The sequence below is a fragment of the Staphylococcus sp. GDX8P54P genome (assembly GCF_017893165.1).
In the GTDB taxonomy this organism is placed as follows: Bacteria; Bacillota; Bacilli; order Staphylococcales; family Staphylococcaceae; genus Staphylococcus; species Staphylococcus borealis.
This window is the reverse complement of the sequence record NZ_JAESMM010000012.1, coordinates 1-57,671: the sequence shown is the minus strand read 5'-3', so window position 1 is coordinate 57,671 and position 57,671 is coordinate 1. Positions and strand designations below refer to the sequence as shown.

Genomic DNA, 57,671 nt, shown 5'->3' with positions numbered 1-57,671 from the left:
TCTGTTGATTTAATTCGTTGGTTACCTGACCTTGATTTACCTTTAATGGACGGTTTGTATTTGCATATGCTACTTTGGGGTAAAGACAAAGGCTATAAAGCATTTAATATGGGGATGGCAACATTATCGAATGTAGGTCAATTAAATTATTCATATCCACGTGAACGTGTAGCTGGTCGTGTTTTTGAACATTTCAATGGACTTTATCGCTTTCAAGGATTACGTAAATATAAAGAAAAATATAGCCCTAATTGGGAACCAAGATTTTTAGTTTATAGAAAAGACAGTTCATTATGGTACAGTATGCTAAAAGTAATGAGAGTTATTCGTCATAAATAAATCATTATTTAAAAATAAGGCATCCTACAAGTGAAATGATAACAATCATTTATGAAGGATGCCTTTGATTATTTATGTGTTTAATTTGCGCTATAGTTAGCACGGTCTTGTTGTTCTTGAGCATAACGCTCAGGGTTCTTTTTATAAAAATCTTGATGATATTCTTCCGCTTTGTAAAATGTTGAAGCGGGTAAGATTTTAGTTGCTATTGCTTTTTCAGAATGAATGGTTTGCTCGAGTTGGTGGATGTATTGTTCAGCGAGTTTTTTTTGGTCCTCATTTGTGTAGAAGATTGCCGTTCTATATTGAGAACCTCTGTCTTGAAACTGGCCACCATCATCAATAGGATCAATTACCGAAAAGAATACTTCCAATAATTTATTATAAGAAAACAGTGCAACATCATATTCGATTTTTACAGTTTCATAGTGTCCTGTGGTCCCACTTTTCACATCTTCATAAGTAGGGTTGTGAGTTGAACCACCCATGTAGCCAGATGTTACTGTTTCTATACCATCGAATTGATCGAAAGGTTTGGTCATACACCAGAAACACCCACCAGCAAAATATGCTGTATTAATATTCATTTATGCCATCCTTTCATTGGACCTTAGTACCATTTATTTAAAAATTACTTGATTTTTTAAAGTAACTTCTATAACTTAATTATATATAATTATAGTACATAGATATACAATTTTGAAGATTTTTACAAGACGTAAGGTAGGTAAATATGACAGAAGAGAAGGATAAGACAGTATACAGACGACAAGCAGAATCAGAGACACCTTCTAAACGACGAAATAAGAAAAAACTACGAAAATTACCTTTTATTATTTTGATTATAGTAATATTGCTTCTTGCAGCTATTATTTATATCGTCCATAGTTATCGTAGTGGTGTTAATTATGCTGAGAAACATGCCAAAGATATTAAAGTACATAAATTTAACGGACCTGTTAAAAATGATGGTAAGATTTCTGTACTTGTATTAGGCGCTGACAAAGCAAATGGTGGTAAGTCAAGAACTGACTCCATCATGGTAGTTCAATATGATTTTATTCATAAAAAGATGAAAATGATGTCAGTAATGCGAGATATTTATGCAGAAATACCTGGATATCAAAATTACAAAATTAATGCAGCATATTCACTTGGTGGTCCAGAACTGCTAAGAAAAACATTAAATAAGAATTTAGGTATCAATCCGGAATATTATGCAGTCATTGATTTTACAGGCTTTGAAAAAATGATCGATGAATTAGAGCCAAATGGTGTTCCTATGGACGTAGAAAAAGATATGTCTGAAAACATTGGCGTATCTCTTAAAAAAGGTCATCATCGTTTGAATGGTAAAGAATTACTTGGATATGCAAGATTTAGACATGATGAGGAAGGAGACTTTGGGCGAGTTAGACGTCAACAACAAGTTATGCAAACGTTGAAAAAAGAGTTAGTTACGCCTAGCTCTGTAGTTAAATTGCCTAAAGTAGCTGGTATTTTGAGAGGTTATATTAATACAAGTATGCCTAATTCAGCGATATTCCAAACAGGTATAAGTTTTGGTATTAGAGGAGATAAGAACGTAGAATCTCTTACAGTGCCGATTAATAATTCATACCAAAATATTAATACTAATAATGATGGCAGTGCATTAGACATTGATAAAGATAAAAACAAAAAGGCTATTCAAGAATTTTTTACTACGCAATTAAATACCATAATATTATTATGTAAACTTACCTGCATTTTATTCAGCGTCTGATTTTCTAACGCCTGCAACGCCATAATGATTTTTTTGCATTTCTTCAATGACAACATGAATAGCTTCTCTATTAGCTCCAGTTGTTTTTTCAACTGCATTTGTTACTTCAGTAACTAAATTTTTTAATTGTTCATCAGAACGTCCTTCTAATAATTTAACATTGATGATTGGCATTTTATTTCCTCCTTGAAATAGTAATTTCATCCATAGTATAGCATGTTTTAAGATACTACTCCAAAATAATTTTAAGAACACTCGTTCTTATTTTTATTGAAATAGAACAAGTGTTCGTATATAATAAGAATTGGATAAGGGAGGTATCTGGCATGTATGATTATAATTTGTTGGAGGATAGAGATATTCTGTGTATTGATCAAAAGAGTTTTTTTGCTAGTGTTTCATGCATCGACAAAGGGTTGGACCCACTAGAAACAAAATTGGCAGTAGTTGCAGACACTAAAAGACAAGGTTCAGTTGTTTTAGCAGCTACACCTAAACTAAAAGAAATTGGTATTAAAACAGGATCTAGGCTGTTTGAAATACCACATCGGAATGACATTTATATTATTAATCCTAGCATGAGAAAATATTTAGAAGTTTCAATTGAAATTTCTAAAATTGCACTTAAATATGTACCAGGAGAAGACTTGCATCAATATAGCATCGATGAATTTTTTTTAGATGTAACTAATAGTTATCATCGATTTAACTCTACTGTTCAGTCATTTGCAGAGCGATTACAAAAAGAGATAGAAGATAAAACAGGGATATATTGCACAATAGGTATAGGCTCAAATATGTTATTAAGTAAGGTTGCAATGGATATCGAAGCGAAGCATACAGCCAATGGTATTACAGAATGGAGATATTATGATGTCCCCCAAAAGTTGTGGAAAATTTCGCCACTAAGGGAATTTTGGGGCATCAATAAAAAAACAGAAGCAAAACTTAACAAGAAAGGGATTGTAACGGTAGGCGATTTAGCACAGTATCCGTATAAATATCTCAAAAGAGATTTTGGTGTAATAGGGGTGGATATGCATTTACACGCAAACGGTATTGATCAAAGTAAATTGAGAGAGAAATATAATGTTACTAATCCTTCTATATGCAAAAGTCAAATTTTGATGAGAGATTACCGATTTGAAGAGTCGAAAGTAGTTATGCAAGAACTAATTGAAGATGTTGCTAGTAGAATAAGAGCACGTAAGCAATTGGCAAGAACCATTCACTTTTCATTTGGCTATACGGAAGGCGGCGGCGTACATAAGCAATATACATTAACGGATGCGACAAACTTAGAGCGAGATATTTATAAGGTAGTAAATTATTATGCGAATCAATTATGTGATAAACACGCGCTGTATCGGACATTGAGTGTATCATTGACACAACTTATTAATGAAGAAGACCGTCAACTCAATTTGTTTATTGATGAATATGAAAGAAGACGAGATGAGAAATTAGCCAAAACTATTGATTATTTACAAAATAAATATGGAAAGGGCATTATATCTAAAGCGATATCTTATACTGATGCTGGAACAAAGCATGGACGATTAGGTTTAATGGCAGGGCATAAAATGTAAATAATGTCCTCCTAACAATGATGGTATCAAGATGAAAATTGGGCATGCCAATTTCAAACTTGCTTTGCTCGTGGTATATCTTTGTGAAGTTCTCTTTACTCAGGGCTCGATGCCTAATTGTGCAATGTTTGTATCATTTCTGCATTGGGATCCAATCATCGGTATCTTGAGCTACTAATATTTTAGGAGCGTCATCAAGTTAGGAGGATATACTTATAAAATATATGTTTCAAAATCATGCAATGCCTGAATACCACGTTCGCGATCTTCAGGAGTTTTAAAGCTAATTTGCAAAGCACCTAAAATATCTTCACGAACTTCGAGGATTTTTAAGTTACTTATAGAAATATTATGTAAACTTAAGATAGAAGTAACTTTGCTAATCATACCCGATTTATCTGGAATATCTACATAAAGATCATACGCAATACTTAGTGCACCTTGTTGCTTAACTGGGAGCTGGTCTCTGAATTTTTTGGCACTTGAGAAGAAATCATGAATCTCATCAGTGTGATTTGAGCGAATATGCGTGGAAATTGAATTTATCTGTTGTTGTAACATATCCAATAGGTGAAGTATGTTCTCTTGATTACTAAATGTAATATCACGCCACATATCTGCATTACTACTAGCAATACGTGTAACATCTCTAAAACCACCAGCAGCTAATTGAGTTATCAAAGCATGATGATTTGAGTTTGATTCGCTTAAATGAACTAAACTTGATGCAATAATATGAGGTATGTGACTGACGACACCAGTAACGTAATCATGTTCTTGAGCAGAGGTTGTTATAAATTTTGCAGATGTCGTTGATAATAATGATTGTAATTTTTGGGCTGTTTCAGCATTGCGTGCGTCGTTATAAACAAGGATGTAGTAAGCATTTTCAAATAAGTGTTTTTTAGCGTTAAGAACACCTGATTTATGACTTCCAGCCATTGGATGGCCACCAATAAGATGAATATCATTGCTTAACAGATATGCTTCGTAGCTTTGAATATTAGCTTTCGTACTGCCAGTATCAGTTACAATCAAATGAGGTTGTGTTTGATAATTAGGTAATTCTTTTAAATACACTTCAGTTTGTTGTACAGGCGTAGCATAAATGATAACGTCTGCTTTTTTAACACCTTCACTATAATCTTCAACTTTTTCGCCAATTATTCCAATCGACAAAGCTTTTTCTAGTTGATTTTTATCTGCATCAAAAGCAGATATTGTTAAGTTAGGCTGGTAATATTTTAAGTTGCTGGCTAAACTTCCACCAATCAAACCAAGACCTACAAATAAAATATGTTGCATATTGAATCACCTTATTTCGAAATTTTCAGAATATGTACATTGTAAGGTACAGACTATAGATAAACAATAGTAAAATAAATGAATTAATAGTGATAGTATTATAAATACGATAAAATGTTACCAATAAATAATTTAACTAGGGGGAGATAATGATGACTCAAAAGGTATTGAAAACAATAAAAGAACTCACAGAAATCAATAGTCCATCTGGTAATGCGACAGAAGCAATCAATTATGTTAAGAGTAGAGTTGAATTACTAGGTTATGATACTAAGATAACAAATAAAGGCGCTTTAATTATCGAAGTTCAAGGAGAAAACCAAGCGCAACAAAGATGTATAACTGCTCATGTAGATACATTGGGAGCAATGGTTAAAGACATTAAAGAGGATGGCCGATTGGCTATAAGCTTAATAGGTGGATTTACATACAATGCTATTGAGGGAGAATATTGTGAGATTCAAACTGAATCGGGACAAACATATACTGGAACGATATGTATGCATGAAACAAGTGTGCACGTTTACAGAAATAACCATGAAATACCAAGAGATAGTGAACATATGGAAATACGTATCGATGAAAAAACGACATCTGATCAAGAGACAAGAGATTTAGGAATTGAAGTGGGAGACTTTGTCAGTTTTGATTCTAGAACTGAGATTACCTCATCAGGATTTATCAAATCAAGACATTTAGATGATAAAGCGAGTGTGGCAATGATACTAGAATTGCTAGAGAAACTTAAGCAAGAAAAAACGCAATTACCACATACAACTCAATTTTACATTTCCAATAACGAAGAAATTGGTTATGGTGCTAATGCTTCTATATCGGATAAGATAGTAGAATTTATTGCACTTGATATGGGCGCATTAGGTGATGGCCAGTCATCAGATGAATACACCGTATCAATTTGTGCTAAAGATGGATCTGGTCCATATCATAAAGAATTAAAATCACATCTAATAAATTTATGTAAAATAAACAATATACCATATAAAGTGGATATTTATCCTTATTATAGTTCAGATGCGTCAGCAGCCTTAAAAGCTGGTGCTGATATTCGTCATGGTCTATTTGGTGCTGGTATCGAATCATCTCATGCACTAGAGAGAACGCATGTAGAATCTATTGAAGCAACGCAAAATCTTCTTTATGCATACTGTTTATCACCTATAAATTTATAATCGATTGTTGACAAACAAAATAGATTTTTGTATTATACTGAATTATAAGAAATATCACACAATTCTATGAATGAAGTAGATGATATGGTTTGTAGCAAATAGAAAGCCAATGGGTGATGCAAATTGGCACAACGTATTTATCGAATTGGGTCTGGAATTCTAAAGTTTAATAATTGATGAGTGAACAAATTATTGTTAATTAAGGTGGCACCACGGTAACGCGTCCTTATAAAGTAAGCGCGTATGCTGTGGTGTTTTTAATATTCAATTTAATAGCATAAATGAAGTAGTGGTAAGTATGGTAGTGACAGAAAGTTGATGGGTGATGTAAATCAACACCGCTTAATATGAAATTGGGTTTATGCTAGTAAAACAAATTAATATCAATGAGTGAATGTTCAATATTCCAAATAATCGGAATATTGCGTTAATTAAGGTGGTACCGCGCGTCAGCGTCCTTTAGATAAGGAGGCTGACTTTTTTAGTGAAAGGAATGAGAAAATGGATTTTTATTATGAAGTATTAAGAGCGCATATAACGCCCGAAGTTTTAGGGCAGTTAAACGAACGAAAAATTATACTAGAAAGTACGAGTCAACAACAATTGAAAGGTAGATACTCTATCGTAGCATTTGAGCCCTATGGCACTGTCAAATTAAATGATAATACATTGATGATTGATACTTTAAAAGGAACTCAAACAATAACTTCCGAGCCATACAATTATTTGAAATCATTCATCAATCAGTTTGATTGTGACATTGATGATGAAATATTAAAGCAATTGCCATTTATTTCAGGTTTTATCGGAACGTGTAGTTTTGATTTAGTGCGACATGAATTTCCAATTTTACAACGCATCGCTATTGAAAGTAAGAAAACAACACACGACGCAACGCTCTATATGATAGAAGATGTGTTTGTATTTGATCATTATAAAGATGAGTTATACGTCATTGCGTCAAATCAATTTTCAAAAGTAAGTAAAACTGAATTAAAAACTAGGGTAGCTCGAAACGTTCAGTCATTATCACACATTCAAGTTTATCAAGAAGATATTAAAAAACGACCTAAGCGATCAAACATAAAAGCAAATATTTCTGACAAACAATTCATTCATATCATCCAAGAAATGAAAAGACGGATTACTGAAGGAGATATGTTTCAAGTTGTACCTTCTAGAATATATAGTTATGAGCATCATTTCAAAGAAGATAAGAACCAATTAAGTTATCAGCTTTATCAAAACTTAAAACGGAAAAACCCTAGCCCATATATGTATTACATCAACATGGACCGAGAGATTATAGTTGGGAGTTCACCAGAAAGTTTTGTCGCAGTTCATAACGGTGAAGTGACAACGAATCCCATTGCTGGAACGATTCAACGTGGTACAACGCCAGAAAAGGATGAGCGTAATGCTAATCAATTAATCACAGATGAGAAAGAGCGAAGTGAACATAGTATGCTTGTAGATTTAGGTAGAAATGACATTCATAGAGTGAGTATCACCGGAACTTCTGAAATATCTAAACTTATGGTAATTGAAAAATATGAACATGTCATGCATATCGTCAGTGAAGTGAAAGGCAAAATTAAAAAGGAGTTATCTCCGATGACTATTATTGCAAGTCTTTTACCAACTGGAACCGTTTCTGGTGCGCCTAAACTAAGAGCGATTCAACGTATATATGAAGCATATCCATATAAGAGAGGCGTCTATAGTGGTGGCGTTGGTTATATCAACTGTAATCAAAATTTAGATTTTGCATTGGCAATACGGACCATGCTCATTGATGACAATACGGTTAATGTTGAGGCGGGCTGTGGGGTGGTATACGATTCTGTACCTGAAAAGGAGCTTGAAGAAACGCGACTTAAAGCCAAAAGTTTACTGGAGGTAACACCATGATACTAATTATAGATAATTATGATTCATTTACGTATAACTTAGTTGATATTGTTAGTCAAATTGATGATGTATGTATTAAATATCCAAATGATAAAGATGTATTGCATTATTTAGATCAAATTGATGGTGTGATTATTTCTCCAGGTCCTGGCCACCCATTAGATGGTGATGAATTGATGACAATTATTGATAACTATCATTCATTACCTATTCTAGGGGTATGTTTAGGCGCTCAAGCACTAACTTGCTATTACGGTGGCAAAGTTGTCCAAGGAGAAAAAGTGATGCACGGCAAAGTGGACACGCTTGAAATTCAAAATCAGTCGCCACTCTATTTGTCGATACCACATCAAATTAAAATTATGAGATATCACTCGCTTGTCAGTGACATAGCGTCTTTTCCAAAGAATTTAATCATTACTGGGCGGACGAAAGATGCAATACAATCCTTTGAAGATAAGGCGCATCTACATTTCGGAATTCAATATCATCCCGAATCATTCGCCACTGAGTTTGGCGCACAAATCATTAAGAATTTCATTCATATTGTAAAAGAAAGGGGGCATCTGAATGGCGCTAATAAAACATATAAATAAACATACTACTATAACCCAATCAGAGGCAACGCAATTGATAATGTATCTAACGGATCCGCAAGTTGATATTGAAGAAAAAGTCGATGTACTAACGCGTTTTACTAAAAAAGAAATTAAACAAGAAGAATTAACTTATATTGCCAATGGATTAATTCAAACTATGTATCCTAAACAACCCACATATGAAGGTAGTATTTGTGTGTGTGGAACAGGAGGGGATAAATCAAATAGTTTTAATATTTCAACGACGGTATCGTTTGTCGTCGCGAGCGCAGGTGTTCCGGTTATCAAACATGGAAATAGAAGCATCACATCGCATTCAGGAAGCACAGACTTATTAAAAGAATTAGACATAAGGACGACGAAAGTATTAGATGTACCATTACAAATCGAAAGGCAAGGATTGGCATTTATTAATGCGATGGAATCTTATCCCATTATGAAACATATTCAACCCGTTAGAAAAATGATTCCTATGCCGACTATTTTTAATATAATTGGGCCACTTATCAATCCATTTAAATTAACTTATCAAGTCATGGGCGTATACGACCCAAGTCGATTGCACATGATAACGCAAACGCTTAGAGATTTAGGGCGTCGAAGAGCAATCGTAATACATGGAGCCAACGGTATGGATGAAGCTACATTATCTGGAGACAATGAAATTTATGAGCTAAATGAAAAAGGTAATATAACGCATTACTATATTAACGCTAAAGATTATGGATTAAAGGCTGCTGATAACACAGCATTACAAGGTGGTAGTCCAATTGAAAACAAACAAATTACGTTGGACATTTTAAGTGGTCGTGACACATCTTGTAGAAGAGATGTTGTTGTACTGAATACAGCCCTTGCATTATATGTATCAGAAAAAGTAGCTACAATCGCTTCCGGAATAGATCTCGCACAACATTTAATTGATAGTGGTCGTGCGATGAAACAATTTTTACAAATTAGAGGTGATAGTTGTGACAATATTAAATGACATAGTGGCATATAAAAAGCGTTTATTAAACGATGGTTATTACCATCAGAAATTGCAAACATTAAAAGCGACAAAACATAGTCGTAAAGCACGTTTAACCGATGCATTAAGTAGAAACGAAAATTTAGTATTAATCGCAGAAATCAAATCGAAGAGTCCGTCCATTAAGGCATTTCAACAAAAAGATGTAGTTCAACAAATAAATGATTATGAAAGATATGGCGCAGATGCCATTTCTATCCTTACTGATGAACAATATTTTGGTGGTAGTTTTGAAAGATTACAAGCTTTATCGGCAAAGACGCAATTGCCGGTGTTGTGCAAAGATTTTATCATTGATCCGCTTCAAATTGATGTTGCTAAACAAGCGGGTGCATCAATTATTTTACTCATTGTGAATATTCTTACTGATGAAAAGTTAAAACAACTTTATCATTATGCGACGTCTAAGGGATTAGAAGTGTTGGTTGAAGTTCATGATGATAATGAGTTACAACGGGCATATGAGTTAGAACCGCAAATCATTGGTGTAAATAATCGAGATTTAAAATCCTTTAACACCGATGTTGAACATACGAATCATATACTTGAGTATAAAAAGGAAAACTATTTTTATATATCTGAAAGTGGTATTCATTCACAACAAGATGTCAAACAAATCATAAATAGTGGTATTGACGGCTTATTAGTGGGTGGTGCTTTAATGAATTGTAATCAGTTAGAACATTTTATACCATCACTTAAATTAAAAAAGGTGAAAGTATGATTTTAAAATTTTGTGGATTTAAAACAAAATCAGAAGTGTTAAAGTTGTCTACTCTGAATGTAAATATGGTGGGATTTGTACACTATCCCAAAAGCAAACGTCATTTAGAGATTGAACAAATTAATGCGTTAGCCCAGTTTGTCCCAGACGGTATAGATAAAGTAGTTGTAGTCGTTAATCCCACCTTCCAGCTTATAAAGCATATTTTAAAACAAACGCATATCAATGCGATTCAACTCCATGGGGAAGAAACGATAGCATTTATCAAGCGAATTAGGCTAAATTTTAAGAATATTAAGATAATTAAAGCGTTACCAGCCAGCCAGAATATCATAGATGAAATTGAACGATATCGTCCTTATGTAGACTTATTTATTATAGATACGCCATCTAAGCATTATGGTGGGACTGGTCATTCATTTGATTGGACGATTTTAAAACGCGTTAAGCAATCCGTTCCATTTTTAATCGCTGGAGGTATTAATGCTAACAAAATAAAACAAATTGAGACATTACAATTAAATCACTTAGGTTATGACATCTCAAGCGGAATCGAAACAAATGGCATGAAAGACAAAAATAAAATGTTAGCTGTAATACAGCAATTGAAGGGAGTACAAGAGAATGTTTAACATACAAACCGAAGCAGATGAACTCGGATTTTTCGGAGAATATGGTGGTCAATATGTTCCGGAAACACTAATGCCGGCAATTATTGAATTGAAACAAGCATATAAGAAAGCAAAGAATGATCGATCATTTCAAGATGAATTATCGTACTATTTAAAAGAATATGTAGGTAGAGAAACACCGTTAACGTATGCGAAATCTTACACCCAAGCACTGGGTGGCGCTCAAATATATTTAAAACGGGAAGATTTAAATCATACAGGTGCGCATAAAATAAATAATGCATTAGGTCAAGCATTATTGGCAAAGCGAATGGGCAAAAATAAATTGGTTGCCGAGACAGGAGCTGGTCAGCACGGAGTAGCAAGTGCCACAGTTGCTGCATTGTTTGATATGGAGTTAATCGTATTTATGGGTAGAGAAGATATTAAACGTCAACAGCTCAATGTATTTCGAATGGAATTATTAGGTGCCAAAGTTGAAGCCGTTGATGATGGTCAAGGAACGCTCTCGGATGCGGTTAATAAGGCGTTACAATATTGGGTGAGTCATGTTGAGGATACACACTATTTACTCGGTTCAGCATTAGGACCTGATCCGTTTCCCACAATGGTTAGAGATTTTCAAAGTGTAATTGGCCATGAAATAAAAGACCAAATACTTCAAAAAACAGGACGATTACCTGATGCTGTGGTGGCTTGTATAGGTGGCGGTTCTAATGCTATAGGCACGTTTTATCCATTTATTCAAGATAACGTTAAGTTGTATGGTGTCGAAGCTGCTGGACAAGGAGTTGATACAGATAAGCACGCGCTCGCAATTGGAAAAGGGCGACCTGGTGTACTTCATGGTTCAAAAATGTACTTAATTCAAGATGACCACGGACAAGTAGAATTAGCACACTCTATATCGGCTGGTTTAGATTATCCAGGTATTGGACCAGAACATTCATATTATCACGATATTGGACGCGTTAAATACGAACATGCTAGTGATACCGAAGCTATGGAGGCACTTATCCGCTTCAGTAAAATGGAAGGTATTATACCAGCCATTGAAAGTGCACATGCACTGAGTTATGTAGAAAAATTAGCACCAAAAATGAGTGGAGATGAGATTTTAGTAGTGACGATTTCAGGTCGCGGTGATAAAGACATGGAGACAATTCGACATTATATGAAGACAAGAGGTGACTCACATGACTAAGCTTTTTATTCCATACATTATGGGAAACAAATCATTTATTAAGAATGTAAAAATCTTAGATGAAAAGGGTGCTGATATCATTGAAATTGGTGTGCCGTTCTCAGATCCAGTTGCGGATGGCCCTATCATTATGGAAGCAGGTAACCAGGCGATCAAAGAAGGGGTAACAATAGATTATATTTTTAATGAACTATCTAATCATAAAGATGAAATCAATTGTAAATATGTACTAATGACGTATTACAACATTATTGTTTCTTATGGCGAAGAGGCTTTCTTTAAACAATGTGCAAATGTGGGTGTTTATGGTGTGATTATTCCTGATTTGCCATACGAATTAACTCAAAAATTGAAAGCTAAAATAGCTAAGGTGAATGTTAAGCTCATATCACTTGTAGCAATGACTGCAGATGATGAACGTATTAATAAAATTGTTAAACAGGCAGAAGGATTTATCTATACGGTAACAATGAATGCTACAACGGGTGAAAATGGAACATTTCATCCGCAATTAAAAGATAAATTAAAACTGCTTAAAGCACATACAGATATACCAGTTGTTGCAGGGTTTGGAATCAGAACAATAGAACATGTCAAAGATATTGCTGGTGTAGCAGACGGTGTAGTTATTGGTAGTGAAATCGTTAAACGTTTGAGTCATGATGATAATGTAGATACGATTCACTTTTTGAAACAAGTGAGAGAGACGCTAGATATGCTTTAGATAAAAAGCGTCCCTTGGTGGTGATAATACAAATTTCAATCATTATTGTACAATAGCTACACCTAATTATTATGGCAAAACAAACTGGGAGCGGACGACGAATTTTAAAAGAATTCTGTTCCGCTTCCAGTTTTTATTTACTACTTTAATTAGATGACATCGTTTAGATAGGATCACAACATTTATTTTATAAAATATTTCATTCTCATAAATGGTTTGTATTTTAGTTTTGTTAATTTCTATTGTATACTTAATGAAACTGGATATATAAATTTTTGGTTGAAGATAAAGATATTATTCAAAATTATAATTTAAATTTTGAACTAAAAAAATAGATAAAGATTCTTTGAAGTAGGAGCAATAAATAATGAAGTTTACAAATTTAACAGCTGCAGAATTTGGCAATTATACGGATAAAATGCCATATAGTCATTTCACCCAAATGACTGAAAACTATGAGATGAAAGTTGCAAATAAAACAGAAACTCACTTAGTTGGTATCAAAAATAAAGATAATGAGGTCATTGCAGCTTGCATGTTAACAGCAGTACCAGTCATGAAATTTTTTAAGTACTTTTATAGTAACCGTGGACCAGTAATTGATTATGATAATAAAGAGCTTGTCCACTTTTTCTTTAATGAGTTAACAAAGTATTTAAAACAACATCATTGTCTCTTTGTTCGTGTTGATCCTTATTTACCATATCAATACTTAAATCATGACGGTGACATAACAGGTAATGCTGGCAATGATTGGTTCTTCGATAAGATGAAGCATCTAGGATTTGAACATGAAGGATTTACTAAAGGCTTTGACCCGATTAAACAAATTCGTTACCATTCTGTTCTAGATTTAAAAAACAAAACAGCTAAAGATGTATTAAACGGTATGGATAGTCTTCGTAAACGTAATACAAAAAAAGTTCAAAAAAATGGTGTGAAAGTTAAGTTCTTATCAGAAGAAGAACTTCCAATCTTCCGTTCATTTATGGAAGATACTACCGAAACAAAAGAGTTCCAAGATAGAGACGATAGTTTCTATTATAATCGATATAGACATTTCAAGGATCGCGTGCTCGTTCCATTAGCTTATATTAAATTTGATGAGTATTTAGAAGAACTTCAGAATGAACGTGAAACGTTAAATAAAGATGTAAATAAAGCGATTAAAGATATTGAAAAACGTCCAGATAATAAAAAGGCGCTAAATAAAAAGGAAAACCTCGAAAAACAACTTGATGCCAATCAACAAAAAATAGATGAGGCAAAAACATTACAAGCTGAACACGGTAATGAACTGCCAATATCTGCTGGTTTCTTCTTTATCAATCCATTTGAAGTTGTATATTATGCTGGAGGAACTTCTAATAAGTATAGACATTTTGCGGGAAGTTATGCTGTTCAATGGACAATGATTAATTATGCGATTGATCACGGCATTGATAGATACAATTTTTATGGCATCAGTGGTGACTTCAGTGAAGATGCTGAAGATGTTGGTGTTATTAAATTTAAAAAAGGCTTCAATGCAGATGTAATTGAGTATGTTGGGGACTTTATGAAACCGATTAACAAACCTATGTATTCAGTATATAAGACACTCAAAAAGATGAAAAATAGATTTAATTAAGAGGGGAATAGACGAATATGAAATTTACAGAGTTAACAGTTAAAGAATTCGAAAACTTTGTACAAAACCCATCATTAGAAAGCCATTACTTCCAAATGAAAGAAAATATTCAAACACGTGAAAATGATGGCTTTGAAGTAGTGTTACTTGGTGTTAAAGACGAAGGCAATAAAGTGCTTGCAGCTAGCCTTTTCTCAAAAATACCAACTATGGGAAGTTATGTATATTACTCAAATCGCGGTCCAGTTATGGATTACTCAGATCTAGGTTTAGTTGATTTCTATTTACGTGAATTAGAAAAATATCTACATCAACATCAATGCCTATACGTTAAAATTGATCCATATTGGATTTATCAAATTTATGATAAAGATATTAATCCACTTGAAGATAGAGAGAAAAATGATGCGGTAGTCAACTTATTTAAATCTCATGGTTATGAGCACCATGGATTTACTACTAAATATGACACATCGAGTCAAGCGCGTTGGATGGGGGTTAACTACCTAAAAGGAGAAACACCTGCATCATTGAGAAAGCAATTTGATAGCCAACGAAAAAGAAATATCAATAAAGCGATAAACTACGGGGTAAAAGTAAGATTTCTAAGTAGAGATGAATTTCATATATTCCTAGATTTATATCGTGAAACAGAAGCACGAACAGGTTTCGTATCTAAGACGGATGAATACTTCTATAACTTCTTTGATACTTATGGAGATAAAGTGCTTGTTCCACTTGCATACATTGATTTAGATGAATACATAAAATCATTGCAAGACGCATTAACTGACAAAGAGAGCCGTCGTGATCAAATGATGGCAAAAGAAAATAAAAATGATAAACAACTTAGAAAAATTGCTGAATTAGATAAGCAAATTGAACACGATAAAAAAGAACTCTTAAATGCAAGCGAATTACGTCAAACAGATGGCCAAATCTTGAATTTAGCATCAGGTATTTTCTTCGCAAATGCATATGAAGTGAATTACTTCTCTGGAGGCTCATCTGAAAAATATAATAATTATATGGGACCATATATGATGCATTGGCATATGATGAACTATTGTTTCGAACATGGTTATGATCGCTATAATTTCTACGGTTTATCAGGCGATTTCACAGAGAATAGTGAAGATTATGGTGTTTATCGCTTTAAACGAGGATTTAATGTATATATCGAAGAGTTAATTGGGGATTTCTATAAACCTATTAATAAGTTTAAATATTGGTTGTTTAACACACTTAATACAATTCGCAAGAAAATAAAAAAATAAATTAATGTTAATAAAGGCTGCGACATTCAACATGTCACAGCCTTTATTTATCGTAACGATTGATAGAGACAAGTTACAATACAGTGTAGGTAAATTCTAAGTTGATTTTCATGTTGCCCCTACAATTTAATATTACCACAGGTTTGGTTTTTAGCAACAATATTACAAAATAAATTTATTTTAGTAAATTTAAAATGCATGAAAAGTAATTCCTTATAGAAATTAATTTAGTTTATCTTTTATGGGTATGTTCATCGTTTACGATTTAATGCGAAACAATTACGATTTAATGCAAAATATTATAAATGAAGATATATGTATATCATTCTTGTAAGTGAGAAAGAAATATTTAGGCACCTTGGAAGCATTTTAAATATATCTATGTAAATACAGTAATTTAAGAAAAACCTAAATTATGTCGGCGAGTCTCTATCATCGATTAAAACGATATACGTTCACATTTAGTTGAATGTATTTACTTAGTCATTGGTATAGTAAAAATTTTTTACTTAATTATTTAACGTTTAGGTAGCTGCTAAATACTGCAAGTTCTTGATCAATGATACGTAGTGATAAAATAACACGTTCAGAAATCATCCTGACAGCGCACGAATAAGTGTTATAACTAAAGGTATATGTCGATGTCTGTATTTTAGTTTACATAATATATATTATAGGAAGTTATATGTGTTATCTTAGGGGACCTATTCTTCCATGGATTAATCCACTTCTGATTAAATAGCGTTTATGATTTTCTTTTTAGTTAATATATACTTACATTGATATCATTTAACCACAAATTGTTTTAAATGCTAAACTTTATACATACTTATATATTAAGGAGTTATATATGAATATCATATTAGATATTGACGGTACGATTTGTTTTGATGGACAACAAATTAATCAAGATATTGTCGATCGTTTACTTAGTTTACATAATATAGGACATAGAGTTATTTTTGCTTCGGCAAGACCTATACGTGATTTAATACCTGTTTTACCTAAGCAATTTCATTTATTTCCACTTATTGGCGGTAATGGTTCTATCGTTTCTATTAATGGTCATATACGCCCATTGGCAACCATTCAGCCTAAATCTTTTAAGGTAATCAAAGATGTTATTAACCACTATGATTTAGATTATATTGTAGATGATCAATGGGATTATGCTGCGCGTGTTGATGAGTCCCATAATATTTTTCGTCGTCTTGATCCACAACGATTAGCACACAAATTAACACTTGATGATATTAAGGCACCGATTAAGACGATTTTATTGAATATTGCTAACGAAGATTTTGATGAAATTGCTGCTTATATAGCAACAACTGCACCTCATTTATCTCTGATTAATCATTCGAATGAACATAATATTGATATTACCGCTAAATATATCAATAAATTTACGGCTATTGAATCTATCCTTGGTAGTCAGCCAACCTATATTGCATTTGGTAATGATCACAATGATATTGAGATGCTACAACACGCTAAGATTGGCTATTTTGTGAATAATAATCAAATAGATGTTACTCTTTTTAAAAACGAAAATAAAATTCAGTGTATTGATGCTAATACAGATGCCCTATGTCTTGTTTTAGATCAAGTACTGGAAGAATTAGTTTAAAAATAAGTGAGTATATGCATTGAATTATATTGAAAATGATTATCAATTTCGATTATAATTGTTTCATAGGAGGCTTAATTATGAAAAATTCATTTAAATATATTGCTATACTCTTTTCAATCATCATATTACTTGCTGCGTGTGGCAAGGATTCGAATTCAAAAACATCCTCTTCCAAGGATACGATTACCGTTGACAATACATATGAATTCAAGGATAAAAATAATACCCATACTAAAGGTGAAATGAAAACCGAGAAAGTTAAGATTCCAGTAAATCCAGACCGAGTTGCTGTGTTGGATTATGGTGCGCTAGATATTATGAAACAGATGGGATTAGAAGACAAAATTGTAGCTATTGCAAAAGGTAAAGGTGCAGCATTCTTGCCTACTTCCCTTTCTGAATTTAAAAATGACAAATATACTAACTTAGGTAATCCTGGACAACCTAATTATGATAATTTGGCAAAGGCTAAACCCGAAGTCATTTTCGCTTCATTTAGACAAGCTCATACTAAAACTTTAGATGAAATGAAAAAAGCTGCACCTAACGCTAAAATATTATTTGTGAGTCCTGACAACGATCATTATATTGAATCAATTAAAGATAACACAACGTTGTTTGGTAAAATTTTCAAAAAACAAGATGTAGCTAAAGATTTAAATGAAAAGCTTAGTAAGAAAGTAGCTGAGACGAAAAAAGTGATCAATAACGATACGGTACTATTTCTAAACGTAGATGATAAAGGTGTTAAAGCATTTGGTCCTACAGGACGTTTCGGTGGATTCCTAAATAAAGATTTAGGTATAATGCATGCTGACAAGTCAATGAAAGCAAACTCAGCTGGTAATACAGTTACTTATGAGTATTTAAATAAAGTAGATCCAGATAAATTGTTTGTAATAGATCGTACACAAAAAGGTAACGACAAAACCTTACCTTCTGCTTTAAATAATGATGTCATTAAAAATATGAAGGCAATCAAGCATAACCAAGTTTACCAATTTGAATCTAATGCGTGGTATTTTTCAGAAGGTGGTATTCAAACAACGATTGAACAATTAGATAAAATTGAAAAGGCATTTAAAAAATAATAGAGCACACCCCCTAAATATAATAAAAAAACGTTTGAAACTAAATGCATTAAGCATGATGTTTCAAACGTTTTTTTATTATCTATTGCGACGACGGAATGTTTCGTCATCATCTTCGTATTTACGTATTTCCTTTTCTAATTGTTTCTTTTTACGTTCACGACGCCAATTTCTAGTGAAATACCATAATAAAAAGCTAATAATTAAACTGATAATGGCTAAAAACGCAGCGTATCCAAGTAATGGTTGGAATGAAATGTCATAAAAATTAGGTATGAAAAATGCTAAAACAGCTAACGCGACAAATGTAATTACTGCGGATACAAACCATTTTTTTAGTACTAAAGCACTAAAGACAGTCAAAATAATCATTGCAACTATAGTAATCCATAAATAGTTTGGCATATCAAAAATAGTCATGTGTATCTCCTATCCTAAAAAAAGTTCTTTTAAATACTATACAATAATACGTAATTAAATCATACATCTTTGCTTACGAGTTTAACTCGGCCTTAAGGCTTAATAATGAGTTTGAAAATAATATTGTGTATAATAGTTGTGAAAAATAATTGAGGGAGTGAAATATATGACGTCAGGTTTACCATTTAGAAAAGATGTCTCAGAATCAGAAAAATGGAATTTAAATGATTTATTTGAAAGTGACGCACATTTTTATGAAACGTTAGATAATGTCCTTAACCAATCAAAATCATTTAACCAACAATACAAAGGTAAAATTACTGATGCTACAATGATTAGAAAAGTGTTGACTGAATTTGAAAATATCCTTATTCAGCTTGATCGTCTAGGCAATTATGCAGAATTACGACTAAGTGTCGATACAGCAAACACAGAGGCACAAACATTAAGTGCTAAATTATCAACAAATTATGGAAAAATTTCAAGTCAGTTATCCTTTGTAGAATCAGAAATAGTATTACTACCTGAGGATGTGATTAAACAAGCAATAGCTGAATCTGATGTGCCACACTACTTAGAAAAATTAATTGAAAGCAAACCATATCAATTATCTCCAGAAGTTGAGCAAGTATTGGCTAGCTTGTCACCTACTTTCCAAAGTGCCTATGAATTATATGGCACTACGAAAATGTTAGACATTGCCTTTGAATCATTTGAACATAATAATGTGACATACCCTATGGATTACGCTACATTTGAAAATGAATATGAAGATAATGCTGATCCTGAATTTAGACGTAAAAGTTTCAAAAGCTTTAGTAACGCATTAAAGAAATATCAACATACAACTGCTGCGACATATAACCAACATGTGCAACAAGAAAAAATAGAAGCAGATTTAAGAGGTTATGATTCTGTCATTGACTACTTATTACATGATCAAGAAGTTACACGAGAAATGTATGACAGACAGATTGACGTAATTATGAGTGATTTAGCGCCAGTAATGCAGAAATACGCTAAACTATTACAACGTATTCATAAGCTAGACAAAATGCGCTTCGAAGATTTAAAAGTATCTGTTGATCCAAGTTATGAGCCTGAAATATCAATAGAAGATTCTAAACAATATATTCATGGTGCACTAAAGGTACTTGGTGATGACTATATTCAAATGGTGGAACATGCTTATAATCAACGCTGGATTGATTTTGCACAGAATAAAGGGAAAGATACAGGTGCTTATTGTGCTAGTCCATATGCTACACATTCATATGTATTTATTTCTTGGACAGGTAAAATGACTGAAACATTTGTCTTAGCACACGAATTAGGTCATGCAGGACATTTCACTTTAGCACAGCAACATCAACACTTGTTAGATTCTGAAGCATCAATGTATTTCGTTGAAGCACCATCTACTATGAATGAAATGTTAATGGCTAATTATTTATTCAGTAATAGTGAAGACCCTAAATTTAAACGTTGGGTCATTGGTTCAATATTATCACGTACGTATTATCATAATATGGTTACTCACTTATTAGAAGCTGCATATCAACGTGAAGTATACCGCAAAGTGGATAATGGTGAATCACTAACAGCGCCAGTACTCAACCATATCATGCAAGATGTTTATGAACAATTCTTTGGTGACGCTGTTGAGTTAACAGATGGTTCGGAATTAACTTGGATGCGCCAACCCCACTACTATATGGGATTGTACTCATACACATACTCTGCAGGGTTAACCATTGGTACAGTTGTTTCGCAAAAAATTAAGCAAGAAGGTCAACCGGCAGTAGATGCATGGTTAAAAACATTACAAGCAGGTGGAAGCCAATCACCTATTGCTTTAGCAAAAATTGCAGGTGTTGATATTACAACAGATGCCCCACTTAAAGCAACAATCAAATACATTTCTGACTTAGTAAACGAAGCGGAACAATTAACAGATGAAATTGAACAACAAGGTTAAGTCATTACGTTTGTTGATTAATTTTAAAAACCCTGATAATAACTGATTCAACTAGTTATTATCAGGGTTTATTTACTTAATTTGGGTTATTTCATTTAGGAATAATTCTATGTTATTTATCGTAATGTTCACCAGTATAGAAATAATAAATACTTTCTGCTATATTTCTAACGTGGTCCCCGACTCTTTCAAGGTTTCGAGCTGCAAGGTGTGCTTGTCCGGCTACAAAAGGATCGTTATCGATTAGATAAGTCGTGTTAACAATATTGGCATAAAGATCATCAATGTCTTTATCACGTTCAATCACTTCTTTAATCAATGTGATATCTTCTTCCTTTGTTGCGGTGTTAAGGTCTTGCAACATTAGCATTGCCAATTTCCCCATCGTTTTTAAACGCGTTAACACATAATGATCCGTAATCTTTACTCGGAGTCTAATATGCGCGATATGTGCTGCATTATCACCCATTCGCTCAAAGTCTGTGGAAATTTTTAAAGCTGCCATCATCATTCTTAAATCAGTTGCAATAGGTTGTTGCTTAGTGATGAGCATAATCACTTTTTCATTAATTTCATAGTCTAAATGATTAATCGTTTTATCATTTTCAATTACTTTTCTTGCATAATTTTTATCTTCTTCACTTAACGACACTAAAGCATGTTCTAGATTAAAATAAACACGAAGACCAAGGTGACGAATATCTTTAATTAAGTCACCCAATTGACCTTCGTATTTCTGTCTAATAATGGTCATCATAGTCGAATATTAACCGAAACGTCCTGAGATGTAATCTTCTGTTTGTTTATCAGAAGGATTAGAGAAGATTTTATCAGTGTCGTCATATTCGTTAACGTACCCATTAAGGAAGAATGCAGTTTTATCTGATACACGTGCAGCTTGTTGCATGTTGTGTGTAACCATAATAATTGAATAATTTTCTTTTAATTCTTGAACCAATTCCTCAACTCTTAAAGTAGAAATTGGGTCAAGTGCAGATGTAGGTTCGTCCATTAAAATGACATCTGGTTCAATTGCTAAACATCTAGCGATACAAACACGTTGTTGTTGACCACCAGACAAACCATATGCATTTGTGTGTAATCTATCTTTTAATTCATCCCAAATTGCAGCGCCACGTAAAGATTTTTCTACGATTTCATCTAATAGTTTCTTATCTTTAATACCGTGTGTTTTAGGGCCATAAGTAATGTTATCATAAATTGATTTTGGGAATGGGTTTGGTTGTTGGAACACCATACCAACATTCGTTCTTAATTTTTCTTTAGAATAATTTTCGTCAAAGATATTTTGATCACGGTAAAGAATTTTACCAGCAGTTTTGACTGAAGGTACTAATTCTACCATACGATTTAATGTTTTGATGTATGTTGATTTACCACAACCAGATGGTCCAATAATTGCTGTTACATTGTTTTCTAAAATATCTAAATTGATATTTTGTAAAGCATGTGTATCGCCATACCATAAATCTAAGTTTTGTGTTGAATAAACTACTTTTTTATTCGTATCAGTTTCGTTATTATGTTTCACTTCATTTGATGAAACAACTGTTGAAATTGAGTCTTGAGATCGATTTGTATGTTGTGCTAATTCTTTCTCTTTAACATTTGTATTTGCCATAATTAAAAACTCCTTTATATCTGTAAGATTGAAACGATAATGATGCACGATTATAAACATGTCATTGTCGCTTCAATCTTCACTCCCTAATGAATGATGTATATGAATGGATTAATATTTTCTAGAGAACTTGTTACGTAAGAAAATGGCTACTGCGTTCATCAATAATAAGATGACTAGTAATACGATAATTGCTGCTGATGCAACATTTTGGAATTCAGCTTGAGGCATTTTAGCCCAAGTGTAAATTTGCGTTGGTAATGCTGTAAACATAGACATAATACTTGTTGGTGTTGCTAATAGAATCGTTGGTATACCAATTAAGATTAATGGTGCTGTTTCACCCAGTGCACGAGATAAAGATAGAATGAAACCAGTTAAGATACCAGGTAGTGCTGCAGGTAATACAACACGTCTAATGGTTTGCCATTTGTTTGCGCCTAAGCCGTATGAAGCTTCACGAACAGAGTTTGGAACAGCTCTGATTGCTTCCTGACTTGAAACGATAATAATAGGTAAAATAAGTAATGACATTGTTAAGGCTGCAGCGATAACACTATTACCTAAAGCAAGTGCTTGAATACCGCCACCACGAACGAACAATGTTAATCCTAGTAAACCAAATACGATTGAAGGTACACCGGCTAAGTTAGAAATGCTAATTTTAACGAAGCTCGTAAAGAAATTGTCTTTCGCATATTCTTCTAAATAAATTGCCGTACCAACACCTAAAATCATAGAGATTGGGATAATACTTACCATTAACCAAATTGTTCCTGCTAATGCACCTTTAATACCTGCTTGTGAAGGTGTAGAAGAAGAGAAACTTGTAAAGAAATCTGGTGTAAGATAACCAATACCTTTAACAAATGTTTGAATTAATAAAGCTGCAAGTACAATTAAAGCGATGACGATACATGAAAAGAATAACCATTTATTTAGCTTGTTCGTTTTGCCACGACTTGAAATATTTTTTTCTACTTTATTTTGGTCTATTAATGTTTTTGCTTTAGGATTTGTAGTAGCTGTCATATTAATACTCCTCTCTGAAGCGTTTCGAAATCCAATAAGAAATTAAGTTCATTATTAACGTGAAGATAAACAACGTGAAACCAACGGCATAAATACTGTAGTACATATCTGAACCGAATGTAGCATCACCAGTTGCAACTTCTACGATATAACCAGTCATTGTTTGAATTGAACTTGTTAAGTTTAGTGATGCTGTAGGTGAACTACCAGCGGCTAATGATACGATCATTGTTTCACCGATGGCTCTAGAGATACCTAGAACGATTGAAGCTACGACACCAGAGGCTGCAGCTGGTAATACTACTTTTGTAGCAACTTCGAATTTAGTTGATCCTAAACCGTAAGCACCCTCACGAATTTTATTAGGTACAGATGCCATAGCATCTTCACTCATACTTGTAATGACAGGAACAATCATAATACCTACTACAATTCCTGGGCTGACAGAGTTAAAACTATCAAGCGCTGGAATAAACGTTCTTAAAACAGGTGTTACAAACGTTAAAGCGAAGAAACCAAATACAATTGTTGGAATACCTGCCAAGATTTCAAGAATTGGTTTAATAATACGTCGTGCTTTGTCACTTGCATATTCACTTAAATAAATAGCTGCGCCTAATCCGATAGGTACTGCGACGATCGTTGCGATAACTGTAATTTTTAAAGTACCAATTACAAGTGCCCAGATACCATATTTAGGATCAGAACCTGTTGGGTTCCAGTCTTTAGTGAATAGGAATTCAACGATAGATACGCGTGTGAAGAATGTTATTGTTTCAGTTATCAAAGTGAATAGAATACCGATTGTAGTTAAAATTGAGATTGCAGCTATAATACCTAAAATAATGGGTACGATTTTATCACTAAAACCGCCCTTTTTAGCGTTATTTTTAGCTATCAAGTCTCTAACATTAGTTTCCGATGCCATATATAACCCTCTCTTTTTCTCCCAATAAATTTAAAAAAGCGCTAGAAATTATCAGGTAAACAATGAGTTCAAATTAACCTTAAAACATTTTAACAATCACCCATATATTCGAGAACAAGGTAGCAGAGTTGCTACCTTGTAATACCCCTTGAATAATTCCCAGCCCTTTGTTATTAATAATGATTATTATTTATCTGATTTTTTATCATATTTTTCTAAGCTTTTAAGTTCATCTTTGTAAACTTTTTCTGGTGAAGCTACATAACCAGCATCTTCAGCAGATTTACCTTTGTCTTCTAATGTGAATTTGATGAATTCTCTCATTACGTCATTATCTTTTAATGATTTTTCTTTAACATATAAGTATAATGGTCTACTTAAAGCATATGAACCGTCTTTGATTGTTTCTTTAGTTGGTTCAGTAGTTTTGCCTTCATCGTCTTTGATTTTAACTTCTTTTAATTTATCTTTGTTTTGTTCGTAGAAGTTATAACCGAAGTAACCGATACCCTCTTTGTTTTTCTCAACTGATTGAACAATTACGTTAGTATCTCCGTTTTTCTCAGCTTTGATATCTTCTTTGTTCATTACTTCCTCTTCGAAGAAGTCATAAGTACCATGACTTGAGTTTGGAGAGAATGCTTTGATTTCTTTATCAGGCCAGCTTGAATTTACATCTTTCCAAGTTTTAGCTTCGCCACTGTAGATTTTTTTCAATTGATCTTTAGATAATTCTTTAACGAAGTCGTTATCTTTGTTTACAGCAACTGTTACACCATCTTGTGCAATTTTGTATTCTTTATATTTAATATCTTTGTCTTCTAATTTTTGTTTTTCTTCATCTTTAATAGGTCTAGAAGCTTGTGAGAAATCAGTTTCGCCAGCGATGAATTTTTCAAAACCAGCACCAGTACCTGCTTGACCAGATGAAATAGTAGCGTTTGGATGATCTTTAGCCCATTTTTCGTTTAATTTTTCAACGATAGGAGCTACTGTTGATGAACCTTCACCTTTAGCTTCACCTTTAAGGTCTTTGCCATCTCCAGAACCACTTCCACTGCTATCTCCACCGCCACATGCGCCTAATAATACCGAAGCGCCTAAAACAGTTGTACCAACTAATTGCCATTTTTTCATTGAAATATCCTCCTAATAGATAACCCAAAATGTTATATGTATTTCTTACAGTCCTTATATTACATACCTTTTGTTAATACAAAATGGTTTAAATGTAAATTTTTTGTTAAGATTATAGAAAAATTATTACTAAGCATAAAGATTGTCTATGAAAATAAAAAAAGGGGCTGGAGAGAATTCTTATCGAATTCATCGTCCAGCCCCACAAGTATGACTAGCGGTCAGAAAAATTTCTTGAAATGACATAGCGTATTAAAAGCACTATTTAAATAGAAGGAAAATGTTTGAATCGAGATGATTAATCTTTTTCTACACGACTCCAACCTTTTTTAGTTAAAGAAATTTTACCTGTTTCAATATTGATAATTTTATGTTTGTATAAGTGACCAATGGCACGTTTGAATGAACCTTTACTCATGTTGAATACTTCTTTGATTGCTTCTGGGCTTGATTTATCCCAAAAAGGTAATTCACCTTCGTATTCGACTAATAAATTAAATATTACTTGACCATCATCATCAAGACGTTCATGAGCTAGAGGTAAAAATGAACCATTTAGTTCACCTTTATCGTTATGACCAATAATCCGTACTTCTACTTCTTCTCCTAAACGTGGCTCTTCTTTACGTTCTGATTCATGTACAAAGATTTTATAGCCATCATTTGATAGCAAGAAACTTCCTATTCTTAATAATCGATATGGTCTTGCTTTAATAAGTTCATTTTGTTTTTCGTCATCATAAACTGGCGTAAACATTTTTTCTACGATTGTTTCACTAGCCAGGCGCGCAAACATTTGATTTTCTCTATCGATACGTAATGTAACGAGTACATAATCTCCAGTTTGAGGCCATAATGATTTCACTTTCGGTAAATCTTCCCAAGGAATAAGTACTTCTCTTGGTAAACCAACATCTACACGTGCACCATCACGGTCTGTTTTTAACACTTTGGCAAAATCATATTTGTCTTTCGTAATGTCCGGCATATTTTGAGTTGCAAATAATTCTCCAGAACGGTTTGGATAGATGAAGAAACTGTATTCTTCACCTGTTTCTAATTCATCTTCATCATTGATTTCTGATTGATTTAATTTTACTTGTTCACCATTTGGACCTTTTAAAAGGTATGTAGAACCTTCTAAACCAATGACTTCTAAAAATTCAATTGAACCAACGATATCTTTATCTAATGCCATAATATTCTCCTTCAAGGGTTTGTATTCTACATCATTATAACATGCATAGTAAAAACAAGCATTCACACGTTTACATTTACATTAGGTCGAAACTCTATACAGAATATGATATAATTTTTGCGTTAGATAAACGATAAATAAAGGAGTAAATGCATGCTACAAGTAACTGATGTAAGTTTACGTTTCGGCGATCGTAAACTATTTGAAGATGTAAATATTAAATTTACTGAAGGTAATTGTTATGGACTTATTGGTGCCAATGGTGCTGGTAAATCAACGTTTTTAAAAATTTTATCAGGAGAAATTGATTCTCAAACAGGACACGTTTCAATGGGTAAAGATGAACGTTTGGCTGTTTTAAAACAAGATCACTTCGCTTATGAAGATGAACGTGTATTAGACGTCGTTATCAAAGGTCATGAACGTTTGTATGAAGTAATGAAAGAAAAAGATGCCATTTATATGAAACCGGATTTCAGCGATGAAGATGGTATCCGTGCTGCTGAACTTGAAGGTGAATTCGCTGAAATGAATGGTTGGAATGCAGAAGCGGATGCTGCTTCCCTACTTTCAGGTTTAGGTATCGCTACTGAATTACATGATAAACAAATGTCTGAATTAGAAAATAATCAAAAAGTGAAAGTTTTATTAGCTCAAAGTTTATTTGGTGAACCAGATGTACTTCTACTCGATGAGCCTACCAATGGTTTAGATATTCCTGCTATTAGTTGGTTAGAAGATTTCTTAATTAATTTCGATAATACAGTCATTGTTGTATCACATGACCGTCACTTTTTAAATAATGTGTGTACACATATTGCTGATTTAGATTTCGGTAAGATTAAATTATATGTAGGTAACTATGATTTCTGGTATCAATCAAGTCAATTAGCTCAAAAAATGGCTCAAGAGCAAAACAAGAAAAAAGAAGAAAAAATTAAAGAATTACAAGACTTTATTGCACGTTTCTCAGCAAATGCTTCTAAATCTAAACAAGCGACAAGTCGTAAAAAACAATTGGAGAAAATTGAATTAGATGATATTCAACCTTCTTCAAGACGTTATCCATATGTTAAGTTCACGCCAGAACGTGAAATTGGAAATGATTTATTAACCGTACAAGGCCTATCTAAAACGATTGATGGTGAAAAAGTACTTGATAATATCTCATTCACTATGAATCCAAATGATAAAGCAATATTAATTGGAGATAGTGAAATTGCTAAAACAACACTATTGAAAATTTTAGCTGGTGAAATGGAGCCAGATGAAGGTACATTTAAATGGGGTGTAACGACATCATTAAGTTACTTCCCTAAAGATAACTCAGAATTCTTTGAAGGTATAGACATGAATTTAGTAGATTGGTTACGTCAATATGCGCCTGAAGATGAACAAACTGAAACGTTCTTACGTGGATTCTTAGGACGTATGTTATTTAGTGGTGAGGAAGTTAAAAAGAAAGCGAGTGTACTTTCTGGTGGTGAAAAAGTTCGCTGTATGTTAAGTAAAATGATGCTTTCAAGTGCGAACGTTTTACTATTGGATGAACCTACGAACCATCTTGATTTAGAAAGTATTACAGCAGTAAATGATGGTCTTGCTTCATTTAAAGGTTCAATCATCTTTACGTCATATGACTTTGAATTCATCAATACGATTGCAAACCGTGTCATTGATCTAAATCAACCAGGCGGTTTATCTAAAGAAGTCCCTTATGAAGAATATTTACAAGAAATTGGTGTATTACAAAAATAAATTTATAATTTAAAATAAGGTTGAGATTAAAGTATATCATTTAGAACACGTCGATTAAGTTCTAGAAAAGGATGACTTTGTGTCTCAACCTTAATTTTTTATACTGAATAAAGGTCTCAACACCGAAATTTTTCACTTTTAATTCATATTTACCTTCATGATGAAAAATAGCCTTTAATTTTTCAGTCTATTTCAAAAAATCACAATTATCGGTTTACAGACACAATTGCCATATGTATAATATAAAACATAGCAATTGAATAAGAAATTGATGAGGCGCATCAATCATTAGTATATATTAGATACACTGTCTGCAACAGCTAATATAGAAAGGGTGCGATGCCGAAATGAATCATAATCGCAGGTATGATTTGTTGGACTTTGTGGTTAAGAGCTGAGAGTTTGTCATTATTTAAAAATAATGGAGTGCATCACTTGTATATAAATTATGAGCAAGTTCGAGCATTCCGAACTTGCTCTTTTTTTATAACGTGTGCCTCCCCTAATCTGTAGGAGGTATCGTATTGAAACGAAGTGTTTTGAAATTTGGCGGTTCATCCGTTGCTGATTTTACAAAAATAAAAAATATAGCTAAAATGCTGAAACGTCGAGTAGACGAAGGTGAACAATTAATTGTAGTAGTCAGTGCTATGGGGAAAACAACAGATCAACTAATGGATAATGTCTTCCATTTGACTGCGACACCTAAAGATGAAGAACTTGCACTGTTACTTACTACTGGTGAACAACAAACGGTATCCTATTTATCAATGGTGTTAAATGATATCGGCGTGACTGCTAGAGCCATGACTGGTTATCAAGCAGGTATTAAAACGGTTGGTCATCATTTGAAAAGCAGAATTGCAGAAATTGATTCAAAAACCTTTGATCAAGCTTTTCAAAATAACGACATTTTAGTCGTAGCAGGCTTTCAAGGTATCAATGATGAGTTAGAACTTACAACTTTAGGTCGCGGTGGTTCTGATACAACGGCAGTTGCCTTAGCAGCAAGTAATCAAATACCTTGTGAAATATATACAGATGTTGATGGTGTCTATGCAACCGATCCAAGAGTTCTTAGTAGAGCAAAGCGCTTAGATTATGTATCTTACGAAGAAATGATGGAAATGAGTGCACTTGGTGCAGGTGTACTTGAAACCCGTAGTGTTGAGCTTGCCAAGAATTACGATATACCATTGTATTTGGGAAGAACACTATCAAATGTGAAAGGAACGTGGATTATGCCAAGAACAGAAATTTTAGAAAAGAAAGCAGTCACGGGCGTCGCTTTAGATAAACATATGATGCATGTAACGATAAGCTACCCCCTACCTGACAATCGTTTGTTAACGCAATTGTTTACAGCGTTAGAAGATGGCTCAGTTAATGTAGATATGATATCGCAAATCGTTAACATCGAAGGGCTACAATTATCGTTTACGATTAAAGATAGTGATGTGCATCAAATTTCACATATTTTAAGTGGGCTTTCCGCTCAATTTGAAGCTTTAGATTATAAAATTAATGAAGCTTACGTCAAAATTTCATTAATTGGTTCAGGCATGAGAGATATGTCAGGCGTAGCATCCAGAGCGTTTATTACACTAATTAACGCCAACATCCCTTTTTATCAAACAACAACTTCAGAAATCAGTATTTCATATGTCATTGACGCTGAAAATGGCGAAAAAGCCGTAGAGCGATTATACGAGGCATTTGATATATAATTCATATAACATTTAAGTTAAATTTTAGGAAAATTCAAACAAATATTATTGGAGTGATAAATTATGACAAAATTAGCAGTGGTTGGAGCAACAGGATTAGTTGGAACAAAAATGTTAGAAACTATTGATCGTAAACACATTCAATTTGACGAATTGGTCTTATTCTCATCTGCAAGATCTGCGGGGAAAGAAGTTGAATTTCAAGGTCAAACATATGTTGTTCAAGAACTAACAGAAGATGCAGCTAGTGCCCACTTTGACTATGTTTTGATGAGTGCTGGTGGCGGTACAAGTGCACAATTCGGCCCTATTTTTGAAAAAGCTGGTGCAATCGTTATTGATAATTCAAGCCAATGGCGAATGACTGAGGATGTAGATTTAATTGTACCTGAAGTTAATCAACCAGAATTCAAACGTGGTATTATTGCCAATCCTAACTGTTCAACAATTCAATCGGTAGTGCCATTAAAAGTGTTACAAGATCAATTTGGTTTAAAACGTGTGGCATATACTACGTATCAAGCAGTTTCGGGCTCTGGTATTAAAGGTAAACGAGATTTAGCAGAAGGTGCAAATGGGAAAGAACCAGAAGCATATCCACACCCTATTTACAATAATGTGTTACCTCATATCGATGTGTTTTTAGAAAATGGATATACAAAAGAAGAACAAAAAATGATTGATGAAACACGCAAAATTTTACATGAACCAGATTTAAAAGTCACAGCTACATGTGCCCGCGTTCCGGTACAAGATAGCCATAGTGTTGAGATTGACGTTACGCTTGATAAAGAAGCAACTGTACAAGACATTAAAGCGTTATTCGATAAAGATGATCGTGTTGTATTAGTTGATAATCCTGACAATAATGAGTATCCTCAGGCACTTACTTCTACTGGTAAAGATGACGTGTTTGTTGGTCGTATTCGTAGAGATGACTCATTGGATAATACGTTCCACGTATGGTGTACGTCAGACAATTTATTGAAAGGTGCAGCCTTGAATGCCGTGCAAGTATTAGAGCAAGTAATCAATTTAAAAGGAGCTAGATAATATGCCACATTTATTCGAAGGTGTAGGTGTAGCACTTGCTACCCCTTTCAAAAATAATGAAGTTGATTATAATGCATTAGAGAGACACGTAGACTTCCTTTTAGAAAATGGTGTAAAAGCCATTATTGTAAATGGAACTACAGCTGAAAGCCCTACTTTAACTGAAGAAGAGAAAGCGCATATTCTAGAATCAGTGATTCAACAAGTCAATCATCGTGTGACAATTATCGCAGGTACAGGTACTAATAATACTGCCAAATCTATTCAAGCATCACTACGCGCAAAAGCACTTGGTGCGGATGCAATTATGCTAATTACACCCTACTACAACAAAACGAATCAACGTGGTTTAATTAAACACTTTGAAACAATTGCAAATGAAGTTAAATTGCCTGTAGTACTTTATAATGTACCTTCTCGAACAAATATGACGATTGAACCAGAAACGGTTGAAACATTAAGCCATAATCAATACATTGTTGCAATTAAAGATGCTACAAATGATTTTGATTATTATGAAGATGTAAAACGTCGCATTGATCAAGAAACTTTTGCATTGTACAGCGGTAATGATGACAATGTTGTTGACTTTTATAATAGAGGTGGCAATGGTGTTATATCGGTTATTGGTAACGCTATTCCTAGAGAATTCCAAGCATTATACGATGCGAAACAACGTGGAGAAGATATTTCAAAAGATTTTGAACCGATTGGTAAATTATTGGGTGCATTATCTGTAGATGTTAACCCTATTCCGATTAAAGCGTTAACGAGTTATCTAGGATTCGGAGATTATGAATTACGTTTACCACTGATTCCTTTAGAAGTAGAAGATGCTAAAGTATTAATTGACGCATTTCAACAATTTAAAGCAGGTGAACTTTAATGAAAATATTACTTATCGGTTATGGTGCAATGAATCAGAGAGTGGCACGTTTGGCAGAAGACAAAGGTCATGAAATTATAGGTGTTATAGAGCCACAAAACAATGAAACAACGCCATATACGCATTACAGTCATATTGCTGATGCGCAAAATGAAGCGGATGTGGCCATAGACTTTTCAAATCCTAATCTATTATTACCTCTACTTGATGAGCCGTTTCAATTGCCTTTAGTGGTAGCTACTACTGGTGAAAAGGAAAAAATAGTTGAAAAGTTAAATGAATTAGGTCAAAGCATGCCTGTCTTCTTTAGTGCAAATATGAGTTATGGTGTGCATGCATTAACTAAAATATTAGAAGCTGCAGTACCGCTTTTACAAGATTTTGATATTGAGTTGACTGAAGCACATCATAATAAAAAAGTAGATGCCCCTAGTGGCACATTAGTTAAATTATATGACGTCATCAAAGACTTACGTCAAAACAGTACACCTGTATATGATCGTCATGAGCGCACTGAACAACGCAGTAAAGATGAAATTGGTATTCACTCTATTCGAGGTGGCACAATAGTTGGTGAACATGACGTGTTATTTGCTGGAATAGACGAAACCATTACAATTTCGCATAAAGCACAGTCAAAGGATATCTTTGCTAACGGTGCCATTACTGCCGCAGAAAAATTAATAAATCAATCTAATGGTTATTACACGTTTGATAACTTATAAAATATAAAATTCTATCTATTATTAAGGAGAGTTCAATTATGGTACAACACTTATCAGCTGAAGAAATTATTCAATATATCAGTGATGCTAAAAAATCTACACCATTAAAAGTATATGCCAATGGACATTTTGATGGTGTTACCTTCCCAGAATCTTTTAAAGTATTTGGTTCTGACGATTCTAAAGTTATATTTTGTGAAGCAGATGATTGGAAGACATTCTATGAAACAAATCAATCTGTAATTACGGAGTTAGAAATTGAAATGGATCGACGAAATTCAGCTATTCCGCTTAAAGATTTAACGAATACGAATGCACGTATTGAGCCAGGTGCATTCATTCGAGAACAAGCAATTATCAAAGATGGCGCTGTTGTAATGATGGGTGCAACGATAAATATTGGTGCAGTTGTTGGCGAAGGCACTATGATTGATATGAATGCAACACTCGGTGGTCGTGCTACAACTGGTAAAAATGTACATGTAGGTGCTGGCGCTGTGTTAGCAGGTGTTATTGAACCCCCTAGCGCCTCTCCAGTAATCATTGATGATAATGTGTTAATCGGTGCGAATGCGGTTATCTTAGAAGGAGTTCATGTTGGTGAAGGTGCAATTGTTGCTGCTGGTGCTATTGTCACTCAAGACGTTCCAGCTGGTGCAGTTGTTGCTGGTACACCAGCCAAGGTCATTAAACAAACTTCTGAAGTTGAAGATTCTAAACGTGAAATCGTTTCAGCATTAAGAAAATTGAATGACTAATACGATATGTATTTGATAAGTGTCTGTGACACAATTTATTATTTTATGGCTATAATGCATGATTGTAATAGCTGACTGAACTGAGAAGGCGCTTAACATAAGCTCTTCTCAGTTTTAGTTATTCTCGAGAGTGATGACGCGCTAGTATGACGCGTTATTCTTTCTCTATTCTCACACTTTAATCATATTTTAAATTACAATCACACCATACATAAAAAGATGAAATAAGTTACAATAATGATAAGACGAATATAGTAAACAAAGGAATGATATGATGAGCGAATTAGAGTTTGTAACGAAACATAGAAGACATTTACATCAACATCCAGAATTAAGTCTACATGAGTTTGAGACAACAGAATACATTACACATTTTTTAGATGACTTAGGGGTTTCTTATGAGAGACCGCTTGAAACAGGTGCAATTGCTTATTTAAAAGGTAATAGTGATCATACCGTTGCATTTCGAGCAGATATTGATGCGTTACCTATTTTTGAAGAAAATGATGTTGACTATCGTAGTCAAACAGACAATGTGATGCATGCGTGCGGCCATGACGGTCATACAACGGCATTAATGTTATTTGTTAAACGTTGTAAAGAGATGTTTGATAATGGGACACTACCGCATAATGTTGTATTTATATTCCAACCTGCTGAAGAAACTGGTGGCGGTGCGAATCGCTTAATTAAAGCAGGCGCGTTTAATAATTATCCAATAGAAGCCGTTTTTGGCATTCATGTTAATCCATTTGCAGATGAAGGACAAGTTGTAATCCGCGATGAAGAAATTACAGCCAGTGCAACTGAGTATCGTTTCTTTTTAAAAGGGCTATCTAGTCATGTTGCGGATAAAGAACAAGGTCATTCTTGTGGCGAAGCGCTATTACATGTTCTAAATCAAGTTGGTCAGATACAGCAGTATCATCTTAACGGATTGAAACGAAACATTGTTCATATGGGACATTTTGAAGCTGGTGAGGCAATAAATACAGTAGCTAGCCACGGATATTTAGAAGGTACAATTAGAACGTATGACCCTAATGATTTGAATGTAGTTAAAACTCAAATGCATAAAATTGCTGAAAGTGTAAGTTTATTATTTAACGTAGAATGTGAAGTGAAATTTGAAGAAGGCTATCCTCCTACGATGAACAGTCCTAAACTACGTGCAAGTGTAGAACAAGCAATTAATGCTGCGAATCTAGAAGTAATAGATAAGCCCCTACCTTTCTTATTTGGTGAAGACTTTAGTTTCTATGGCCAACAACTTGCGCCTGCTTACTTTGCATTCGTAGGTACACGAAACGAAGACAAAGGTTTTGTAACTGGCCTTCATACCTCTCATTTAAATTTTGATGAAAAAGTATTAATTGATGTGGCAAATTATTATGAACAATTGTTAATGCATTATGGAGAGGAGTAATTCACATTGACAGCAATATGGTCCGTCGATAAAGAAGCGTTTTTACAAAATGCTATTCAAGTTAAAAATGATAATTCAATAATGGCTGTAGTGAAGAACAACGCTTATCATTATGGTTTGGCGTTTGCTGTTACCTCTTTTTTAAAAGCAGGAATCCATACATTTAGCACTACTTCTTTGAAAGAAGCCATTAAAGTACGCGAATTAGCACCTGATGCCACGATATTCTTGATGAACGCAGTTTATGATTTTGAAAAAGTAAGAAAATATCAAATTCAAATGACCTTACCGTCATTAGCGTACTATTATAAATATAAGAATGATTTAAGTGGTATCAAAGTGCATCTCGAATATGAGAATTTACTTCACCGTTCTGGATTCAAAACATTAGAAGAAATTAAAGAAGTTATTGAAGACCATCTAGCGAATACAAATGAAGATAAAATGATTATTAGTGGCGTATGGACCCACTTTGGTTATGCGGATGAATTTGATGTTCCAGAGTATGGTGTAGAACGAGAGGCTTGGATAAATGTGGTGAATGCATTGTTAAAAGAGGGTTATCAATTTGATTTCATTCATGCGCAAAATAGTGCAAGCTATTATCGTGAAGGTCAAATACTATTACCGCAACATACCCATGCACGTGTAGGCATCGCGTTATATGGTTCTCGTCCTTATAGCCGATTAGACACACAGATTATTAAGCAATCACTGACTGTTAAAGGTAATGTGATTCAAGTGCGTGAAGTCAATGCTGGAGATTATTGTGGGTATAGTTTCGCATTCGAAGCGTCTCGTGATCACACACGATTAGCAGTTGTAGACATCGGTTATGGTGATGGTATCCTTAAATCGAGAGCTAAACATGACGCATTAATTAATGGTAAGCGTTACCCTATTCGTGCATTAATGATGAGTCATATGTTTGTGGAAGTCGATGATGAAGTCGATGCACAAGATGAAGTGATATTATATAATGACGATATACGCATTGATGAATATACATTCAAAGGTGTAGGCGCTAACTCAGAACAACTTAGTGCGATGAATCATGATTCTCTCATAAAGGAGTATAGATAAAATGGCAGTAAAATATAATGATTATGGTGAATTAACAATGGCAGGTACAAGTTTAAAGACGCTTGCTCAAAGCTTTGGTACCCCTACTATTGTTTATGATGAAGATGAAATCCGCAATCAAATGCGTAGATACCATAAAGCTTTTCAAGAAAGCGGTTTGAAATATAATATTTCTTATGCATCTAAAGCTTTCACTTGTATACAAATGGTTAAATTAGTACAAGAAGAGGATTTACAATTAGATGTAGTATCTGAGGGTGAATTATATACTGCATTAGAGGCGAAATTTGATCCTAGTAAAATTCACTTCCATGGTAACAATAAAACAAAACATGAGATTCAATATGCTCTAGAAAATGGCGTTGGTTACTTCGTCATCGATTCACTTGAAGAAATTGAATTAATCGATAAATACGCAAGTGATTCGGTGAATGTAGTTATACGTGTTAATCCAGGTGTTGAAGCGCATACACATGAGTTTATTCAAACTGGACAAGAAGATAGTAAATTTGGTTTATCTATTCGACATGGTTTGGCTATCGAAGCGGTTAATAAAGTGCGTGATTCAAAACGTCTACATTTAAAAGGCGTTCACTTCCATATCGGTTCTCAAATCGAGGGTACTGAAGCAATGATTGAAACTGCTAAAATAGTACTAAATTGGTTATCTGACAATGATATTAAAATTGAACTGCTTAATATCGGTGGAGGTTTTGGTATTAAATATATTGAAGGTGATGTTAGCTTCCCTATTGAGGAAGGCATCGCAGAAATAACTAACGCAATTAAAGCGGAAACTGAACGTTTAAATTATGAAGTGCCAGAAATAGGTATTGAACCTGGTCGTTCAATCGTTGGTGAAGCTGGTATAACATTATATGAAGTTGGCACAATTAAAGAAATTCCTAATGTGAATAAATATGTATCGATTGATGGCGGTATGAGTGATCATATTAGAACAGCTTTATACGATGCGAAATATCAAGCGTTATTAGTGAATCGTCATGAAGAAGCTGATGATACGGTAACGATTGCTGGTAAATTATGTGAATCAGGCGATATTATTATTCGCAATGCGAAACTCCCTTCTTCTGTTCAACGTGGTGATTACCTAGCGATTCTTTCTACAGGAGCATATCATTACTCAATGGCTTCTAATTACAATCAAATGCAGAAACCACCAGTGTTTTTCTTAAAAGATGGTAAAGCACGTGAAGTTATTAAACGCCAATCATTACGTCAATTGATTATTAACGATACTAAATAACAATTACCAATTTAAAAAAATAATTCTAAAGAATGTTAAAAGAAAAATTTAAACTTAAAACCTACGTAGCAAAACTTATAAAGTCTACGTAGGTTTTTAATATCTTAATAATTAATTCTATTATATATATATTAATATTGTAATTTTTTAAATATAAGTTTTGATACAAGATATATAACTATTATGTATACTAAAGTAATTACACTCATTATTAATAAATTTTGCGAAAAGCTAATATTACTATCTAATTTGATAAAATTAGAAGGGAAAATCTTAATTTTATCAATACTGTCTGTAACTTTTATGAGAATAAATCCTGTAATTAAAGTAATAATAGTTACTCCAGTATTGAAACGTATAGATGCAATAAGTGATAAAAATATTAAAATAGCATCGGTAAAAAATAAGCCCATCAAATTTGTCATTAGATAATGATTATATTTAGTATCTTTTAATAATAAAGAATGTGATGAATAATCATGATTATTCACAAAATATAAATAAACAATTATTGAGGATACACACAATATAATTAGAAAAGTAATATAAACAATAATGATTGATAAAAACTTATTATTAAAAATTTTATTTCTATTCTGATCTTTGAAAAAAAGAAGACGACTAGTACTAATTTCATTATAGAATAATATTGATGCTAAATAAGCAACTATTATTAATGATAGCATTGACTTTTGCTGGGTATCATATATCGCAATAAAGGTTTCCAAAAAGCTTACACTACCAGCTTGACTAGCTGAGAGTGATAAGAAATTACTATTTAAAAATTGTGCTAAAAATATTAATAAAGGATAGAGACCTAAAATTAAAAGTAACCATGTGGCACGTATCTTAAAAACATACATGAATATAAATTTAAACATTTGAAATACCTACTCTTGATAAAAATATGATTCTAAATCATGTGAGTTATGTATAACTTCTAATAAAGAATTATCCCTTAACTCTACAAGTAATTTAGACAAGTTATCGTTCTCATTTTTTATAGTGACAATATTTAAGTCGATTTTTTCAATAAATGAGTACTTAGAAAGTAAATTGTCAATATTGTTAATTGTTTTTTTAAATTTCATTTTTATAATATTGTTTTGTTCTTTAACATCTATTTCTGTAATCTTTCGTTTATTTAATAATAAAAACCTTGTGCACAATCCTTCTAATTCTTTTAATTGATGACTAGATATTAAAAAAATTGTGTCATTCTCTTTAGAAAATTGTTCGATGATTGTTATTAATTTTTGTACTCCAATAGGATCTAAACCTAAAAATGGTTCATCTAAAATAGCAACTTTTGGTTTGATTATTAAACATAACGCCAAACATAATCGCTGTTTCATACCATATGAAAAGTATTTTACTTTCTTCGAGTTATCTTCTAGAGCAACTAGATTTAAAATTTTACTTATATCTTTAGAATATTCTTTTTTATTATTAATTTCTAAGTAATATTCTAAATTTTTTCTAGCGCTAATTTCAGGGAAATAGATTTGATTAATCATAAATGCAAAATCATTTAAAACGTTATCTTTACTATTTATATCAATGCCATTATAAAAAATATGACCTTGGGTAGGCAACTGAGATTTAGCAATTAGCTTCATTAAAGTAGTTTTACCTGCCCCATTAGTACCAAGCAAACCGACTTTTTCCCCTTTACATATTTTGAAATTTATATTTTCTAAAATTGCTTTTTTATGATATTTTTTTGAAATATCTTTAAATTCTAACATGTTTCTCCCCTTTTTTAAATTTAATAAATATTATGAATAGTTGAGGTATTAAATAAGCCAATATTAAAAAATTACTTGAGAGATTTCTAACATATTTGGTGACACTTGTATATTTATATCATTATTATCAATATTATATTTAGAAACATATTCTAAATAACCATCTAAATTCATAATATATAAACTGTAAATTATATAATAAAAAACATTAAATGCAACAGTGATTAACACATGTAATATTGATGGTTTAACAAAGATTATTGCTATTGAAGAAATTAAGCAAGGAATAATAATAGTTAAAACAGTTGATAAAAATAAATTTATATCTAAGCCCAAATAAGCTAAATAAATATAAAAAATACAATTTACTAAAATCGAAATAAGTGCTAATTTCATACAATCACCCTATTACTTTTGAAACTAAAATATTATAAATCCAATGAACACTTATAGATGCCCTAAGACCAAAAGCATATCTTAATAAATATAATAAAATACTAGATGGGAATCTAATTAATAAATTTGTTATTATTGACTCATTTAAATGTAATAACAAAGAAAACAATAAAGAACCTATAATAATTGAATTGATAAAACTAAAATTATTTAATAGGATTTTATAAACAACTTCTCTAAATAAATATTCTTCTCCCATTGCAATTGTTAAATAAAATAATGTTAATTTAAAAATCATCAAAAAAATAAAACACTAAAATAAAAATAATTGTGTAAATTAATATATTTGAAAATTTATACATTGAGTATGGATCGAATTTATAAGAAAAAATTGAAGAAAGATAAGTAGGTATTATTAAAAAACAGATGTTAATACTTAACAATAAAACTATAAACTCTAAAAATTCTGATTTTATTAGATAAGCAGTTAAGCCTATTAATAAATTTAGCATCATTGAACTACTGAGTATTATACAAATAATTGCAAATATACAAATTATTCTTCGATTTTTTAAGATTGATATTACCATTTAATATGACGGCCACGATAGCCGATATAAAATCTACCAATTGAGAATTGGAAAATATCTAAAAGTTTTAACATAATCATCTCTCCTTTCTCCTACTTATCAGTTTAATAATAATATATTTATACAATAAAAAACAATATTTTATTTTGCACCATTCAATAAAAGGTAAACTCATTTTTCGTACAATCCTTTTCTAAAGCCATTATTAACTTAAAATAAAAAGGCTCTATAATAACTTCGCGACTATTTGCCTCAACAACAAAAAAAGAGATTAAACAACCTAAGGTTGCTTAATCTCAATATTAGGACTCATCAGTCCGATTTGACGAAGAGCCCTTAAAATAAAAAACACCTTACATCTTGGTAAGGTGTTACTAAAGTCAATATTTTACAATCTATTTATTATAGTTTTACAACGTTTGCAGCTTGAGGACCGCGGTCGCCTTCAACTACTTCAAATTCAACTGATTGACCTTCTTCTAATGATTTGTAACCATCTTGGTTAATTGCTGAGAAGTGTACGAATACGTCGTTTTCACCTTCAACTTCGATAAAACCAAAACCTTTTTCAGCGTTAAACCATTTAACTGTACCTTGTTTCATAATTCTGAAACCTCCAAGACTAAATTCTTTCAATATGCATTATTCGCATATTACAAAAAATACATGTGACAATTATGTATGAATAACGAAACGCTATAAATAACTCTTACAGATATTCTTTGCAATATGGAATAAAACCATTGCTTAGTAGTAATTATATGTTAGTTCTTACCAAATTGCAATACAATTATAGAAAATTATCTTTTAATTAATTTTTGGTAGATTATAATATACTTCTTTATTATTTAATACAATAAAACTATAAAATATTTGTAAGTCTTCTTCACAATCTTCACAAAAGTTTAAATCACAGTTGTTATAAAATGCATGAATATTGTATTTACCAACAACATAATTATCATAATCATTTTTACTTTTTGCAATTATATTTTTATAGTAATCAATCATTTCAGCATACGTTGAAAATTGATGTTGTTCAACAATTTTATCTGTCCAGTCACTAAATAACCACCATCCCTCGTAGTCAGCTCTGATCTTGGTAACTGTCCACATATATAAATCCCCTCTCAATTAACCTATAATACTTATTTTAACTATTTTATATCTGAATTAAAAATATAACGGCTCATACTTTTGACTGATAGCCTCTTGATTCAATAGTAAATATTAGTTTTTTAGTATAAAACTACGTATAATAAGTGTAAGAGGTGATACTATGAAGCAAAAGCATTTACAAGTGTTTGGAACTGTTCAAGGTGTAGGTTTTCGATATTATACGCAAAGATTAGCAATCAAATATCATGTTAAAGGTACAGTTCAGAATGTAGATGATTATGTTGAAATATATGCAATAGGTAATGACGATAATATTGATCAGTTTATTAATGCTGTGATCAATGGTGCATCACCTGCTTCACATGTTACACACTATGAACTTGAAGAAACTAATTTGAGTGAAGATTTTACAGACTTTAAATCGATTTAAATATAAAAAGGAAGATGTCATTTGAGATACAATATTTCTCGACTTTTTGGCGTGATTGTGGGGGTTCCAGTAGCAATAGTGTCATGGTTGATCAGCGTTTTTGGCTTTGATTTATCATTCATTATTGATGGTTTAATAGGAATTGGGATGTTTTTTGTGTCCTACTTCCCTACTCAACGACTTACGTCAAAGAAGTATTTAACAGAAATTGGCCTTTCACGAAGAGACTATTATTACGTGAGAAACCATTTAAAGCAAACCCAAGACAAGATACGTACTATATTGAAGTCATTTATTAATGTAAGATCTATTCAGGATTTTAGACAAATAAATGATATCTATAGAATATCAAAGTCTATTCACTTTGCTGTTAAACAACGACCAGCAATGTTCTTTAAAGTTGAAAGTTTCTTTTATTCACATATAGACAATGCTTTAAATTTAATTGAGTCGTATACTCGACTGGCTAAAATGCCAAAAAAATCAGTTGAAGAAAAGCAAAAATTAGAACAAACACGTATCACGCTAGATGAAGTGAAACGTACACTAATTGCTGATTTGAAGAGAATCAATGAAGATGATTACGAACGTCTAGATGTTGAAATGCAACTTAATAAATTGGAACAAACACGTCATAAAGATAAATAGAATAAAGAAATGGAGCGATTTACTTAAATGTCTCGAGATGAACAATTTAACAACGCACATCCATTAGATGATTATATAGAACAACAACAGTTTAATAATTTAAATAATGAAAACAACATTAACCTAGCACATGATAATACAGTTTTAGACGATTTTCATCAACAATTTACTGATAAAGAACTACAAAAGATTGAAACTATTAGTCAACAAATTAAACCTTTAGATAATGATGGGTTACTAACTTATGGTACTCATTTACAAGAAAACATGTCTCAATTCTCGCATAAAATGTTGGATGAAGTGCAGACAAAAGATATTGGACCTGTTGGGGATTCACTTAATCAGCTAATGTCAAAACTAAAAGCCGTCAACCCTGATGAATTAAATCCAGAGAAACAATCTAAGTTGAAACGTTTATTTAAACGTACGAAAGCTTCTATTAATGAAGTATTTTCAAGAATGCAATCTGTTAGTGCGCAAATTGATAGAATTACAATTCAGCTTGATAGACACAAAAATAATCTATCTAAAGACATTAAATTATTAGATGGTTTATACCAACAAAATAAAGATTACTTTGATGATGTTAATTTATATATTGCTGCTGCTAAAAGAAAAAAACATGAAATACAAGCTGAAGATATTCCAAAATTACAAGCAAATGCGCATCAAAGTGGCAATCAAATGGATATCCAAGCTGTCGCGGATATGGAACAATTTGTTGATCGTTTAGATAAACGCATTTATGATTTACAATTATCTCGTCAAATTGCAATACAAACTGCACCACAAATCCGTATGATTCAAAATGTGAATCAGGCTTTAGCTGAGAAAATTCAAAGTTCTATTCTTACAAGTATTCCACTTTGGAAAAATCAAATGGCGATTGCCCTTACATTGATGAGACAACGTAATGCAGTGTCTGCACAACGTGCAGTAACTGATACAACCAATGATTTGCTTACGCAAAATGCGGCGATGTTAAAACAAAACGCTATTGAAACTGCTACTGAAAATGAGCGCGGTATTGTTGATATTGAAACACTTAAATCGACACAAAGCGATATTATCGAAACGATAGAACAAACACTTCAAATTCAACAAAATGGTCGCCAAAAACGTAAAGAAGCAGAAAAAGAACTCGTTGGTTTAGAAGATGAATTAAAACAACACTTACTTTCTATGAAGAAAGAATAGCATATAAACAAAAGCACATCACAACTCAATTTGAGTCTGATGTGCTTTTTAATGTCTTCAACGTGTTGTAAATTTTTGGTAAGGAACTATTCTTTTTGATAAATAATATAACCCTGTTTTACAAACTTAGCGACTATATAACCAATAATGGTAGCAATCACTGCTATTGGGAACCACTCTAATGAATATTGCTTTAATGGTAAAGCATCCATAAATGACATCTTCACCCAACCGTTAGAACTAATAACGCTCAAAATAGAAACGATACTAATGACAACAATTGGTATTTGTTGAGCAATTCGCTTAGTTGGTATAAATCTTGCAAGTAAGATAAGTAATACCACAGTTATTGCAACTGGATAAATAATACTCAATACAGGAACAGACATGGATATTACTGCATTTAAACCTAAATTGGACAATATAAAACTAATTAAAGTAAAGAATATTGTATAAGCTTTATACGAAACTTTAGGGAATATTCTATTGAAATACTGACTTACAGCCACTATTAAGCCACAAGCAGTTGTCAAACAAGCTAATGCAACAATAATACCTAATAAATATTTGCCAAAGACACCAAAACCACTTGCTGCCATTGTTGTTAATAAGTAGGCTCCTACATTTTGATCTTTAGCAGTTAAATTTTTAAGTGTTTCATTGTCTACGTTCATATGATTACCTATAAATCCTAATGACACGTATATGAAGATGAGTGCTACAGCAGCAATCAAACCTGACATTACGGTTTGTTTAAATATTTGATCTGCATGTTTTACCCCTGTTGCTTTTATTGCATTCACTACGATCATTGAGAAAGCAATTGCTGCAATTGCATCCATCGTTAAATAACCTTCTGTAAAGCCTTTCGAAAAACTTCCGATAGCTGAACTATAATCAACTTGATTTCCATGAGATGGCGTATTACCACTATAATCGACGAAACCTTTAATAATCATGGCTAAAATTGTTATCAACAATAGTGGCGTTAACAATGATCCGATACGATCTACAATTTTACCTGGATTAATACAAAGGTAAAGAACGATTAGGAAATAAATCAACGTAAATATGAATAGTATAAGGTTACTATTTGTATGAGCAATTGGTGTGACAGTCATCTCGAATGAAGTTGAAGCTGTACGCGGAATTGCAAACAGAGGTCCGATTGTTAAATATATAATAATTAAAAATATAATTGAAAATTTAGGTGATATTTTGTTTAAAGAACCTACGTAGCCTTGTTTGTCTAAAGCGCCTACAATAACGCCTAGTAACGGTAAGCCAATGCCTGTTAAACAAAATGCGATCACAGCGGGCCAAAAGAAATGACCACTATCTTGACCTAAATTTGGTGGAAAAATAAGATTACCTGCGCCGAAAAACATAGCGAATAACGTAAATCCTACAATCCAAGTATTCTTATTCATAGAATTGCTCCTTTTTATGTGTATGTTTGCAATATTAAACATTCTAGCATAAAAAGGAATTGCAAGTCTATGTGATTTCAGAAAATTTGAAAAGTTGATATATATTTAAAGCTATATTTATACAAAAATTTAAAATGATTTTAGTAGTAGTTTTTTGAGTAATGGTGATAGATGGCTTGGAAGATTTTCTACGCCTTCAACAAATAAGGCATATTGTCCATAAATATTGTGAATAGTTTGCTCAATGTCTTCTGTAATAACATCTTGACTCAAGAACACATTAAATACTTCAATACCATATTTACGTGCCATTTCTACGCCTTCATACGTGTCTAAAATACCATCTTGCGCATAATTGTAAGCTGAAGGTTCTCCATCAGAAAAGACGATTAGAAAACGTTGATTATGACTTCTTCTTAGTAAACGTTCGCTAGCAATACGTATGGCTACACCGTCACGGTTATCGTCTTGCGGATGTAACGACATAATTCGTGGCCCGCTTTTTTCCATAGTTGAATAATCGTAATGAACAATTTCATCAATGATGTTAGGCTGTTTACGATCATCAGAATCAAATGCGTCTTCATTGAATGCCAGTATTTCATGCTTAACATTTAATGCTTTAAGCGTTTCATGGAAAAGCACAACACCCTTGATTGTTTCCTCCATCTTATCGAACATACTTGCAGACACATCAATTAGTAATGTGAAAGTAGCATCGAACGTCTTACTTAAATCTTGTTTCTTATAAAATAATTTATATTGGTCATCGATAAACCAATTAGTTAAATCTCGTTGTAAACGACCTTTAGTTAAATTGTGACGCTCATCTACATGTTCTCGATCAATCGTTTTTTTAATAATTTGAATTAAATCTTTCGTTTCGAATTGAACATCATTTTTAACATCTTGATATGCTGGCAAGAAATCAGGTTCAATATCAGGCACATTCCATTTGATTTCAACATTTTCGTTAATTCCTTTAAGTGCAAATGAAGCGTTCTCGCCAATAAACCCGCCTTCATCGTTGTTCAGTGTATTTTCTGAACCACGCCCTTTTTTAGTCATCATATCCGTCATGTCGTCTGTGGAATCACCTTCACGTGCAGTATCATTATCACTCATAACCTCACTATTTTCACCCTCATGAAGTTCCATTTCAAGATATGCGCCGCCTTCTGATTTGCTATCTTGAGCTTTTGTTTCAGCTTCAGCAGTTTCTGCATCTGTATCTTCAGATGTATTATCTTTACCGTCGACGTTACTTGCATCCGTTCGTTTCAACTCATCAAATGACATTTCGTGGATTGCTTCATATACCCTACGAGGAAGATGATAATATTCGTTTAACATATCTTTGTTTAATATATCATCGATTTGAAACATGATGCGTTGTGCTAAGTACATATTATCTTCTGATGTTTCATTTTGGAAAAAGTTAGGTAAGTACAGAAACATTGAATTTAAAATATCATCTAATTGTGAATCTATGGTTGGAATATCATAGAAGTTTTGGCTTAGAAATGCTTTTTCTAAATATAAAAATAGCAAGTCAGTATATACTGTTTTAGTCTTATAAAATTTGATTTGAGACTCCGTATAAGACAATCGCGTTTGTAAACGTAAATCTATTAATTTAGCTGTGCTAGGACGTGCAATACGAATATGATTAAACACACGCATATCTTCAAGTAATCTAAAAAGTTGTTGATAGAACTTCGGATGTGCAAATTCATCATCATGAAGTACATTATTAACAATAGTTTCATCCATCATTTGATATCCGTAAGCGGCAAGCATGACATCTGTTTTAAGTCCAGCTTTCTCTATATGGTCGGGACGGTGCGACCAGAACCAACTTGTAATCAATGTGTTGTTGATTGGATCATAATAAGGGAATTTTTGAATTTTAACTTGTGTTTGTTCATTTTTGAGAAGTAAGCGTGCTAAGTCTTGCAACATCATAACTTGCTTAGCATCTAATTGCTCATCATTAAATTTGATAAAACGATCGCTCATAATAATCCCTCTCTAAAAGTTTAATTCAATCGCATTTTTGATTGCTTGTTGTTCACGCTCATCTTCTAATTTATCAATAATCGTACGTTGAATCGCACGTTCGATTGGCATGACAGTAATTAAATCACTTAAGTCAATTAATGCCCTAATACTTGCTGCTTCTTCAGAAATTTGTCCCTGTTTAGACATGGTGCGCAAATCTTCATTAAATTTAATGATTTGCTCAATAATTGCATCATCTTGAAGTTGGCTTTGCTGTTTAATAACGTCCTTAAGTATATCACCATCAATGTAATCTACTTGAATGACGACAAAACGGTTTTTTAGGGCTTCATTCATAGGAAGTGTACCTACATACCCTTCGTTAATTGCGGCGATGACATTGAATCCAGGCGCAGCTTTAATCACTTCACCAGTAAATGGATTAGTAAGTTGACGTCGATAATCTAGCACACCATTGAGAATTGGCAATGTTTCAGGTTTAGCCATATTAATTTCATCGATATAAAGAATATGACCTTCACGCATGGCTTTAATAACGGGACCATCGATAAACACAATTTCTTGTTGCCCTTGATCATTAGTTTTAATTGTTTTGAATCCGAGTAAACTTTCAGCATCTAAATCTACAGAACAGTTAACTTGATGCATTGGTGTATCTACAGTAGCACTAAGTGTTTCGGCTAATTTTGTTTTACCCGATCCTGTAGGTCCTTTTAGTAAAATGTTCTTATTTAAACTAAATAAAGCTTTAGCATCATTGAATACTGACTCATCTGAATTGATATATTGATTTTTAATCATTTTGATTACTTACGCTCCTTCTTTAAAATGAAAAATAGACTAAGAGATTAAATTGGATGAAAGTAATGTATTGTTTAGCACAACCTATACATCATCTAAAATCCAAAGTTAACCCCTAAGTCTTAATTTAATCATGAACATACATAACGATTTATACTAAATTTCTTTAAAATATGATTTGTAATAACCACCAACTAAACCAGAATTATCAATAATTTGATAGTATTCTTCGGTTTCATTAATCACATCATATTGTTTACCAACTGTTAACATATCAGATACTGTGAATTTTTTTGCATCAGTATTGATAACTTCTACCTTTTTAATTGGTGTACGTGTTTTCCAAGTTTCATGTAACATAGCCATAAATTTAAATCCTCCATATTGTCTTTGTATTACTTTTCTAATGTGTAAATAAACGAGATGCCACTATTCTCGGTAATGCGTAATGACTGAGCATCGCCTTGATCTAACGTTTGATAAGGAATTCCAATATCATCTAATTCCTTTTGCGCATGTGCGAATGCCTCTTGAGAGTTTGCACTAAACTCAACTTGTTCAACAATACCTTCTTCTTTAAGTTCAATAGGATCTTTAGGTTGATATAAATGAATTTCGCCACCTAAACCGCCTTCTCCAATTTGAAACACTTGAATCATTGTTTCAGGAATAGCTGACGATTCATATTCTGCATAATGCGTTAGGTTAAACACATTTGTCAGGATAGAAGCGGTAACCGGTAATTCATTAACTTTAATAATGATAGGTCCTAAACCCTGGATTTGATGAAGTGGGTTTACTGTACTTTCAAAAGTAGGTGTACCTAAACCTACGCCAGTATTGAGTTCATTTGAATAAATGTCAAAAATTTGGTCGTTATTATCCTCGAAGCTAAAATGTTTATTTCCATTTAACTCAGTTACTTCACCAAATTCAATATCATTATCTTTCAAAATGGTTTGATACTCTTCTAAACCTGAATCAGATGGTGTTCTTAAACCAACACTAGCGATATGTTGGTTTTGGTATTCAGGATTTGGCACTTCAACAAAGTGAATTCGTGTACCTGGACTTAAATCTGCATCACCAAAACGTAAAGCTTTATTTTTAGTTGCTACATTAAGTCCTAAAATATCTTTAAATAATTTGTTTGTTTTAGAAAGATCACTTGTCCCTAATGTGACACTTCTAAGTCCACTCATGCAATGACACCCCTAATATTTGTCTTTTCCTATTCATTATAACGCATTTTAAATACGATTTATATCATGAACTACATAAAGCATTGGCGAATTCTAAGAAGTACAAAAAACGTATTACATAAATATAAACTCTATTGAAGTTTGTTTATAAAATAATTTTAATATCCTATAAAACAAAGATATAACTACTCCCCTATCCTTTGACAAATAGGAAGGGGGGGCTATTTATAGTGGAATATTATCGTTATATTAGTTTGTTCGAATTTTTGCGATAGTTCGTTTTACATGGTTATATTTGTATTCGCAACATTTTGCAGTTTGAGTGTGATAAATATGTGAGCAGAAGTATTTACCATTTAACGCCATACTTACACAGCCTAAAGATACAAATTAACATAGTTTCGACTGCTTATTAATAATGAGTGATTCTAAGGTTGTTGTATGTTCAAATGCCTTTTCAGTACAGTCAGCTACTGTGAATTTTGTAAAATGGTTAACCCGGCTTAAGTAGTTCTAAAATGGATCATGAAACGGAGTTTAGTGTGAGGCCCAACATAGAAAATATCGAATAGACAGTTTTCAAACATAGAAAATTGGACTAGCGAGCTACCAATAGGAAGTATCGTAAATAAACAAGGGAGTGGGACAGAATTCTTTTTAAATTCGTTGTCCCACTCCCGCAAGGATGACTAGAACTGAGAAAAGCTTGATTAAAGCGCCTTCTCAGTTCAGTCAGCTACTGCGAATTTGCAAAATAGCATTATTATATTATTTATGTCTCAGCCTTTATTTAGCTAGGAATGATGCCCCAGCCTTATCAATATTAGTTTGAGGTTATTTTCCGTTATGATTAGCTTTCTAATAGTAGGTCTTCAGGGCTTTCGATCAATTCTTTTATCGTTTTTAAGAATCCTACTGCTTCTTTACCATCAATAATTCTGTGGTCATAACTTAAAGCAATGTACATCATAGGTCTATTTTCAATAGTATCTTTATCGATTGCAATTGGTCGAGTAATAATAGAGTGCATACCAAGAATTGCTGCTTGATTACCGTTGATAATAGGTGTGCTCATCATTGATCCAAATACACCACCATTAGTGATTGTAAATGAACCATTGACCATATCATCTAGGCCGAGTTTTTTCTCGCGCGCTTTAACTGCTAGGTCAGCAATCGCTCTTTCAAGTTCTGCAAAGTTTTTCTTATCACAGTCTCGTACGAATGGAACTAATAGACCATCATCAGTAGAAACAGCGACACCAATATCATAATATTGTTTAGTAATCATATCATCGCCATCAATTTCAGCATTTACTTCTGGATATTTCTTCAATGCTGCGACAGCGGCTTTAGTGAAGAATGACATGAATCCTAATTTTGTACCATCATGATCTTTAATAAATTGTTCTTTTTTACGCTTACGTAATTCCATTACGTTTGTCATGTCAACTTCATTAAACGTCGTTAGCATAGCTGTATTATTAGATACTTCTAATAATTTTTTAGCAGCTGTTTTCTTTCTACGTGACATTTTTTCTCTAATTACTGGTTTATTAGGCGCACTTGAAGCTTTTTTAGGTGCTTCTTTTTTGCTAGCTTCTTGAGAAGGTTGTGATTGAGTTGATTTTTGGCTATTTTCAACATCATCTTTACGAACAACATCATTTCCTTTTCCAGAAACAGTACTTAAATCCACGCCATTTTCACGTGCATGACGACGTGCTGATGGTGTCGCATTAATACGTTGATTGTTAGAAGATGATGGTTCCTCTTCTTTATTAGATTGTGGTTCAGTTGGTTGTGCGTCTTTCTTACCGCTATCATCTGAACTATTAGATTGAGCGTCGTCTGACGGCTCTGATTTACTTGCTGTTGGATTTCCACTACCTTCACCAACCGTAGCGATGACTTGACCAACTTCTACTGTATCGCCTTCTGAAGCTAACTGTTCTTGAAGCACACCTTCTTCTTCAGAAACTACTTCAACGTTAACTTTATCTGTTTCTAATTCTAAAATAGCTTCGCCTTTTTCAACGCTATCTCCCACATTTTTTAACCATTCTGCAATGGTACCCTCTGTTATAGATTCTGCTAATTCTGGAACTTTTACCTCTGGCATAATATTTCCCCCTAGTTATTTTTCAATGCTACTTTCAATGATTTGATTTTGAACAAGCTTATGAATTTCTCCATCACCTTCAGCTGGTGCTGCACGTTGTATTCTACCATGATAACTTAAATTATATTGGTTACCTACAAGTGATTTTAAGTAAGGATAAACAAACAACCAAGCCCCTTGGTTTTTAGGTTCTTCTTGAACCCAAGATACAGTCTCAAGATTTGGTAATTCATTTAATACTTCTTTAATTTCCCCTTCAGGGAATGGATATAAACGTTCAACTGCAACTAGTAAAATTGAATCGTCAGGATTTTTAGCTAAATGTTCTTTTAAATCAATAAACATTTTACCTGAAGCTAGTACGAGTTTAGTCACTTTGTCTTTATTTCCATCCTCAACAATAATTGGTTTGAAGCCACCTGTAGTGAATTGATCAATAGGCTTAGCCACTGTTTTATTTCTTAATAAACTTTTCGGAGACATTACAATTAGAGGTCTCATCGCTTCAGTGCCCAAACTTTTAGCTTGTGCTCGTAATAGATGGAAATAGTTGCTTGAACTTGATAAGTTAACGACCGTACTGTTATTCTCTGCAGCTAATTGTAAAAATCTTTCTAAACGTGCTGAAGAGTGTTCAGGGCCTTGACCTTCAAATGCGTGCGGTAAGAATAGTGTTAAGCCACTTCGTTCTCCCCACTTCGCACGAGCTGATGACATGAAATTATCAAACATCATTTGAGCCATATTTGAGAAGTCTCCATACTGCGCTTCCCAAATATTCATACTATTTTTATTCTCAACATTATAACCATACTCGAAACCAACCACGGCAGCTTCAGATAATGGGCTGTTGTGCACTTCAAATGTCGCTTTTTGATTAGGTACATGATGCAACGGAGTATAAGTATCACCATTTTCTTCATCATGTAGCACAGCATGTCTATGACTGAATGTACCACGTTCACTATCTTGTCCAGTTAGGCGAACTGAAATGCCATCTTGAACGATGGTTGCAAAAGCAAGTTGCTCTGCTTGAGCCCAATCAACTAAACCATTTTCTTTTTCAAAAGGTTCTCGACGTTTTTCAAGTACTTTATTAAGTTTTTTTAGTATGTGGAAATCTTCAGGATATGAAAGCATAGCATCATTGATTTCTTTGAGATGATCTATTGAGAAATCTTTATCATCACTTTGCAATGGTTCTAGTAATGATTCAGGTTTCTCCATATCTGGATTATCCATTTTATCTGATTTATCAATCTTATCTTGGGCAGCACGCATTTCTTTTTGAACTTTATCCATAACGTCATCCATTTGTTCCTTAGAAATAACGCCATCCGCTACCAATTGATTACCATAGATGATTTCAACAGAATCATGTTTGCGAATGTTTTGGTATGGAAGTGGATTTGTAATTGAAGGTTCATCCATTTCATTATGCCCGTATCGACGATAACCAACTAAATCAATGACAAAATCTTTATGAAATTCTTTGCGGAATTCCATTGCAATATCAATAGCTTCAATTGTTGCTTCTACATCGTCTGCGTTTACATGCAAAATCGGTACATCATACCCTTTTGCAATATCAGTAGAATACGTTGTTGAACGACCATCCACTGGTTCTGTTGTAAATCCAATTCTATTATTAGTGATGATATGTAATGCACCACCAGTTGAATAACCATTTAGGTTACTTAAATTCATTGTTTCAAAGTTAATACCTTGTCCTGGGTATGCTGCATCCCCATGTATAATAATAGGCATACCTTTATGGAAGTCTGTTGTTGGTTTACCAGCATGGTGTGTATCATCTTGTGATGCACGTGTCTTACCAATTACAACTGGCGCAACGATTTCCAAGTGACTTGGGTTATTAGCTAATGAAATACGTTGTTCAATACCGTATGATGAAGTTGTCTTCACACCACCTAAATGATACTTTACATCTCCTGTCCAACCAGCAGTTAATTCAAGGCTGCCGTCTTCAGGTAAGAATTTCATTGGGTCTGTGTGCATAAATTCAGAAATCATCATTTCGTATGGTTTTTCAAGTACGTGAGTTAAAACATTTAAACGACCTCTGTGTGCCATACCAATTTGAATGTTATTAATGTCAACTTCAGCTGCACGCTTTAATGTATGTTGTAACATTGGTACTAATGTATCGACACCTTCAATTGAGAATCGTTTAGCACCAACAAAGTTTTTGTGCAGATACTTCTCAAAGCCTTCAACATGCGCTAAAGTATCGAATAATTGCTTTCTTTCGTCATTATTGATGTTCGCTCTATAAGGTGTTTCGATACGACGTTTTAACCACGTGCGTTCTTTATTGTTATTAATATGATTATATTCAAAAGCAATTGGCCCTTTATAACGTTTCTCCATTCGTTGAATTGCCTCGTATGCATTATCATAAATATCTTTGAAATGATCAGATACGATATCTGCTGAGACATTCTCCAATGTTTCTTTATCTAAGTTAAATTCTTCAATTTCTAACTTAGGAAGATTGGTTCTTTCTGGAGCGTTAACAGGGTAAATATCAGCTTTAAGGTGACCGTATTGTCTAATATTATCAATTAAACGCATAATACGTTTAATTGTGCCGTCGCCTGCTGATGAACCACTCCCTTCAGTGGTAGACTTAGCTTCAACGTGAGCTTCGCCGTTTTTTATTGTGCTGAAAAGCACTTGTAAATCATCTGGAACCGAACTTGGGTCTTGTAAGTAATCATCATATAAATCTAACATTAGACCTAGATTAGCGCCAAAGTTTACAGGAGCTTCTGTAACATCCTTGTTATCCTTTGCCATAATATTACCCTCCACAAAATAGTTAAACCGCTTACAGGTCAATAATAGCACTATTTCTAGCATTGATAAAGTCCATTAACAGAATATTATGGAAAAAACAAAATAACTAAAATAGGTACGCTAAATTTATCTAATTATAAGTAAAGATTAACGAGAAAACGATAAAAAAGTAGAATTGAAATTGGAACATGAGGTTTGGTTAATCTTAGTGTAGATAGATGATCAAGAAGAAAAAGGGAGAGGATCAGAAATAAAGTTTTGAAAATTGATTTCTGATCCTCTCCCGGCTTGCTTAGCTTTTAGAATTTCTTGATGAAATTCTCTTTGCTGGGGCGCTTCGCTGGCAAGGTGGGCTAAAATTAAAAAATGGTTGTTGTAAGTGCATGTTTAACTCAGTCAACTACTGCCAATATGTATTTGTAGCCTGAGACATCGTACTTGTCCCAGGCTTTTGAATTAATGTCGTTATTTGAATATAATTTTGAACGTTGTGTATTCGTTTACTTCACTATCAACCGTAATGTAACCACCATACTGCTGAACAATCTTCTCAGCAATTGAAAGACCTAGTCCATTACCACCTTGGCTTCTCGCTCGCGATTTATCCACTCTATAAAAACGGTCAAAAATAAATTCTTGATCTTCTTTAGGAATGCCGAGGCCATGGTCTGTAATTTCAATACTGATTTGTTTATTTCTTAATTGCGTCGCTATTTCGATTTGCTTATTATCTTTATCATACTTCATCGCATTATCTATAAAAATCAGTAACAGTTGTTCAAATTGATGACGGTTGATTTGTAATGTTAATGGCTTCTTGGACAAATGTGTTTCAAATTCATAATCTGGATGCAATTGTTTTAAAGATTTAATACGTGAGCGTATTTCCTCATTGATGTTTACTTCTTCAAACTCTAAAGCTTGATTGTTCACTTTATCTTTAGTTAGTAACAATAATTCTTCTACTAGTTTTGTTATTCGGTTCATTTCTTCAAGTGAAATATTCAAAGATTCTTCAAGGACGGCCGGATCTTTTTTGCCCCAACGTTGAATTAAATTTAAATGACCTTGAATGATTTGAAGCGGTGTACGTAATTCATGAGAAGCATCTTCAACAAATTGGCGTTGTTGATTAAAAGATTCTTCAATTTGATACATCATATCATTAAAGGTATCAATTAAATTATCAGTTTCCTCATAGTTTGTCTTAAGCTCAAGTTTATTTTGAAAGCCATCACGACGTATTTGAATCATCTTATTTGACATTGTTACTAAAGGCTTCGTTAATTGCGTTGAAAAGATATAACTAATACCTGCCATGATGATTGTTGCTAATAAGCCAAATGCGATTGCCACAAAATACAATGACCGAACAACATTGTTGTAGCCTTCAAGTGAATGTATTAAAACACTGTAACCTTCAAAACGGTCACTATGTATTGGCTCAGTTATGATTAAATATGGCACGCCATGATGCTTTGTAATTTGAATTGTTTCAGGATTAACAAAGTCCACTTCAGGTTTGAAATTAATCATATTTTCATTCGAAGATTGCATCAATTGTTTACCATTACGGTCGTAAATAATCGCTTTTTCAAAGTTCTCTAAAGTAGCAGACAAATCTAACGTTGTGATGTCATCCATTGACCGAGATTCAACTAAATTAACGATATCACTAGAACTGTGTTCAGCTTCATCTATTTCTCCATCTCTTAAAGTGTCTTTTAAAAAGAATATGATAACTAAACAAAAAAGAATAATGGTACTAAACATTATCAGTGTTGTAATTATCATCCATTTATATTTTAACGTACCTTTTTTAATCATCTAATCACATACCCGACACCGCGAACGGTTTCAATTGTTTTTTCTTTATCAAAAGGTTTAAGTTTGTTTCGTAAATATCGAATATAGACATCTACGACATTTGTTTCGACTTCACTATCATAGCCCCAAACATGATCTAAAATTTGCTCTCTTTGTAACACACGATTTCGGTTAGTTGCTAACAAATAGAGTAAATCGTATTCAGTCTTAGTGAAATCTAACTGTTCGCCATTAATTGTAACTTTAAACGCATCAACATCTATTTTAATACCATTAATATCAATAATATCTTTCTGAGGTTGACGGCGTAATACTGCTCGAATACGTGCAAAGAGTTCTTCAATTTCAAAGGGCTTTACAATATAATCATCAGCACCATAATCTAAGCCAGTCACTTTATCATATGTATCACTCTTCGCTGTAATAATAATGATTGGTGTTGATTGTTCCTGTCTCACACGACGACATATTTCTAAACCATTTATATTTGGTAACATTAAGTCTAATATGATTAAGTCATAATTGTTACTTAACGCTTTATCAAGTCCTGATTGCCCTTCATATTCTATATCTACACTATAATTATCGTGCGTTAATTCTAGTTCTAAGAAGCGAGCTAAGTTCTGTTCATCTTCAACAATAAGAATGTTGGTCATTTTTATTTCCACCTCTTTTTAGATGCATTAATCTTAGTTTTAAAAGTGAGCGTGACAGAATTCTAAATGCTAATGTTCTGATTTCCAACTTGCATTGCTCATCTAGAAATGCGCTTTGATGGGAAGTCGTCACAAGAATGACTAGTATTGAGAAAAGTTTAATTAAAATACTTTCTAAAGTCAGTCATCTATTGTAAATTTGCTAGTTCATCATCAAATTAATCATTTTGGCTCGAACTAAGTCAAATGCACTTTATCATAACATAACCTACATTTTATCACATCAGAGATTGAAATTAGATAAATGATTGAAATTGTAAATAGATACTCAAATTTAATTGAGAATTTTTCGCAATTATAATTGACAATGATTATCAATAATGTATAATAGTATTTGAAAATGATTATCAATACCGAATAAGACAATTCCCCCCACATATATTTCGTTCTTAAAGGATTGGTCATTTTCAAGTTATTCCCCTTTTATATGCCCGTAAAAGATTAACGTTAAAGTTTCAAACTTACTTTAAACGTTTTAATAAAAAGCAGTGAATCTAATGCCGAGGTTCACTGCTTTTTTTATATGTAGTGTTGAGAATGATATATTTAAATTTCAAAGGCGTGATTATATTCATGAATACTGTATTCATATGACTTTAAAATAGAAGGGAGTGGGACAGAATTCTTTTTAAATTCGTTGTCCCACTCCCAACTTGCTTTGCTTGTAAAATCACTTTCGTGATTTTTTGTGTTGGGGCCCCGACTCCCAACTTGCTTTGCTTGTAGAATTTCTTAGTGAAATTCTCTTTGTTGGGGCCCCGCCCGCAAGGGTGACTAGAACTGAGAAAAGCTTGAATTAAGCGCCTTCTCAGTTCAGTCAGCTACTGCGAATTTGCAAAATAGCTTCATTATATTATTTTTGTCCCATCCTCATTGTTCCATTAAGCTAAACGATTCAATTTTAAAACACATTTTCAATTTCTAATATTTTCAAGAACTCAC

Annotated in this window: 52 protein-coding genes, 2 pseudogenes and 1 riboswitch (1 of these 55 running past the window's edge); of the genes and pseudogenes, 28 read left to right on the top strand and 26 right to left on the bottom strand. The window is 33.0% G+C overall.

Going from position 1 to position 57,671, the window contains the following annotated elements; genetic code table 11:
• On the top strand, positions 1 to 339 hold the 3' portion of the coding sequence (gene mprF / locus KA909_RS06295; protein ID WP_075108734.1) for a bifunctional lysylphosphatidylglycerol flippase/synthetase MprF. The gene continues 2,184 nt to the left of window position 1, outside the view; the window shows 339 of its 2,523 coding nt (coding positions 2,185–2,523); its start codon lies beyond the left edge, outside the window; the stop codon is at positions 337 to 339.
• Positions 340 to 419: 80 nt separating this feature from the next.
• Here mprF and msrA read toward each other — a convergent pair whose 3' ends face one another.
• Positions 420 to 926 carry a peptide-methionine (S)-S-oxide reductase MsrA gene (msrA, locus tag KA909_RS06290; protein ID WP_053030965.1) on the bottom strand — a complete coding sequence of 169 codons (507 nt, stop codon included), beginning with the start codon at positions 924 to 926 and terminating at the stop codon, positions 420 to 422.
• Positions 927 to 1,072: 146 nt separating this feature from the next.
• On the opposite strand from msrA, the gene KA909_RS06285 reads away from it, so the two are divergent.
• Positions 1,073 to 2,104: an LCP family protein gene (locus KA909_RS06285; RefSeq protein ID WP_245339354.1), complete on the top strand. Its 1,032-nt coding sequence runs from the start codon at positions 1,073 to 1,075 to the stop codon at positions 2,102 to 2,104.
• Here the strand turns inward: KA909_RS06285 and KA909_RS06280 are convergent.
• Complete coding sequence (locus KA909_RS06280; RefSeq protein ID WP_053030962.1) at positions 2,090 to 2,278, bottom strand: 2-hydroxymuconate tautomerase; 189 nt, start codon at positions 2,276 to 2,278, stop codon at positions 2,090 to 2,092. The genes KA909_RS06285 and KA909_RS06280 overlap by 15 nt on opposite strands.
• A gap of 152 nt (positions 2,279 to 2,430) precedes the next feature.
• Between KA909_RS06280 and KA909_RS06275 the strand changes: the two genes are divergently transcribed.
• The gene (locus KA909_RS06275; protein WP_070855583.1) at positions 2,431 to 3,693 is read left to right on the top strand and encodes a Y-family DNA polymerase; all 1,263 of its coding nucleotides are present in this window, start codon (positions 2,431 to 2,433) and stop codon (positions 3,691 to 3,693) included.
• 213 nt (positions 3,694 to 3,906) lie between these two features.
• Here KA909_RS06275 and KA909_RS06270 read toward each other — a convergent pair whose 3' ends face one another.
• Entirely contained in the window at positions 3,907 to 4,998 is a 1,092-nt protein-coding gene (locus KA909_RS06270; RefSeq protein ID WP_210130052.1) for a prephenate dehydrogenase, read from the bottom strand.
• Between the two features lie 152 nt (positions 4,999 to 5,150).
• On the opposite strand from KA909_RS06270, the gene KA909_RS06265 reads away from it, so the two are divergent.
• The 12 genes from KA909_RS06265 (at position 5,151) to KA909_RS06210 (ending at position 18,643) form a co-directional block, all read left to right on the top strand.
• On the top strand, positions 5,151 to 6,188 hold the full coding sequence (locus tag KA909_RS06265; protein WP_210130051.1) for a M42 family metallopeptidase: 1,038 nt from the start codon (positions 5,151 to 5,153) through the stop codon (positions 6,186 to 6,188).
• Between the two features lie 501 nt (positions 6,189 to 6,689).
• Entirely contained in the window at positions 6,690 to 8,099 is a 1,410-nt protein-coding gene (locus KA909_RS06260; RefSeq protein WP_193839368.1) for an anthranilate synthase component I, read from the top strand.
• The gene (locus KA909_RS06255; RefSeq protein ID WP_193839367.1) at positions 8,096 to 8,695 is read left to right on the top strand and encodes an anthranilate synthase component II; all 600 of its coding nucleotides are present in this window, start codon (positions 8,096 to 8,098) and stop codon (positions 8,693 to 8,695) included. Before KA909_RS06260 ends, KA909_RS06255 begins: the two co-directional genes overlap by 4 nt.
• A complete protein-coding gene (trpD, locus tag KA909_RS06250) occupies positions 8,670 to 9,686 on the top strand; it encodes an anthranilate phosphoribosyltransferase (protein WP_193839366.1) in 1,017 nt (338 codons plus the stop codon). Before KA909_RS06255 ends, trpD begins: the two co-directional genes overlap by 26 nt.
• On the top strand, positions 9,670 to 10,452 hold the full coding sequence (gene trpC, locus KA909_RS06245) for an indole-3-glycerol phosphate synthase TrpC (RefSeq protein WP_193839365.1): 783 nt from the start codon (positions 9,670 to 9,672) through the stop codon (positions 10,450 to 10,452). The genes trpD and trpC overlap by 17 nt, the downstream gene beginning before the upstream one ends.
• Complete coding sequence (locus KA909_RS06240) at positions 10,449 to 11,084, top strand: phosphoribosylanthranilate isomerase (RefSeq protein ID WP_193839364.1); 636 nt, start codon at positions 10,449 to 10,451, stop codon at positions 11,082 to 11,084. The genes trpC and KA909_RS06240 overlap by 4 nt, the downstream gene beginning before the upstream one ends.
• The gene (gene trpB / locus KA909_RS06235) at positions 11,077 to 12,288 is read left to right on the top strand and encodes a tryptophan synthase subunit beta (protein ID WP_193839363.1); all 1,212 of its coding nucleotides are present in this window, start codon (positions 11,077 to 11,079) and stop codon (positions 12,286 to 12,288) included. Before KA909_RS06240 ends, trpB begins: the two co-directional genes overlap by 8 nt.
• Complete coding sequence (trpA, locus tag KA909_RS06230; protein ID WP_210130050.1) at positions 12,281 to 13,012, top strand: tryptophan synthase subunit alpha; 732 nt, start codon at positions 12,281 to 12,283, stop codon at positions 13,010 to 13,012. Before trpB ends, trpA begins: the two co-directional genes overlap by 8 nt.
• Positions 13,013 to 13,379: 367 nt before the next feature.
• Entirely contained in the window at positions 13,380 to 14,642 is a 1,263-nt protein-coding gene (locus tag KA909_RS06225) for an aminoacyltransferase (protein WP_053030941.1), read from the top strand.
• 17 nt (positions 14,643 to 14,659) lie between these two features.
• Positions 14,660 to 15,919 (top strand): aminoacyltransferase, encoded by a 1,260-nt coding sequence (locus KA909_RS06220; protein WP_053030939.1) that lies wholly within the window; start codon positions 14,660 to 14,662, stop codon positions 15,917 to 15,919.
• 850 nt (positions 15,920 to 16,769) lie between these two features.
• Positions 16,770 to 17,549, top strand: a complete 780-nt coding sequence (locus KA909_RS06215; protein ID WP_193839361.1) for an HAD-IIB family hydrolase — start codon at positions 16,770 to 16,772, stop codon at positions 17,547 to 17,549.
• Positions 17,550 to 17,629: 80 nt separating this feature from the next.
• Positions 17,630 to 18,643: a siderophore ABC transporter substrate-binding protein gene (locus tag KA909_RS06210; RefSeq protein ID WP_193839360.1), complete on the top strand. Its 1,014-nt coding sequence runs from the start codon at positions 17,630 to 17,632 to the stop codon at positions 18,641 to 18,643.
• Positions 18,644 to 18,721: 78 nt separating this feature from the next.
• Here the strand turns inward: KA909_RS06210 and KA909_RS06205 are convergent, their stop codons facing one another.
• Positions 18,722 to 19,063: a hypothetical protein gene (locus KA909_RS06205; RefSeq protein WP_053030933.1), complete on the bottom strand. Its 342-nt coding sequence runs from the start codon at positions 19,061 to 19,063 to the stop codon at positions 18,722 to 18,724.
• A 166-nt stretch (positions 19,064 to 19,229) separates the two neighbouring features.
• Between KA909_RS06205 and pepF the strand changes: the two genes are divergently transcribed.
• A complete protein-coding gene (pepF, locus tag KA909_RS06200; RefSeq protein WP_210130049.1) occupies positions 19,230 to 21,041 on the top strand; it encodes an oligoendopeptidase F in 1,812 nt (603 codons plus the stop codon).
• Between the two features lie 112 nt (positions 21,042 to 21,153).
• Here the strand turns inward: pepF and phoU are convergent, their stop codons facing one another.
• The 6 genes from phoU to cvfB all read right to left on the bottom strand — a co-directional run bounded on the left by phoU (position 21,154) and on the right by cvfB (position 26,978).
• Complete coding sequence (phoU, locus tag KA909_RS06195; protein WP_053030929.1) at positions 21,154 to 21,795, bottom strand: phosphate signaling complex protein PhoU; 642 nt, start codon at positions 21,793 to 21,795, stop codon at positions 21,154 to 21,156.
• A 12-nt stretch (positions 21,796 to 21,807) separates the two neighbouring features.
• Positions 21,808 to 22,683 carry a phosphate ABC transporter ATP-binding protein PstB gene (pstB, locus tag KA909_RS06190; RefSeq protein WP_053030927.1) on the bottom strand — a complete coding sequence of 292 codons (876 nt, stop codon included), beginning with the start codon at positions 22,681 to 22,683 and terminating at the stop codon, positions 21,808 to 21,810.
• Positions 22,684 to 22,794: 111 nt separating this feature from the next.
• The gene (pstA, locus tag KA909_RS06185) at positions 22,795 to 23,715 is read right to left on the bottom strand and encodes a phosphate ABC transporter permease PstA (protein ID WP_075108465.1); all 921 of its coding nucleotides are present in this window, start codon (positions 23,713 to 23,715) and stop codon (positions 22,795 to 22,797) included.
• A 1-nt stretch (position 23,716) separates the two neighbouring features.
• Complete coding sequence (gene pstC / locus KA909_RS06180; protein ID WP_053030923.1) at positions 23,717 to 24,643, bottom strand: phosphate ABC transporter permease subunit PstC; 927 nt, start codon at positions 24,641 to 24,643, stop codon at positions 23,717 to 23,719.
• Between the two features lie 186 nt (positions 24,644 to 24,829).
• Positions 24,830 to 25,780 carry a PstS family phosphate ABC transporter substrate-binding protein gene (locus KA909_RS06175; protein WP_070855596.1) on the bottom strand — a complete coding sequence of 317 codons (951 nt, stop codon included), beginning with the start codon at positions 25,778 to 25,780 and terminating at the stop codon, positions 24,830 to 24,832.
• 298 nt (positions 25,781 to 26,078) lie between these two features.
• Positions 26,079 to 26,978: a CvfB family protein gene (gene cvfB / locus KA909_RS06170; protein WP_210130048.1), complete on the bottom strand. Its 900-nt coding sequence runs from the start codon at positions 26,976 to 26,978 to the stop codon at positions 26,079 to 26,081.
• Between the two features lie 153 nt (positions 26,979 to 27,131).
• Between cvfB and KA909_RS06165 the strand changes: the two genes are divergently transcribed.
• The 9 genes from KA909_RS06165 (at position 27,132) to lysA (ending at position 37,661) form a co-directional block, all read left to right on the top strand.
• Positions 27,132 to 28,736: an ABC-F family ATP-binding cassette domain-containing protein gene (locus tag KA909_RS06165; RefSeq protein WP_193839357.1), complete on the top strand. Its 1,605-nt coding sequence runs from the start codon at positions 27,132 to 27,134 to the stop codon at positions 28,734 to 28,736.
• A 263-nt stretch (positions 28,737 to 28,999) separates the two neighbouring features.
• Positions 29,000 to 29,176, top strand: a riboswitch (Lysine riboswitch).
• Between the two features lie 84 nt (positions 29,177 to 29,260).
• Positions 29,261 to 30,463, top strand: coding sequence for an aspartate kinase (locus KA909_RS06160; protein WP_070855598.1), 1,203 nt, complete (start codon positions 29,261 to 29,263; stop codon positions 30,461 to 30,463).
• 63 nt (positions 30,464 to 30,526) lie between these two features.
• Complete coding sequence (locus KA909_RS06155) at positions 30,527 to 31,516, top strand: aspartate-semialdehyde dehydrogenase (RefSeq protein WP_210130047.1); 990 nt, start codon at positions 30,527 to 30,529, stop codon at positions 31,514 to 31,516.
• A 1-nt stretch (position 31,517) separates the two neighbouring features.
• Positions 31,518 to 32,402 carry a 4-hydroxy-tetrahydrodipicolinate synthase gene (gene dapA, locus KA909_RS06150; protein ID WP_107629664.1) on the top strand — a complete coding sequence of 295 codons (885 nt, stop codon included), beginning with the start codon at positions 31,518 to 31,520 and terminating at the stop codon, positions 32,400 to 32,402.
• Entirely contained in the window at positions 32,402 to 33,127 is a 726-nt protein-coding gene (dapB, locus tag KA909_RS06145) for a 4-hydroxy-tetrahydrodipicolinate reductase (RefSeq protein ID WP_075108469.1), read from the top strand. Before dapA ends, dapB begins: the two co-directional genes overlap by 1 nt.
• A 38-nt stretch (positions 33,128 to 33,165) precedes the next feature.
• Positions 33,166 to 33,885, top strand: a complete 720-nt coding sequence (dapD, locus tag KA909_RS06140) for a 2,3,4,5-tetrahydropyridine-2,6-dicarboxylate N-acetyltransferase (protein ID WP_075108470.1) — start codon at positions 33,166 to 33,168, stop codon at positions 33,883 to 33,885.
• Positions 33,886 to 34,159: 274 nt separating this feature from the next.
• On the top strand, positions 34,160 to 35,311 hold the full coding sequence (locus tag KA909_RS06135) for an amidohydrolase (protein ID WP_075108471.1): 1,152 nt from the start codon (positions 34,160 to 34,162) through the stop codon (positions 35,309 to 35,311).
• Positions 35,312 to 35,317: 6 nt separating this feature from the next.
• Positions 35,318 to 36,394 (top strand): alanine racemase, encoded by a 1,077-nt coding sequence (locus tag KA909_RS06130; RefSeq protein ID WP_193839353.1) that lies wholly within the window; start codon positions 35,318 to 35,320, stop codon positions 36,392 to 36,394.
• A 1-nt stretch (position 36,395) separates the two neighbouring features.
• Positions 36,396 to 37,661: a diaminopimelate decarboxylase gene (lysA, locus tag KA909_RS06125; protein ID WP_193839352.1), complete on the top strand. Its 1,266-nt coding sequence runs from the start codon at positions 36,396 to 36,398 to the stop codon at positions 37,659 to 37,661.
• Positions 37,662 to 37,792: 131 nt separating this feature from the next.
• Here lysA and KA909_RS06120 read toward each other — a convergent pair whose 3' ends face one another.
• The 6 genes from KA909_RS06120 to msaA form a co-directional block, all read right to left on the bottom strand.
• A complete protein-coding gene (locus KA909_RS06120; RefSeq protein WP_075108474.1) occupies positions 37,793 to 38,542 on the bottom strand; it encodes a hypothetical protein in 750 nt (249 codons plus the stop codon).
• Positions 38,543 to 38,551: 9 nt separating this feature from the next.
• Positions 38,552 to 39,409 carry an ABC transporter ATP-binding protein gene (locus KA909_RS06115; protein ID WP_075108475.1) on the bottom strand — a complete coding sequence of 286 codons (858 nt, stop codon included), beginning with the start codon at positions 39,407 to 39,409 and terminating at the stop codon, positions 38,552 to 38,554.
• Between the two features lie 63 nt (positions 39,410 to 39,472).
• A complete protein-coding gene (locus KA909_RS06110) occupies positions 39,473 to 39,805 on the bottom strand; it encodes an Msa family membrane protein (RefSeq protein WP_193839350.1) in 333 nt (110 codons plus the stop codon).
• 4 nt (positions 39,806 to 39,809) lie between these two features.
• On the bottom strand, positions 39,810 to 40,064 hold the full coding sequence (locus KA909_RS13490; RefSeq protein ID WP_228480716.1) for a CPBP family glutamic-type intramembrane protease: 255 nt from the start codon (positions 40,062 to 40,064) through the stop codon (positions 39,810 to 39,812).
• 733 nt (positions 40,065 to 40,797) lie between these two features.
• Positions 40,798 to 40,998 carry a cold shock protein CspA gene (gene cspA, locus KA909_RS06100; protein WP_002433901.1) on the bottom strand — a complete coding sequence of 67 codons (201 nt, stop codon included), beginning with the start codon at positions 40,996 to 40,998 and terminating at the stop codon, positions 40,798 to 40,800.
• 204 nt (positions 40,999 to 41,202) lie between these two features.
• Positions 41,203 to 41,511, bottom strand: coding sequence for a regulatory protein MsaA (msaA, locus tag KA909_RS06095; protein ID WP_070855609.1), 309 nt, complete (start codon positions 41,509 to 41,511; stop codon positions 41,203 to 41,205).
• 163 nt (positions 41,512 to 41,674) lie between these two features.
• Between msaA and KA909_RS06090 the strand changes: the two genes are divergently transcribed.
• Genes KA909_RS06090 through KA909_RS06080 form a run of 3 tightly spaced genes read left to right on the top strand, consistent with a single transcriptional unit; the run spans position 41,675 to position 43,789 of the window.
• Positions 41,675 to 41,944 carry an acylphosphatase gene (locus KA909_RS06090; protein ID WP_053030890.1) on the top strand — a complete coding sequence of 90 codons (270 nt, stop codon included), beginning with the start codon at positions 41,675 to 41,677 and terminating at the stop codon, positions 41,942 to 41,944.
• Between the two features lie 21 nt (positions 41,945 to 41,965).
• Positions 41,966 to 42,592 carry a 5-bromo-4-chloroindolyl phosphate hydrolysis family protein gene (locus tag KA909_RS06085; protein WP_053030888.1) on the top strand — a complete coding sequence of 209 codons (627 nt, stop codon included), beginning with the start codon at positions 41,966 to 41,968 and terminating at the stop codon, positions 42,590 to 42,592.
• Positions 42,593 to 42,619: 27 nt separating this feature from the next.
• On the top strand, positions 42,620 to 43,789 hold the full coding sequence (locus KA909_RS06080) for a toxic anion resistance protein (protein WP_193839349.1): 1,170 nt from the start codon (positions 42,620 to 42,622) through the stop codon (positions 43,787 to 43,789).
• A gap of 86 nt (positions 43,790 to 43,875) precedes the next feature.
• Here KA909_RS06080 and brnQ3 read toward each other — a convergent pair whose 3' ends face one another.
• The 10 genes and pseudogenes from brnQ3 to KA909_RS13485 all read right to left on the bottom strand — a co-directional run.
• The gene (gene brnQ3, locus KA909_RS06075; protein ID WP_210130046.1) at positions 43,876 to 45,219 is read right to left on the bottom strand and encodes a branched-chain amino acid-like transporter carrier protein BrnQ3; all 1,344 of its coding nucleotides are present in this window, start codon (positions 45,217 to 45,219) and stop codon (positions 43,876 to 43,878) included.
• 129 nt (positions 45,220 to 45,348) lie between these two features.
• Positions 45,349 to 47,238, bottom strand: coding sequence for a vWA domain-containing protein (locus KA909_RS06070; protein ID WP_193839348.1), 1,890 nt, complete (start codon positions 47,236 to 47,238; stop codon positions 45,349 to 45,351).
• Between the two features lie 12 nt (positions 47,239 to 47,250).
• On the bottom strand, positions 47,251 to 48,042 hold the full coding sequence (locus tag KA909_RS06065) for an ATP-binding protein (RefSeq protein ID WP_053030879.1): 792 nt from the start codon (positions 48,040 to 48,042) through the stop codon (positions 47,251 to 47,253).
• Positions 48,043 to 48,198: 156 nt separating this feature from the next.
• A complete protein-coding gene (locus KA909_RS06060) occupies positions 48,199 to 48,402 on the bottom strand; it encodes a DUF6501 family protein (RefSeq protein ID WP_075108497.1) in 204 nt (67 codons plus the stop codon).
• Positions 48,403 to 48,437: 35 nt separating this feature from the next.
• Positions 48,438 to 49,244 (bottom strand): VOC family protein, encoded by an 807-nt coding sequence (locus KA909_RS06055; protein WP_075108483.1) that lies wholly within the window; start codon positions 49,242 to 49,244, stop codon positions 48,438 to 48,440.
• Positions 49,245 to 50,094: 850 nt separating this feature from the next.
• A complete protein-coding gene (gene sucB, locus KA909_RS06050; protein WP_193839347.1) occupies positions 50,095 to 51,366 on the bottom strand; it encodes a dihydrolipoyllysine-residue succinyltransferase in 1,272 nt (423 codons plus the stop codon).
• A gap of 11 nt (positions 51,367 to 51,377) precedes the next feature.
• Positions 51,378 to 54,186: pseudogene (locus KA909_RS06045) on the bottom strand (2-oxoglutarate dehydrogenase E1 component).
• 465 nt (positions 54,187 to 54,651) lie between these two features.
• Positions 54,652 to 56,013: a HAMP domain-containing sensor histidine kinase gene (locus tag KA909_RS06040; protein WP_075108486.1), complete on the bottom strand. Its 1,362-nt coding sequence runs from the start codon at positions 56,011 to 56,013 to the stop codon at positions 54,652 to 54,654.
• Positions 56,010 to 56,669, bottom strand: coding sequence for a response regulator transcription factor (locus tag KA909_RS06035; RefSeq protein ID WP_053030862.1), 660 nt, complete (start codon positions 56,667 to 56,669; stop codon positions 56,010 to 56,012). Before KA909_RS06035 ends, KA909_RS06040 begins: the two co-directional genes overlap by 4 nt.
• Before the next feature lie 358 nt (positions 56,670 to 57,027).
• A pseudogene (locus KA909_RS13485) lies at positions 57,028 to 57,134 on the bottom strand (hypothetical protein); the annotation flags it as partial.
• Positions 57,135 to 57,671 lie beyond the last annotated feature (537 nt).

Coding starts and splice junctions, on each gene's coding strand:
- msrA (WP_053030965.1), bottom strand. CDS start 926: ATGAATATTAATACAGCATATTTTGCTGGTGGGTGTTTCTGGTGTATG.
- KA909_RS06285 (WP_245339354.1), top strand. CDS start 1,073: ATGACAGAAGAGAAGGATAAGACAGTATACAGACGACAAGCAGAATCA.
- KA909_RS06280 (WP_053030962.1), bottom strand. CDS start 2,278: ATGCCAATCATCAATGTTAAATTATTAGAAGGACGTTCTGATGAACAA.
- KA909_RS06275 (WP_070855583.1), top strand. CDS start 2,431: ATGTATGATTATAATTTGTTGGAGGATAGAGATATTCTGTGTATTGAT.
- KA909_RS06270 (WP_210130052.1), bottom strand. CDS start 4,998: ATGCAACATATTTTATTTGTAGGTCTTGGTTTGATTGGTGGAAGTTTA.
- KA909_RS06265 (WP_210130051.1), top strand. CDS start 5,151: ATGACTCAAAAGGTATTGAAAACAATAAAAGAACTCACAGAAATCAAT.
- KA909_RS06260 (WP_193839368.1), top strand. CDS start 6,690: ATGGATTTTTATTATGAAGTATTAAGAGCGCATATAACGCCCGAAGTT.
- KA909_RS06255 (WP_193839367.1), top strand. CDS start 8,096: ATGATACTAATTATAGATAATTATGATTCATTTACGTATAACTTAGTT.
- trpD (WP_193839366.1), top strand. CDS start 8,670: ATGGCGCTAATAAAACATATAAATAAACATACTACTATAACCCAATCA.
- KA909_RS06240 (WP_193839364.1), top strand. CDS start 10,449: ATGATTTTAAAATTTTGTGGATTTAAAACAAAATCAGAAGTGTTAAAG.
- trpB (WP_193839363.1), top strand. CDS start 11,077: ATGTTTAACATACAAACCGAAGCAGATGAACTCGGATTTTTCGGAGAA.
- trpA (WP_210130050.1), top strand. CDS start 12,281: ATGACTAAGCTTTTTATTCCATACATTATGGGAAACAAATCATTTATT.
- KA909_RS06225 (WP_053030941.1), top strand. CDS start 13,380: ATGAAGTTTACAAATTTAACAGCTGCAGAATTTGGCAATTATACGGAT.
- KA909_RS06220 (WP_053030939.1), top strand. CDS start 14,660: ATGAAATTTACAGAGTTAACAGTTAAAGAATTCGAAAACTTTGTACAA.
- KA909_RS06215 (WP_193839361.1), top strand. CDS start 16,770: ATGAATATCATATTAGATATTGACGGTACGATTTGTTTTGATGGACAA.
- KA909_RS06210 (WP_193839360.1), top strand. CDS start 17,630: ATGAAAAATTCATTTAAATATATTGCTATACTCTTTTCAATCATCATA.
- KA909_RS06205 (WP_053030933.1), bottom strand. CDS start 19,063: ATGACTATTTTTGATATGCCAAACTATTTATGGATTACTATAGTTGCA.
- pepF (WP_210130049.1), top strand. CDS start 19,230: ATGACGTCAGGTTTACCATTTAGAAAAGATGTCTCAGAATCAGAAAAA.
- phoU (WP_053030929.1), bottom strand. CDS start 21,795: ATGACCATTATTAGACAGAAATACGAAGGTCAATTGGGTGACTTAATT.
- pstB (WP_053030927.1), bottom strand. CDS start 22,683: ATGGCAAATACAAATGTTAAAGAGAAAGAATTAGCACAACATACAAAT.
- pstA (WP_075108465.1), bottom strand. CDS start 23,715: ATGACAGCTACTACAAATCCTAAAGCAAAAACATTAATAGACCAAAAT.
- pstC (WP_053030923.1), bottom strand. CDS start 24,643: ATGGCATCGGAAACTAATGTTAGAGACTTGATAGCTAAAAATAACGCT.
- KA909_RS06175 (WP_070855596.1), bottom strand. CDS start 25,780: ATGAAAAAATGGCAATTAGTTGGTACAACTGTTTTAGGCGCTTCGGTA.
- cvfB (WP_210130048.1), bottom strand. CDS start 26,978: ATGGCATTAGATAAAGATATCGTTGGTTCAATTGAATTTTTAGAAGTC.
- KA909_RS06165 (WP_193839357.1), top strand. CDS start 27,132: ATGCTACAAGTAACTGATGTAAGTTTACGTTTCGGCGATCGTAAACTA.
- KA909_RS06155 (WP_210130047.1), top strand. CDS start 30,527: ATGACAAAATTAGCAGTGGTTGGAGCAACAGGATTAGTTGGAACAAAA.
- dapA (WP_107629664.1), top strand. CDS start 31,518: ATGCCACATTTATTCGAAGGTGTAGGTGTAGCACTTGCTACCCCTTTC.
- dapB (WP_075108469.1), top strand. CDS start 32,402: ATGAAAATATTACTTATCGGTTATGGTGCAATGAATCAGAGAGTGGCA.
- dapD (WP_075108470.1), top strand. CDS start 33,166: ATGGTACAACACTTATCAGCTGAAGAAATTATTCAATATATCAGTGAT.
- KA909_RS06135 (WP_075108471.1), top strand. CDS start 34,160: ATGAGCGAATTAGAGTTTGTAACGAAACATAGAAGACATTTACATCAA.
- lysA (WP_193839352.1), top strand. CDS start 36,396: ATGGCAGTAAAATATAATGATTATGGTGAATTAACAATGGCAGGTACA.
- KA909_RS06120 (WP_075108474.1), bottom strand. CDS start 38,542: ATGTTTAAATTTATATTCATGTATGTTTTTAAGATACGTGCCACATGG.
- KA909_RS06115 (WP_075108475.1), bottom strand. CDS start 39,409: ATGTTAGAATTTAAAGATATTTCAAAAAAATATCATAAAAAAGCAATT.
- KA909_RS06110 (WP_193839350.1), bottom strand. CDS start 39,805: ATGAAATTAGCACTTATTTCGATTTTAGTAAATTGTATTTTTTATATT.
- KA909_RS13490 (WP_228480716.1), bottom strand. CDS start 40,064: ATGGGAGAAGAATATTTATTTAGAGAAGTTGTTTATAAAATCCTATTA.
- cspA (WP_002433901.1), bottom strand. CDS start 40,998: ATGAAACAAGGTACAGTTAAATGGTTTAACGCTGAAAAAGGTTTTGGT.
- msaA (WP_070855609.1), bottom strand. CDS start 41,511: ATGTGGACAGTTACCAAGATCAGAGCTGACTACGAGGGATGGTGGTTA.
- KA909_RS06090 (WP_053030890.1), top strand. CDS start 41,675: ATGAAGCAAAAGCATTTACAAGTGTTTGGAACTGTTCAAGGTGTAGGT.
- KA909_RS06080 (WP_193839349.1), top strand. CDS start 42,620: ATGTCTCGAGATGAACAATTTAACAACGCACATCCATTAGATGATTAT.
- brnQ3 (WP_210130046.1), bottom strand. CDS start 45,219: ATGAATAAGAATACTTGGATTGTAGGATTTACGTTATTCGCTATGTTT.
- KA909_RS06070 (WP_193839348.1), bottom strand. CDS start 47,238: ATGAGCGATCGTTTTATCAAATTTAATGATGAGCAATTAGATGCTAAG.
- KA909_RS06065 (WP_053030879.1), bottom strand. CDS start 48,042: ATGATTAAAAATCAATATATCAATTCAGATGAGTCAGTATTCAATGAT.
- KA909_RS06060 (WP_075108497.1), bottom strand. CDS start 48,402: ATGTTACATGAAACTTGGAAAACACGTACACCAATTAAAAAGGTAGAA.
- KA909_RS06055 (WP_075108483.1), bottom strand. CDS start 49,244: ATGAGTGGACTTAGAAGTGTCACATTAGGGACAAGTGATCTTTCTAAA.
- sucB (WP_193839347.1), bottom strand. CDS start 51,366: ATGCCAGAGGTAAAAGTTCCAGAATTAGCAGAATCTATAACAGAGGGT.
- KA909_RS06040 (WP_075108486.1), bottom strand. CDS start 56,013: ATGATTAAAAAAGGTACGTTAAAATATAAATGGATGATAATTACAACA.
- KA909_RS06035 (WP_053030862.1), bottom strand. CDS start 56,669: ATGACCAACATTCTTATTGTTGAAGATGAACAGAACTTAGCTCGCTTC.